Origin of the sequence: Myxococcus faecalis (genome assembly GCF_050039385.1) — a bacterium.
In the GTDB taxonomy this organism is placed as follows: Bacteria; Myxococcota; Myxococcia; order Myxococcales; family Myxococcaceae; genus Myxococcus; species Myxococcus fulvus.
Genome location: NZ_CP144336.1, coordinates 7,489,160 through 7,544,589 on the forward strand (window position 1 = coordinate 7,489,160; position 55,430 = coordinate 7,544,589).

The window sequence follows — 55,430 nt, forward strand, 5'->3', positions numbered from 1 at the left end:
GACGATTTGCGCGCGGTGACGCTGGCCGTGTCGCGCAAGGAGCGTGCGCTCCAGGCCGAGCTGTCCCTGCGCCTCACGCCGACGGCTCCGTCCTCCACCACGACCCAGCCGGCCACTCCGTGATTCAAGCCCGAGACGTCACCAAGGAATACCTCGATGGCGATGGCACCCGGGTGCGGGTGCTCGACGGGATGTCCCTCGACGTGGACGACGGGGACTTCGTCGCGGTGGTGGGCCCGTCCGGCAGCGGCAAGTCCACGCTGCTGCACCTGTTGGGGGGCCTGGACATCGACTACCGGGGCGAGGTGAAGGTGGGCGGCGTGACGCTCAGCGGATTGAAGGACGCCGCGCTCGCGCGCTTCCGCAACACGCACGTGGGCTTCGTCTTCCAGTCCTTCCACCTCATCCCCAACCTCTCCGCGCTGGAGAACGTGCTGCTCCCCTCGTACTTCGGCCCGCGCACGCCCGAGGCCGTCAAGCGCGCGGAGGCGCTGCTGGAGCGCGTGGGCCTGGGCGCGAAGAAGGACCGCGCGCCGGTGCGCCTGTCCGGCGGCGAGCGTCAGCGCGTGGCCATCGCCCGGGCGCTCTACGGCGGCCCGAAGCTGCTGTTGTGCGACGAGCCCACGGGCAACCTGGACGCGGCCACCGGTGACGGCGTCATCCAGTTGTTCCGCGAGCTGCACAAAGAGGGGCTCACCGTGCTGGCCGTCACCCACGAGGACCGGATGAGCGCGGCCGCCCGGCGCGTGCTGCGGCTCAAGGAGGGCAAGCTCGTGGAGGAGCGCGCCACGTCCCAGGTGGCCTCGGGAGGTGTCCCGTGAGGTTGGATGCGCTGTCGCGACTGGTCCGGCTGAGCCTCGCGCGCGAGCGCCGGGGCGCGTTCTTCTCCGCCTTCGGCGTGGCCATGGGCGTGGGCACGCTCGTGTTCTTCATCGGCCTGGGCCTGGGCGTGGGCGCGGTCATCCGCGAGAAGATCTTCCCCACCGACGCGCGGCTGGTGGACGTGGTGCCCTCGTCGGTGTCGCTGGGCTCGCTGCTCGGCGGCGGCAAGCTGGACCGGGAGGCGGTGGAGCGGCTCACCGCGCTGCCCGGCGTGGAGTCCGCGTACCGGAAGATGAACGTGCGCGTGCCCGCGGTGACGCGCTACGACGGCGTCTTCTTCGGCACGAAGCTGCGCATGGGCATGGAGGTGCTGGCCATGGGCGTGGAGCCGGCGCTCGTGAAGGGCGACGTGCAGATGGGCGAGTTCAAGGACCCCGGCGAGGGCCAGCCCATCCCCGCGCTCGTGTCCACGCGCCTGTTGGAGCTGTACAACAAGACCTTCGCCCCCGCGCGCAAGCTGCCGCAGCTGTCCGCGAACATGATTGTCGGCTTCGGCTTCCCGGTGGAGTTCAACCGCTCCTACGTGTCCCAGTCCGCCACCGGCCCCACCACGTCCGCGCAGACGCAGGTGGTGGGCGCGTCCGACCGCGCCATGTTCGCCGGCATCACCATCCCGCTGGAGACGGCGGTGCGCCTCAACCGCGCGGCGGGCGTGGACGCGGACAGCTACTCGGGCGTGACGCTGGTGGCCAAGGACCCGTCCCACGTGCCCGCGCTGGTGGACGCGGTGAAGGGGATGGGGCTGGAGATCGACGACCAGGAGCGGCGCATGGCGGAGAACACCGGCGCCGCGGTGGCGCTCACCACGTCCGCGCTGGCGCTCCTGTCCATCCTCATCTGCTTCCTGGCGGCGGTGAACATCGCCCACGCGCTGTCGGCCTCGGTGCGCGCTCGCGCCAAGGAGATTGGCGTGATGCAGGCGGTGGGCGCGTCGCGCTCGGACATCCGGGCCATCGTGCTGGCCGAGGCCGCCGTCGTGGGACTCGCCGGGGGCGCCATCGGCACCGGGGTGGCGCTCGCAGCGTCCCTCGCCGTCAACCGGCTCGCCGCCAGCTACCTGCCCAACTTCCCGTACAAGCCGGACAGCTTCTTCTCCTTCCCCTGGCCCGTGGTGCTCGGGGGTGTGGTACTGGGACTCCTGGCGGCGTTGGCGGGGGCCTACTTCCCCAGCCGCCGCGCCGCCGCCACCGACCCCGCACGGACGCTCGCAGGATGACGCTTCCCTCCCGTAAGACGCTGTTGGGCAACCTGCTCAGCCTGGCCGCACTCGGTTGGATCTACGGAGGAGACCTCGCCGACGCCGTGCGGGCCCGGAGCGCGGACGTGTCCGCCCTCATCGAGCTGCCCTCGCCGGTAAGGCCCGCGGTGGTGCTCGGCCTGACCGTGCTCGCCGTGGGCGTGGCCCTCTTCGGCGGGCTCGCGCGGGGCAGGGCCGACGACTTCAAGGGCTACCGCCTTCTGCCCATCCTCCTGGTGGGCGCGCTCTTCTTCGACCTGATGCTCGCCGAGAGCCGCATCCCCATCGAGCCCACGGACGCGGCCTCCATGGCCCTGCAGCGCTTCCAGAAGCTGGCCCAGGAGCAGTCCACCCAGGACGCCGTCGTGGAGGACCCCCGCGTGCTCCAGACCTTCCTGGAGCAGCTCGGCCGCCCGCCCTACCTGGTGCGGGGGGAGCAGCTCCCCGGGTACACCCTCCAGGTCCGAAAGGACTGCGAGGGCCCGGTACGAGAAGCCCCAGGGGTGCGCCCTGGCACGCTCCTGTACTGCGTGGCCCCCGAGCGCAAGGGCGCGTGGGTGACGCTGGTGGGCCTGGCCGCGGAGACGCGCTTCGGCTCCGCCGAGGTGCTCTCCGTCGGGGGCCAGACGCGCTTCCTGCTCGTGCAGCCCGCCCTGGGCGAGGAGCCCCCCGAGCCGGGCTCCGCCTTCCGCGACGCCCAGGCCCCCTCCACGGATGTCGCCGCGGACGCGGGGAGCACCTCGAGTCTCCAACCTTGAGAAAAACGCGCCGCTACGCGCCTGTTGCCTGCTCGCCTGGAGGGCGCGTGGGGAGGTGCCGTGTGGTTGACCCTGCGGACGGGCGATCGCTAGGCTCGCGTTGAACGGACCCTCCCCCACGTGACGACCTCTCAACCGAAGCGGCAGCCCATTCCATTTGGGAAGTACCTCCTTCTGGACCGCATCAACATTGGCGGCATGGCGGAGGTGTGGCGTGGCAAGCAGTTCGGCGCGAGCGGCTTCGAGCGGCTCGTGGCCATCAAGCGCATCCTGCCGAACATCGCCGAGGACGAAGAGTTCATCTCGATGTTCATCGATGAGGCGAAGATCAGCGTCCAGCTGAGCCACGCCAACATCGCCCAGATTTACGAGCTGGGGCAGATCGCCAGCAGCTACTTCATCTCGATGGAGTACATCCCCGGCAAGGACATGCGGGCCATCTTCGACCGCTGCCGGAAGAAGGGGGAGCCGGCGCCGGTGCCGCTGGTGGCGTTCTGCATCTCCAAGATGTGCGAGGGCCTGGACTACGCCCACCGGAAGAAGGACGGGATGGGGCGGGACATGAACATCGTCCACCGCGACATCTCGCCGCAGAACGTCCTGTTGTCCTTCGAGGGCGAGGTCAAGGTCATCGACTTCGGCATCGCCAAGGCCGCGGGCAAGGCGACCAAGACGCAGGCCGGCATCCTCAAGGGCAAGTTCGGCTACATGAGCCCGGAGCAGATCCGCGGCCTGCCGTTGGACCGCCGCTCGGACGTGTTCGCCATCGGCGTGTGCCTCTACGAGATGCTCACGGGCGAGCGCCTCTTCGTGGGTGACAGCGACTTCAGCGTGCTGGAGAAGGTGCGCAAGGCGGAGGTCCCCGCGCCGTCCACGTACAACCGGCGCATCCCGGAGACGCTCGAGAAGATTGTGATGCGCGCGCTCGCCAAGGACGTGGACGAGCGCTACCAGTACGCCAGCGAGCTGGGCGACGACCTGCAGCGCTTCCTCATCACCAGCGAGACCATCTTCGGCCGCAAGGACCTCATGCAGTACATGAAGTCCACCTTCGCGGAGGAAGTGGAGCGCGAGAAGCAGCGCCTGTCCGACTACGCCGACATCCGTCCCCCCGAGGGCATGCTCGCGGCGCTGGACGCGGCCGGCTTCAGCAGCATGCCCTCCCAGGCCGCCGCGCCACAGCCCGTCGCGGCGCCTCCGCCCGTGGCCGTGCCCGTGGTGCAGCCGGTGGCCCCGCAGCCCCGGTCCACCGCGACCATGGGCGCCGTGTCGCCCGGAGGCGTGCGCCGCTCGCCCACGCTGGCCGCGCTGCCCAAGCTGACGGCGGCCACCGCCGCGCCCGCGCCGAAGGAGGACGAGGTCCAGGCCACGCAGCTCGTCTCCAGCGACCACGTCTTCGAGGACAGCCCGGAGCCCACCACGCAGCCGGGCGCCAACGTGGGCCGCACCGTCACCCCGCTGGAGACGCGTGCCCAGGAGGAGGATGAGGACGAGCCCACCACGGGCAAGACCGCCGTCCTGCCGGTGGCGCCGCCCCAGCCGCAGCCTCCGCGCCTGTCGCAGGCGTCCATGCCGGTGTTGTCGCCGTCCGGACCGCCGGTGGTCCGTCCCTCGACGACGGTGCCCACGCTGGTGCCGCCGGAGGTCGCCGCGTCGGCGCCCCGGGGCAGCCGGGGTGGGGGAGAGTCGCTGCCGCGCATCGTGCGCGAGACGCCTCCCGACGTGTCGCAGGGCATCTCGCGCTCGGCGCTCCCGCCCGACGTGTCGCAGGGGATCTCCCGGCAGGCGCTGACGGAGGGGCTCCAGGGGGGCTCGCGTCCTCCCTCGCCGCCTCCCATGCTCGGCACGGGCGCTCCGGTGGCCAAGCCGCCCGCGCGCCCGGTGGCGCACGAGGAGGAAGAGGAGGAGGAGCGCTCGACGACGGCGGTGCCCGCGCTCGGCCGACGGGGCCTGGACAAGCGGGTGCTGTACGCCGTGTGCAGCCTCGTGGCCCTGGTGGTGCTCGGTGGACTTGGCTGGGCGCTGTCCCGTCCGGGACAGGGCTACGTGATGCTGGACCTGCAGCGCGTTCCGTCGGAGGTGCGCGGCCGCGTGCAGGTGCTGCTGGACACCCAGCCCATCGCGGTGGAGGGCCCGGGGACGTCGGTGCTGCGCGAGGTGACGGCCGGCCAGGTGATGGTGACGGTCAGCGCGGAGGGCTACAAGACCTTCGTCCGCACGCTCGAGGTCAAGAGCGGCAAGGAAGTCATCCCGGTGGAGGTGGTGCTGGAGAGCCTGGTGCGCACCGCGTCGCTGGTGCTCGTCACCCAGCCGGCCGACGCCCAGGTGAAGGTGGACGGCAAGGTGGTGCGCGAGCAGGGCCAGACGGATGCGTTCATCAAGGGCGTTCCGGTGGGCGCGGACCCGTGGGTGGTGGAGGTGAGCGCCCCCCAGCACAAGTCCGCGTCCAAGCGCGTGTCGGCGTCCGGTGAGGGGCCGACCGAGGTGGCGGTGAAGCTGGAGCCCGTGGTGTCCAAGCTGTCGGTGCGCATCGACTCCAAGCCGGCCGGCGCGGTCATCTTCGCGGGCAGCCGGGAGCTGGGGGCGACGCCCACCACGGTGCAGGTGTCGCCGAACGAGCGCCAGCTCACCCTGAAGCTGCGCTGCCACAACGACGCGGAGGTGGAGGTCCCGGCGCCCCAGGCCGGAGAATCCATCGCCACGACGACGGTTTCGCTCAAGCGCCAGCCGCGCTGCCGTTAGATTCCATGAAATCGAGCCCCGCTTCCCTTCGTGGGAAGCGGGTGTGTCGACTCCCTTCTCGTGGGGAGTGACAGGAGGCGTGTGTCCGTGAGCAAGGTACGCAAGGTCCACAAGGAAGATCCGCTGGCGGACCTCCCCCGCTGGGCGCAGCAGCTTGCGCGCAAGTACTACACGAAGACGGTGAGCACCTTCCTGCTCTACGGAGCGGTGAGGGACCTGCAGCCGCTCAAGATGGAGGACGACTCGCTGGGCTTCGGCACGCTCAAGACGTTCCTCTCCGAGGAGCTCTTCGGCGGACGGGACCACGTGCTCTTCTATGATCGCTCGTCGGGCATCCGCTCGGCCACGCCGGAGACGCAGAAGGACCTGGCGCGGACGATGTCCGGGTACGACGCGATGTACGGCACCGACTACGCCAAGGTCATGCCGAGAGACCCGGGCCGGGCGCTCCAGATTCTGGAGAACTTCCTGCGGATGCGGCTGAGCGAGGGGCGCTCGCTGGCGCTCATCATCGACTTCGCGGAGACGCTGGTGCCGGGCGGCGAGATTTCGCACCTGTCCTCCGAGGACCGCTTCGTGCTGGCCACGCTGGACAAGTGGGCGCACGACCCGCAGTTCCTCGCGGGTGACGTGTCCGTGGTGCTGCTGGCGGAGAACCTGGCGGACATCGCGCCGCGCATCTCCCGCAACCCGTACGTCGCGCCGATTGAATTGCCGCTGCCCACCGAGGAGGAGCGGCTGGAGTACGTGCGCTACAAGCTGGAGGGCAAGCGGCTGCAGTCGCTGTCCGACGTGCCGCTCGCGGGCCTGGCGAAGATGACGGCGGGTCTGTCGCGCATCAACCTGGACCGGGTGCTGACCGAGGCGCTGGAGCGCGAGGTGCGCATCACCGCGGAGCTCCTCAAGGAGAAGAAGAAGGAGATCATCCAGGCGGAGTGCCACGGCCTGTTGGAGTTCATCGAGCCGGCGCACACCCTGGACGCGGTGGCGGGTCACGCCAAGGCGAAGCAGATGCTGCGGCAGGCCGCCTCCGCGCTGAAGAAGGGGCGCCTGGAGGTCATGCCCATGGGCTACCTCTTGTCGGGCCCCGTGGGCACGGGCAAGACGTTCATGGTGAGCTGCTTCGCCGGGGAGATTGGCATCCCGGTGGTGAAGTTCCTGAACTTCCGCAGCCAGTGGCAGGGCGTCACCGAGGCCAACCTGGAGAAGATCTTCAACCTGCTCAAGGCCCTGTGGCCGGTGGCGGTGATGATCGACGAGGCGGACACGTTCCTGGGCAACCGCGACTCGGGCGGGGACTCGGGGACGAGCAGCCGCGTGTTCGGCTCGATTGCCTCCTTCATGGGCAACACGCAGTACCGCGGGAAGATCGTCTGGTTCCTGATGACGGCGCGGCCGGACCTGCTGCCCATCGACCTGAAGCGGCAGGGGCGCGCCGAGGAGCACCTGGCGCTCTTCTATCCGCAGACGGACGCGGAGCGCGACGAGCTGTTCCAGGCCATGTCCAAGAAGACGGGCGTGTCCGTGGAGGGCATCGAGTCCTACTCCAAGCTGATTCCGGAGGGCGTGCGCGCCTTCAGCGGCGCGGACATCGAGGCCGTCATGGTGCGCTCGAAGTTCCGCGCGCTGGCCGAGGGGCGCGAGGCCGTGTCCAAGGAGGACCTGGTCGCGGTGCTCGCGGACTTCGTGCCGCCCAGCTACCCGCTGGAAATCGAGCTGCAGAACCTGGTGGCGGTGCAGGAGTGCACCAGCCGCGAGCTGCTCCCGGAGGTCTACCGCACGGTGGACCGCGACCTCATCACCCGTCGGGTGCGGGAGCTCAAGGCGCTGCTCGAGGAGGGGTAGCGGCTCGTCGGTCAGGAGACCGGCACCGGGGCGACGGCGCCCAGGTGCGGGTCGTTCACGTGCTCCACGATGGCCACGCGGTCCCCCGCGGACAGCGCGTCGTGGAGCACGATGATGGCCTCGTTCGAGTGACGGATGCAGCCATGGGACACGTCCATGCCGAGCAGGGCGGGGGCGTTGGTGCCATGCAGCTCCTCGGCGGAGTGGCGTCCGTCCGCCCACGACAGGTCCAGGATGCGCGTGCCGAAGACGTGCTTGTCGTTCCAGAGGCGCGCTCCGGCGGCCTCGGCGGCGGCCTGGTCCAGGCGAGAGCGGACGACCTTGAGGCCCGCGCGCGTGGGCGTGGCCTGGGTGCCCGAGGCGTTCGGGAAGATGTCCACCAGCCGCCCCTCGGCGTCGTAGAGGAACGTGCGGTGCTCGCGCAGGGCGACGATGACGCGTACGGGCTGGCCTTCGTAGACGGCGGGAGGAATCCCGCGCGACTGTCCACGGGCACCGGGCGCGGGTGCCAGCGAGTCGAGCGCCTTGAGCGTGGCCGCGTCCAGCGCGCCCGTCACCTTGACGCCCGGAAGCGTGCGGCTGGCGTGCACCTGGAAGTTGCGCAGCGCGCGGACCGTCTGGGGACCGAACTGTCCGTCCGCGCCGCCGTGCAGGGCGAAGCCCATTTCGAGCAGCGCGCCCTGCACCGCGCGGATGCCCTCACCGCGTGAGCCCGGGCCGAGCACCTCCTGTCCCGAGGCCACGGGCGACAGCTGTACGACGTCGGCGAAGCGCGCGTTGCCGAGCGGGGAAGGCGAGGGTGTCCATGTGGAGAGGCCCCAGCCGTTCACCGAGCCTGCGAGCAGGGTGGTGTCGTGTTGGGAAACCCGCGACGAGGTGGCCAGCTTCACGGCGCCGAGGCCAGCCTTGGATACGAGTGACGCGCGGGCTTGCGCATCCGCCAGGCTCGCGGGCAGCGCGAGCGTGGGCTCCAGATTCAGCGACGCGCGAGCTTGCGCATCCCCCCGGCTCGCGGACAGCGCGATTGTGAGACTCGGCTCGGGCGGCACGAGGCCCTTCGCGCTTGCGAAGCTGGAGGCCATCGGCATCACGGGGGACGGCTCGCGCGAGGCGCGCGCTTTCGCATCATCCTGACGCGCAGACAGGGGGAGCACGGGCCTCGGCTCTGGTGGCACGAGGCCCTTCGCGCTTGCGATGCTGGAGGCCATCGGCATCGCCGGGGTCGCCTCGGGGGCCACGCGGGCGATCTCATCCGCCGGGCTCGCGGAGCTCGTGGGCCTCGGCTCGACGGAAGCGACTGTTCGCGAGTTGGCATCCAGCTCGCCGACGTCCGACGCGCGCGTGCGGTCGCCCAACCACGGGGTGGCGCGGGTGACTGGGTCCGGAGGGAGGCCCTGGCGTGAAGTGGACCCGGTGAGGTCCACGCGCGTGCCGCCGGCCCGCACGGACGTGTCTTCGATTTGAGACGTTCCGATTCCGTGGGACGGACGTCGCGTTACCGGGATGCTGGAGACCTGCCGTGGCGCTGGCTCCACGATGTTGCCGGAGGCCCGGGAAAGGTGTGTCCCGAGGCTGCTCGGAGCGAGGAGCGGGTCGGTGTCGGGCGGGAAGGGGTGGGTGAGCGCGCCGTTCCGCGAAATGGGCGAAGTCATGCGCCCACCCGATGCAATTCACTCGCCCGGCGTCATCATGTCCGGAAGGCCCCTGTCGAGAAGGCGCTCACGGCGCGCTCAGCGAGAGGACCTTGCCCGTGGGGATGGTGCGGTGGTCCTTGATGTTGTTCCACCGCATGATGTCCTGGACGCTGACGCCGTAGCGCTGCGCGACGGACCAGAGCGTCTCGCCCTCGGCCAGCGCGTGCACCTTGCCGCCGCTCACGGGCTTGCCCGCGTTCGACGCGACCTGCTTGGCCACCACGACGGTGCCCGCGCGCTCCTGCACCTGCGCCGTGCCCTGGGGCCACACGTACACGAGCGAGCCCACCTGCAGCGTCGGGTTGCGCCGGCGCAGGTTGTTCCACTTCTTCAAGTCATCCACCGACACGTTGAACTTGGTGGCGATGACCCAGAGGCTGTCGCCGGACTGCACGCCGTACGTCACGCGCGTGCGGCCGTTGAGCGTCTCCGTCTTCACCGGGCCCGCGGCCACGGGGCCCTTGGGCGTGCCGGCGGGCACCTCGTCCTCGGGGCGGTGGGCCACGACACCGCTGCGGCGGGCCTGGGCCACCTTGCTCGCGATGGCGCCGCCCGTGGCCCCTGCGGCCTTGCTCGCGGGGATGGGGATGACCAGGTCCGCGCCGAGCTTCAGCGTGCGCGCGCTCTTGAGCCGGTTCATCTGGAGGATGGCCTCGGAGGCCGTGCCGTAGCGCTCCGCGATTTGCGACAGCGTGTCGCCGCGCTTCACCTTGTGCACGCGGAAGGTCAGCCGCTCCGCGGGGGAGATGCGCTTGAACCCCTCGACGAACCGGGGGCCCGCGCCCTTGGGCAGCCGCAGCTTGTAGGGGTGCTTCGTGCTCGCCGGGGGCGTGCACCACCGCTTGAGCTCCGGGTTCAGGTCCTGCACGTCCTGGATGTTCACGCCCGCCGCGCGGGCCACCACGTCCAGGTCCGTGGCGTCGGTGAGCTCCACCTCGTCGAACTCCAGCGGCTGCTCGTAGTCGAACTCCTCGTCGGAGAAGCCGAACGCGGACGGGTTCTTCGCGACGAGCGCGGCGGCGATGAGCTTGGGCACGTAGTGCTTGGTCTCCTTCGCCAGGCCCTTCTCCTCGGCGAGCGCCCAGAAGTCGCGCGTGCCGTGGCGCTCAATCATGCGCCGCACGCGACCGGAGCCCGTGTTGTAGCCGGCCCACGCCAGATACCAGTGACCCAGCTCCCGGTAGAGGTCCTTGAGGTAGGTGGCCGCGGCGTGGGTCGCCTTGAGGGGGTCCCTGCGCTCGTCCACCCAGAAGTCCTGCTTGAGGCCGTACTGCTTGCCCGTGCTGGAGATGAACTGCCAGGGGCCGGAGGCGTGCGCCCACGAGTAGGCGTGCGCGGAGAAGCCGCTCTCGATCATCGCCAGGTACACGGTGTCCAGCGGCATCCCGTGCTTCTCGAGGATGGGCTGCATCACCGGCAGGTAGCGCGCGGAGCGGGACATCCACTTGCGGAACCAGCGGCGCCCGGGCCCCTGGAAGAACTGGATGTACTGCGCGACCAGGGGCTGCATCTCCACCGGGATGTCGTAGCGGTCCTGGATGCTGCGGACGTCGAACGTGGCCAGGTTGGTGATGAGCGGGAGCTGCTCGGGAGAGTCGTCCTCGCGGAAGGTGGGCTCCTCGAGCGCGTCCAGCATGCGCATGCGCAGCGGGTTGGCGAGGCCCAGGCGTCGCAGCGACTGCATCACCTCGGCGCTCGGCTTCGCGGTGGGGTCCAGCGTCACGCTCTCCAGCGCGCGCATCTCCTCCAGCTCCGCGGACTCGGACTCGACGACCTCGCGAGTGGCCTCGGGCTCCTCGTCTGCGTCGTCAGGAGCGCCTGCGAGGGCGCGCGCTTCGTCGGCCTCGTCATCCCCCGGCGCTGCGTCGGTCGCGGGAGCCACCGGCTCCTGCTTGCTCGCCATGTCCGTGCCCGAGGTGCCCTCGGCCTTCACGTCCTTCGCCGCGTCGGCGGTGCCCGCGGCGGGAGGCGCGACAACGTTCGATGCGCCCTCGACCTTCGTGCCCTTCGCCACGGTCGTCGCCGAGGTCGAACCTGTAGAAGGCGAGGCGACCTCGGCTTTCGTGCCCGTCGCCGCCGTCGCGGAAGGCGAGCCCGTGGAGGGCGAGACACCCTCGGCCTTCGTGCCCGTCGCCGCCGTCGCGGAAGACGAGCCCGTAGAGGGCGAGATACTCTCGACCTTCGTGCCCTTTGCCACCGTCGTCGCGGAAGGCGAGCCGCTCGACGGCGATGCGCCCTCGACCTTTGCGCCCTTCGCTGAATCGGCCGTGCCTGCGCGCGACGGCTCGGTCGCCAGCCCGGTGGGGCGCGTGGCCGCGCCGCTGTCTGGCATGCTCGTCTGCGTGGCGGTGTCCGTCGCGGGCGCGGGCTTCGGTTCAGCCGCGGCGGGCGCCGGCGTCTCGCTCGCGGCGAGCACGCGCATGCCGGCGGGAGGCGGCGGCATGGGTGGCGGCACTCCCTGCGAGGCGGGGAGCGAGGCCAGGTTCAGCACGAGGAGGCAGAAGGGCAGCATGCGGTCGCAAGAAGAGTGCGCCCAGAAGCAGGCGAAGCCCCAAGTATTCGCCCTTTTTCTTGACAGTCAAACAACGAGTCGCCCGGTATGGCCGAATGAAGCACCCACCGTGGGTGCGGCCTGCCAGGCAAACGCTGCGGGTTTACGGCTTCGCGGGTTTCCGCTCGTTCGCCGGCTTGTCGGGTGACGCGGCGGCCAGGGGCTTCCCGTGACCCGGTCCCAGGATTCGCGGCAGGTACGTCGCGAAGTCGAAGTGCGGCGAGTTCTCCGGGTTGTGGCAGGTGACGCACAGCGCTTCACCCGGCGACGCGATGATGTTGTCCGCGCTCGGCTCCTCCGAGTGCACGGAGCCAGGGCCATGGCAGCTCTCGCAGCCCACGTCCTCGCGCCCCGCCACCTTGTCCAACCGACACACGCCGTCCGGCTGCTCCCAGCCCGTCACGTGACAGCCCACGCAGTTGAGGTGGTGCTGCTTGCCCACCTCCTCCAGCGTCTGCCACGCGTGGTGGTGCTTGGACTTCTCCCAGACGGTGAAGCTCTCCTCGTGGCACGAGCGACACGGCTCGTTGCCCACGAAGCCCGCCTGTCCCTTCGCGGGAGCGGGGCAGTCCTGGCCGTGCTCCTTCGCCCACGCGAGGTTCAGCTTGCCCACCTCCGAGTCGTAGCGCGCCACCAGCGCCTGCGCGTCCGGCAGCGACGGCAGCCCCGACTCCAGCGGCACGAAGCGCACCGTGAAGCCATTGACGTCGGGCGACGCGGCGGGCGGCGCCGACACCAGCGCCTGCTTGCGCGCCACCAGCTCGTCGCGCTTGCCCTGCTTGAGCGCCTTGAGCTTCGGGTCGATGCCCGGGAGGTTGATCTCCTTGTCCAACAGCGCCGTGCGCTGCTCCAGCGCGGCCACCTCGCGCTCCAGGTCGGCCTGTCCCTTCTGGAGCGAGAAGCTCCCGGGCGCCTTCGCGTAGCTCAGGTCCACGCGCACCAGCGAGCGGCCCTTGCTCTGCGGCGCGACCACGGGGACCGTGGCCTTCACCAGCCGGTTCTGCTCGCCGCTCAGCTCGGACGCGGAGCGGGTGGCCACCAGCACATCCACCGCGAGCCCCGGCAGCTCCGCCGCCTTCTGCGCCTCCTCCAACGGCGCATCCAACAACCCCAGCACGAAGTCCGCGCCGTCCGAGCGGGCCTTCGCGCTCGCCGCCACCAACTGCTCCGGCGAGTCCGCCGCCACCACGCCCACCTTGCGAGGACCCGCGGGCAGGAGCTTCACCGCGCCGTCCGCCACCTCGGGCAGCCCCAATCCCTGACGGAAGGCCGCGCCGCGCGTGTCGTCCAGCGGGCCGGTGGCGCGCACCGACAGCCCCATCATCCGCATGGCGTCCGCGAGCGCCTTCGCCTTCAGCTCCTCCTGCGGCACCTGCCCGGGCTTGAGCGTCTTCTCCCCGAAGAGGCTGTTGCCGCCGTCCACATAGTGCACGGGCAGCGCGCCCCGGCGGGCCTCGCTCACCTGGAAGGCCGCGCGGGCGATGCCACCGCGCATGTTCTCACTGCAGCCACACGGGCCCAGGTAGCCCTGCGTGTCCGCGGAGACGAAGAGGATGGCGCCCGGCGAGGAGGCCGCGGCCGTGGGGGACGCGCCCGCCTGGGGTGTCTCGGGCGGGCGGGGAGCGGGGTCCGTGCGCCTGCAGCCTCCGAGCACCAGCACCAGGCCCCAGAGGGCGGCGACCAGGACGGGGCGCGGCATGCGAATCACCAGAGGATGCTCTGCACCAGCTCGTCGATCTTCTCGCCCATGGCCTCCAGCCCGTTCTCCTTGGAGAGGAAGCCGTCGGCGCCCACCTGCTCGGCCAGCTTGGACAGCTCCACGTCCGGAAGGCTGGAGAACAGGACGATGGGGATGTCCTGGGTGCCGTACTCGTTCTTCAGGGTGCGACAGATGTCGGTGCCCTTGGCCTCGGGCATGTGGATGTCCGTGAGGATGAGGTCCGGGCGCCAGGCCTGGAGCGTCTTCTCGAACTCCATCAGCGTGGAGGTGGCGACGACCTCGTAGCCGCGCGCTTCCAGCACGGCCTTCTCCATGGCGAGCGTGATTTCGCTGTCGTCAATCAGGAGGATTCTTCGCTTCTCGGACACGTCGACCTTCCTTGGGCGCCGTTTCTATCCTACCCCCAGCCGGCGCACCAACGCCTTTCCCACGGGGTGAGAGGGGTGGTGTCCCCGACGTCCCCCTCGGCGCCCCTCCGCCAGGGGGCCAGGCCCCGACTTCTTCCGGCAAAGCAGCCGAAAAGGAGTAAGGAGGGCCGCATGATGCACACAGACGGAAGGGCCTGGGTGGCCCTCCTCGTGATGGGACTCGTCCTCGGGGCGCTGCCCTCCCAGGCGCTCAACTCGGGTCTGCCGCCACCCTCCGCGGCGATGGACCGCCAGACGCCCCATGCCACGGCGCAGGGCTTCCTGTCCGCCGCGCACCGGGGGGACTACGCCTCCGCGGCCCACTACCTGGACCTGGACTTCATCCCCAAGGCCCAGCAGCCCGAGCGCGGCGCCCAGCTGGCGCGCCGGCTCAAGTTCGTGCTGGACCGCAAGCTCTCCATCGACCTGTCGGCGCTCTCCAAGGCCCCCGAGGGAGACCCGGCCGACCCGCGCTTCGACCTGGTGGGCACCATCCCCCTGGACGGGGCCAACGTGAGCGTCCGGCTCCAGCGCGTGACGCAGGACGGCGCGCTGCTCTGGGTCTTCAGCGAGTCCACCGTCCGGCTGGTGGACCCCCTCTTCGAGGCGTACGGCCCCCGCGTGGCGGAGTGGCTGCCGCCGGTCTTCTTCTCCGGCACGGTGCTGGGCCTGGAGCCGTGGCAGTGGCTGGGCCTCCTGGTGGTGCTGCTCGCCTCGGTGGGGCTGTCGCTGCTCCTGGAGAAGGTGTCGCTGGCGTTCGGCCTGAGGCTGGCGCGCTGGACTCAGATCGAGCTGGACGACCAGCTGGTGGCGGCGGGGAAGGGCCCCTTGCGGCTGCCGTTCTTCGCGGTGCTGCTGGCGGTGGGCACGTCCTTCCTGCTCCTGCCGCGCCCCACGCAGACGGTGTTCAACCGGGTGAGCTACTCGCTCATCATCGTCGCGGTGGCGTGGTTCATCCTGCGCTTCCTGCGGGTGTTCGCGGACTTCATCCAGAACCGGGTCAATTCCGAGAGCCGCGACCCCGCCCGGGCGCGCTCGCTGCGCACCCAGTTCGCCGTGCTGCGCGCCGTCTTCGAGGCGGCGACATACGTGGTGGCCGCCGCGCTGCTCCTGATGCAGTTCGAGGTGGTGCGCAACGTCGGCGTGTCGCTGCTGGCCTCGGCCGGTATCGCCGGCATCGTGATTGGTCTGGCCGCGCAGAAGTCCATCGCCACGCTGCTGGCGGGCATCCAGCTGTCCATCACCCAGCCGGTGCGCATCGGCGACCAGGTGGTGGTGGAGACCGAGTTCGGCACCGTGGAGGAGATCACCCTCACGTACGTGGTGCTGCGCGTCTGGGACCAGCGCCGCATGGTCATCCCCATCACCTACTTCCTGGACAAGCCCTTCCAGAACTGGAGCAAGGTCAGCCCCGAGCTGCTCGGCGCCGTCACCCTCCAGGTGGACTACTCCACGGACGTGGACGCGCTGCGCGGGGAGCTCAAGCGCATCCTCGACCACGAGGCCAAGGCCCTCTGGGACGGCCGCGTGCAGACCGTCGTGGTGCTCGAGGCCCAGGACCGCACGCTCACCATCCGCGCGCTCGTCAGCGCCGCCAACCCGGACCGGCTCTTCGAGCTGCGCGCCCTGGTCCGCGAGAAGCTGGTCATCTTCCTCAGGGCCCACCCCCAGTGGCTGCCCTTCACCCGCACCGAGTCCCGGCAGGCGCCCCCCGTGCAGGTCGACCCCCAGCCGGACGCTCCCCAGGACGCCACCCCTCCGGGGCCTCGCGCTTCCTGAGAGAACGGCCCGGGCCCAAGGTGCGCTTGCCAGCCCGAGCGGTGTTTTGAATATTGGCGGGGGCCGGACGTCGGACGCAGTGGAATTTTCGCACCTACCGCATGTGGGAGTCTTCGAGATGAAGCGTCATTCCAGGTTGTGCGGAGCCCTCCTGTCGCTGGCCGTGGCGGCGCCGTTGACCGCGGCCGCGCAGGAACGTGGCCGCACGGATGGGCCCGAGGAATCCGAATATGGCAAGGGCGGCTACTCGGGTTCGAGCAGCACGGGCGTGTCGTTCCAGCTCGAGTGGGGCGCGGCCGTCAACGCCGAGGAGCCTCCCCGGGACGCGCCCGAAGGCCCCCCGCTCTATGTCGGCGCCACGGTGTCCTGGTGGGGCGCGGACTGGTTCGCGCTGGACGCCAACGTCACCTACGTCTTCGACGGCGGCCGCACCAACGTCATGGTGGGCCCGCGCTTCCGCAGCTGGGGCTGGCCGCTGGTGTTCTCGCTGGGCCTGAAGGCGGGCGCCATCTACACGCCCGACTACGTGGACGACGCGTCCGGCAGCGGGCGGGGCAGCAAGGAGGAGCTGCACTTCGGCATCTCGCCCCAGGTGGGCGCGGAGGTGCTCATGGGCTCGCGCGACCGGGTGTCGCTCGGGTTGTTCTACACTCCGGACATTCCCATCGGCGGTGGCGGCGTGACGCACCGGTTGGGCATGGCCGTGGGTTATCGCTTCTAGAGGGGGAGGTCCCGACATGATTGCCCAAGTCCTCGCGGCGACCCTGGCGCTGGCGGCGAGCCAGTCGCCCGTCAGCCTGTCCACGGCGAATGGAAGCCCTCGAATCGCCCTGCCGTTCCCCGAAGGGAACGTGCAGACCTACAACATCATCCAGTGGGACCCGAACAACCTGCCACGCATCTACGAGCGCTCGGACCAGCTGCCCCTGACTGACGAGGAGCTGACCAAGCTGTCCCAGGCGGGCTTCGAGCCGGCGGACCTGGTGAAGATGATTGAGGAGCGCCGCTGCGCGTGTGACGCGAGCGCGGACGGGCTCATCAAGCTGAAGAAGGCGGGCGTGGACAAGAAGGTGCTGGCGGCGGTGTCGCGCCACGGCATCACGCCCAACCGGGAGCTGGAGCTGCTCATCACCCTGGACTTCACGGGGGAGAGCCGCGTGGCGCGCGAGGCGTTCCTCTACTTCTTCGTGGAGGACGGGGACCTCACCCGCGTCTTCACGGCGAACATCTCGGAGCTGCTGCAGCGCCGCAACCGCCACGAGACGAACGTGGACCGCAGCGACATCCTGGTGGCGCGCACCGTGCGCCGGGTGCAGCTGGCCGGCCGCGTGCCCCTGAAGACGTACGGCAAGCACTCGGTGATGGTGGCCGCCAGCGCCAGCCCCACGCTCACGCATCCCTCCCAGCTCAACGCGCAGGAGCGCTCGAAGGCGCAGACGTACACCTTCGACTATCCGCGCGCCTCGCTGATGAGCCAGTGTCGCCTGACGGCCGGCTACCGTCGCGACGCGGTGCTCGCCTACAAGTGGAACTTCGAAGGCAGCCGCTTCGAATGCGAATGGAACTAGGAGTCACCGCACCATGAAGATTCATCGCCTGCTCTTGTCCGCCAGCCTCGTCGCCTCGCTCGCCGCGTGTGGTGGCCCGCGTGCCTTCACGCGTGGCACGTACGAGGACCCGAACGAAATCGAGATGCTGTCGGACCAGTTCAACGAGAACGACCTGCAGCTCATCGCCAAGAAGATGGCGGAGTCGCTGGCCTCCTCGCCGCGCTTCTCCACGCCCCGGCCGGACGGCTCGCTGCCCATCGTCCTCGTGGGCAAGCTGAAGAACAGCACCTCCGAGCACATCGACATGCGCTCCCTGGGGGACAAGATCCAGACGGCGCTCGCGCAGACGGGCCGCTTCGCCATGGTGGACCAGGCCGCGCGCCAGGACATCGCGGAGGAGTACGAGTACCAGCAGTCCGGCTACGTGAACCCGAACGCGGCGAAGGGCCCCGGGCAGCAGGTGTCCGTGGACTTCCTGATGTCGGGCGACCTGGCCTCCATCATCCAGGAGGTCGGCCGCGACAAGCTCGTGTACTACAAGATGACCGCGAAGCTCAGCAACGTGCGCACCGGTCTCATCGAGTGGACGGACGAGAAGCAGATCCGCAAGAAGTTCGAGAAGCGCGGCGTGAGCTGGTAGCTCCGTCGACGGTGGCCGCCGGCTCGTGGTGAAGGCTCGACTGCTCATGATTCCTCTCCACCACCCTCCGGCGCGCCCCCGTGGTTGGGGCGCGCTCGCGCTGGTGAGCGCGCTGCTGTTGTCCGGCTGCGCGGGGGACTACGTGTCCCGCACGCGCGGCGTCCGTGAGTCGTATCAATCGGGGCGCTACAACGACGCCCTGGCCGAACTGGAGGCCCTGGCCAAGGACGGCTCGGCGAAGGACACGCTGCTCATCCTCTTGGACAAGGGGATGGTGCTGCACTCGGCCCGCAAGTGGGCGGAGAGCAACGCGGTGCTGGAGCAGGCCGAGAAGCTCAGCGCGCAGCTCGACGCCGTCTCCGTCAGCGAGGAGGCCGGGGCGCTGGTGACGAACGAGCGCCAGCGCGCCTACCGCGGCGAGGACTTCGAGAAGCTGATGATCTCCGTCGTCCAGGCGCTCAACTACGCGGAGCTGGGTGACGACGAGGCGGCCATGGTGGAGGTGCGCCAGGTCAACGAGCGCCTCCAGAAGATGGTCGTCGAGGAGAAGAAGCCGTACCAGCAGCTCGCCATCGCCCGCTACCTGGGCGGCGTCATCCGCGAGGACCAGCGCGACTGGGACGCGGCCTACATCGACTATGCGAAGGCGTACGAGCTGGAGCCCCGGCTGGGGGAGCTGGCGGAGCCGCTGCTCCGGCTGGCGAAGTACACCGGACGCGACCAGCTCTACGAGGAGCTGAAGGCGAAGTACCCGGGCGTCGAGCACCCTCCGCTGGCGCGGGACGAGGCCCAGATCGTCGTCGTCGTGGAGGCGGGGCTCTCCCCGGAGAAGCAGCCCGCGTCGCGCGACGTCAACGGCGGCAACCTCATCGAGGTGCCCGTCTACCGGGACCGGGGCAGCGCGCCGCAGGTGGGCGTGACGCTGGGCGAGCAGCACGTGCGCGCCGTCACGGTGACGTCCATGGCGGACGTGGCGAGGCTGCACCTGGACACGCGCATCGGCGGGATGCTGGCGAAGCAGATTGCCGGCGTGGCCGTGAAGGCGGGCCTGGCGGCGGGCGTGGGCGCGGCGACCAAGAGCGAGGAGCTGGGCGCGCTGGCCTTCCTCATCCTCAACGCCGGCAACGCGGCGGACCTGCGTTCCTGGCTTTCCCTGCCTGCGGAGTTCCAGGTGGCGCGCTTCCGGGTGTCGGCGGGGAGCCACGTGGTGCGGGTGGAGGGGGGCGGGAGGGTGTCGGAGCACACGGTGGACGTGAAGCCGGGACGGGTCGGGCTGTTGGTGGTGAGGCGCTACTACTGACGTGGCGGATTTGTTGTAGGGTGCGCGCCCCATGTCGGTCCTGGCCACGGTGGCCCTCTACTCACTCATCGTCGTCATCGGCGCGCTGTTGGGCGCGCTGGTGGTGCTGTGGAACCAGCAGCAGACGCAGTTGGTCCGCTTCCTGGCCTTCGCCGCCGGCGTGATGTTGGGCGCGGCGTTCTTCCACATGCTCCCGGAGGCGTACGAGGGCGGAGGCTGGTGGGCCTTCGCGCTGGTGCCCGGGGGCTTCGTCTTCTTGTTGGTGCTGGAGCGCTACCTGGTGGCGCACGCGGGGGAGGACCTGCCCGGCGACCACATGTCCGGCCATGGCCGCCACACGGAGCCCGGTCAGGTGCTGGGGCTCACCGCGTTCCTCGGCCTGTCCACGCACACGCTGTTCGACGGAATCGCGCTGGGCTCGGCGGTGGAGGAGGGCGTGGGGTTGATGGCGCTCATCGCGATTGTCGCGCACAAGGTGCCCTCGGCGCTGTCGCTCGCGTCCATCCTGAAGACGGAGGGTCGCTCGAAGGGCTCCATCCTGCTGCTCTCCACGCTGTACGGGCTGATGGTGCCCGCGGGCGCGCTCATCTACTTCGGCTTCGACGCGGTGCTGCGCTTCGAGAGCATGGCGCCCAAGGCGCTCGCGTTCTCCGCGGGCACGTTCCTGTACATCGCCGTGTCGGACCTGCTGCCGCACGTGCACCGCCACGGCAAGGACCAGCCGGGCCGCAACGTGTTGGCGCTCTTCGTGGGCCTGGCGCTCATGTTCGCGCTGGCGCGGCTGGTGGGCCACCCGGCGCACTGAGGTCCTCGAGCATCCCCGTCGTCGAGGAGGCTCGAGGAGGTGTTCGAGGTGGAGTGGCCGCTCACGCCGCCGCCGCCGGCATGGTGGGCGCGAGCGAGCCCCGCGACAAGCACCGGGTGATGCAGGCGAGCAGCTCGGTCAGGTCCCCGGACTTCCTCAGGAAGACGTCGCCCGAGAGGCTCGCGAGCCGCTCCATGCTGCTGTGGACGATGCGCGGGACGTGGCACAGCGTCTCGTCGGCGCGCAGGTGCCGGCACAGCTCCAGGCCGTTCATCCCCGGCATCGACACGTCGGTGAGGATGAGGTCCGGGGGCAGCGCCTGCGCGAGCGCGAGGGCCATCTCGCCGTCGCGGGCCGAGGCCACCTCCCAGCCCTCACCCCGGAGGGCCTCGGTGTAGATCTCGAGAAGGGTGGAGTCGTCGTCGACGAGAAGGATGAGAGCCATTGCGGGTGTCTCCAGCAGAGGCGGCCTTGCCGCTGTTCCACTGTCCTGGTGACGCGCCAGGGTGGATGTGAATTCAAGCAGGAGGCCTTGGGCGCCACGCGACGGAGGTGTGATGTCCGTCGCCGGTGTGGAAGCCGCGGGAGCGCCAGGTGAGCAACCTGCCGGGCGCTCGTGGTTGACACTTCCGGTTTCGAGCGTCGGACCCGAGGGTGAGACAGCGCCGGCCCCTTGCCCGTCTGTCCGCCCTGTCGCTGCGCGAACGGGGGCGAGGGTGCACCCTCGGGAATAGTCGGCCCGAGAAACGCGAGGTGCGCGGGAGCTCGTGGACCGACGGGGAGGCGGACGCGTCATGCTCACCGTGGGCGACCTGATGACCCGGGATGTCGTCACGCTGGACGAGACCGATGACCTGGTCCGAGTGGACGACCTGTTGAAGCTCCATCACATCCGCCACCTGCCCGTGGTGCGCGACGGCCGGCTGGTGGGGATGGTGAGCCATCGCGACCTGCTCCGCGCGCTGTCGCGGCAGCTCGCGGCTGCCGGCCACGAGCCCATCTCCGTCACCCGGCTCATGTCACGGGATGTGGAGATGGTGCGGCCGGACCTGCCGGTGCGAGAGGCCATCTACAAGCTCCTGGACCATCGCTTCGGCTGTCTGCCCGTGGTGGACCGCGAGCGCAGGCTGGTGGGCATCATCACCGAGGCCGACTTCATGCGCATGGCCGCGCGGCTGCTGACGGCCGCGGAGGCCCGTCGGGAAGACGCGACGGAGGCCTCCGCTCACTAGGGCGGGCTGGTGCGCGCGCATGCACGAGGACGCCTCCATGTCGGGTGACGGCTCCGCGCGCGACCCGTCGGAGCCCGCCTCTGGCCGACACAACGTGTGGGGCTGGTTGCCGGGCGTGGTGCTGCTGGTCGCCTTCACGGTGTTCGTGGTGCTGCGCTTCGGGGAGGAGAAGCAGTTCGCCCAGATGCTCCAGCGCGCGAGGCCGGAGTGGCTGCTGGTGGGCGTGGCGCTCCAGTTCCTCTCGTACCTGACGATGGCGGGATGCTGGCGGGTGGTGCTGGAGGTGGAGGGCGTGAAGGCGCCCTGGCTGCGCACCGCGAGCCTGGCCTTGATGAAGCTCTCGTTCGACCAACTGGTGCCCACCGCGGGCATCGGCGGCTCGGTGGTGGTGATGAAGGGGCTGCAGCGGGAGGGCGCGCCGCCCCGGGCGGCCACGGGCGCGCTGCTGGTCGACATGGTGTCCTTCTACCTGGCGCACGCGGTGGCCGTGGCGGTGTCCATCTTCATCCTCTGGTATCGCGCGTCGCTGCACGCGGCCCTCCTCGGACTGGCCACGGCCTTCGCGGTGCTCGCGTGCGCGGTGCCGTTCGGCATCCTCTGGCTGACTCGGCATGGTGGGTGGCGACCGCCGCGCTGGGCGCGGCGCATCCCGGGGCTCACCTCGCTGCTCGAGTCCATCTCCCAGGTGTCGCCCGCGCTGGTGCGGGACACCTGGCTGTTGGTCCGAGCGAGCGCGTTCCAGCTCGCGACCTTCGCGCTGGATGCGCTCACCTTGTCGTGCATGTTCCAGGCGGTGGGGCACCCGGTGGACTTCGCCGCCGTGTTCGCCGCGTTCATGCTGGCGACGCTGGTGATGACCCTGAGCATCATCCCCGGAGGCGTGGGCACGTTCGAGGCCACCGCGGTGGGGACGCTGTCGTCGCTGGGCGTGCCGGTGGAGGTGGGGCTCACCGCGGTGATGTTGCTGCGCGGGTACACGCTGTGGCTGCCGCTGCCGCTGGGCATGGTGCTCCTGCGCCGGATGTTCGGGGGGCGCCTGCGCGAGGCGATGTCGGAGCGCTCGTCGCTGGTGTCACCCACGCACGAGCCCGCGTGAGGGCGAGGCACGCTTTGACTTGGCTTTCGAGCCGGAGGACCGGAGGATGCGCGCGCCCGAGCGGGCACGCCTCCCATGGAAAAACGCACTGACTGGTACGAGCACCCCGAGTATTACGAAGCCATCTTCGGCACCGACACCGTGCGCGAGGTGGACTTCCTCCAGGCGCTGAGCGAACGGCACGGCACGGGGGGCAAGCAGTGGCTGGAGCCCGCGTGCGGCGCCGGTCGCCTGGTGGCCGAGGCCACGAGCCGGGGACTGAAGGTCACCGGTTACGACATCTCGGAGGCGATGCTCGCGCATGCGCGCAAGCGGCTGACGCCCGCGCGCCGCCGTCAGGTGAAGCTCTCCGTGTCGCGCATGGAGGAGTTCTTCGAGCCCTCGCTGGAGGGCAAGGTGGACGTCGCCCACAACCTGGTCTCCACCTTCCGCTACCTGGACAGCGAGGCGGCGGCGCTGGCGCACCTGAAGGGGACGCGGCGGCTGCTCAAGCCCCAGGGGCTCTACGTGCTGGGCTTCCACCTCACCGACTACGCGCGGAACACGGCCGAGCACGAGCGCTGGCTGGGGAAGGTGGGCAAGGACAAGGTCGTCTGCAACACGCACGAGGGCCTGCCAGACCGGCGCGCCCGCCGCTCGCCCATGCGCAACCGGCTGCGCATCACCGGGCCGGGGAAGGACTGGCTCATCGAGACGACCTGGTTCTTCCGGACGTACGACGCGGCGCAGGCGAGCCGGTTGTTCCGCAACGCGGGCCTGCGCGTGGTGGCGGCGTATGACTTCGACTACGACCTGAGCGCGCCCGTCGAGCGCGGCAGCCGACGGTTGGACCGGGTCTTCGTCCTGCAACCGGTGGCCTCGGAGGGCCCGGTGGTGGAGGTGAAGAAGCCCTCGGAGGATGCGCGGAAGAAGGTCGCGCGTCGCGCGAGCGCTCCGCGGAAGTAGCCGGCGACGGAGCGCGTCAGGACGGGACGACGGGGCGGAGGGGGCAGTCGGTGCCGCAGGGGCCCTCGGTGTAATCGAGATGGACCCCTGTGAGGCCGCAGTGCTTGCACCCCTCCCCGCCGCAATCGGGGCATTCCACCGTGCCGAAGTCGTGATGCGCTTTCAGGTGTTCGAGGACGCAGATGGCCATGGGCCTCTCCGGGTCCGCGCCCTCCATCGAGTACTTCGATGCAAGCACTCGGACCATCATGGTGAGATTCTCGTCCGCGCGGTTGTCGCGCCACACCGCGATGAGGCGCAGGATGACCTCGGTACAGGCCACCGCCACCAGGACGACCAGCAGGAGGCTCAGGACGCTCTTCACTGGAGGAGCCAGCTCGTGGCCGAAGACGACGAGCGGGTCCTGCCAGGCGATGAGCAGGATGGCGACGATGGGGGTCCCCACCAGCATCTGCCCCCACTGTTTGAGGAAGTCGGGCCTGCGTGGTTCGCGCTGCTCCTCGGGTGCGTCCATCGGATGTTCCCCCTGTGTCAAACCCCTCGCGCCGCCGAGCGCGCGCGGGGTTTAGCACGGGCTTTGGGTGAACCCGGTCATGCAAGATTTGCGGGGGGAGGTCCAATCCCTCTCAGGCCGCGGCGCCCGCCTTCGTGAGGACGTAGCAAAGCTCACGCAGCGCGGCCCTGCGCATGGAGGCCACGTCGGCGAAGCCCTCGTCGCGCGCGGCCTGCTCCAACTGCGAGGGCACCATGCGCCCCTGGTTCTCCTCGAAGTACCAGGCCCACAGCGCGCCCTCGGTGATGCCCGCGTCCTCCAGCTTGGGCAGTGAAAGCCCCGCCGCGTCGAGCACCTGCTCCTTGTCGCGCGCGCGTTCCAGCAGGGTGGCGTACTCGCCCGTCAGTCGCAGGTGGTCGGCCAGGTGCCGCAAGACATCCGGCTCCATGAGCGCCTCCACCCAGCGCACATGGGACTCGTCCCGCAGCAGCCGGGCGACGTCGTCCACGTGCTGCTCCGTCTTCCACCGCTCGAAGGACTCCGGCGTGAGGTGCCGCTCGTGGCTCAGCGCCTCCTTCGTCGCGTGCAGCTCCCCTGCATCCGGGACGCGCCCCAGCCGTCTTGCCTCCTCCACCGCGAGCGCTCGCGCCATGCTCGCCCGTCGCGCGTCCTTCAGCTCTCCGCGCAGGCGAAGCTCATCGAGGAGCGCCTCGCTTCCCACGCCATCCGAGGCGCGTGCCGTCTGTCGAAGCGGCTGCCGCGCAGCGCGCCGTCGCGCCTCCTCCCACGCATCCGTGTGCTGGAAGGGGAAGCGGGTCTCCTTGGGCGAAAGGCCCGCCTCCACGCGCGCGCGAATCATGCGCAGCATCGCCACCGCGTCCGCGCGCTTCACATCCACGCGCCCCTTCGGCAGCCAGGCCTCCAGCGCCTCCACTTCCGCGCGGGGAAATCCGGACAGCAGCTTCGGCCACGCGCGCTCCACGTAGAAGAGCGCCTTGGCGCGCTGCTCGAGTGAGGCGCGAACAGGCTCGCTCACCACACCCGCTGCCTGCGCCGCCGCGAGCGTGGCGCGGATGTTGACCATCGCCTCGGACAGGGGGCGCCAATCATGCTCGGCGCTCGCGTGCGCCACCGCGACCTCGTCATCATCCTCCAGCACGCCTTGACGGAAGTCCTCGAAGACGGAGCCCACGCCCTCCATTCCGAAGGTGGCCAGCTCCGCGGCCCGCAGCGCCCCCATGCTCGAGGCCCCGAAGACGTGGATGCCCTCTGACATCGCCCAGAGGAGCTCCTTGTGCCAGACCGCCGGCACGTGCTCGAAGAACCCGTCGATGATGCCCAGAGCCACCGGCTTCTCGCACGCCGCGCGGTAGACATCGCCCTGCTGAGCGGGAGGCAGGTACACCGCGTCGAGCTCCAGCTTCGCCTCCTCGGCGCGCAGCGTGGGGCCGGTGAAGATGAAGACCTTCATCGCGCGTCTCCGCGCATCACCTGCCGTGCCCTTGGGCCTGGCTGATATCCGGGCGCCTCGTGCGTCGTCTCCAGCCCCGGCACCACCACCCTCACGACGGGCAGCCCCAGCTCCGGCTTCGTCAGGTCCACCGCCACCACCTGGCTTGCGCCCACCGAGCGCACCTTCGCGAGCACCCACGCGAGGTCCTCCTCGAACGTGTCCGCGTCGTGATGGGGCGCTTGTTGGAACTCGCGCACCGCGGGCTCCTCGGCCAGCCGCTTGCGCAGTCGCTCCGCCGTCACGCCCTCGCGCGCGGCCTCGTATGCCTTGCGGTGCAGGTCGTCGCGCGCCCCGCTGATGCGCGTGAGTCGACTCTGCGCGGCCTCCGTCAGGGCGCGCAGCAGGGCCACCGCTCGCGAGGGATGACAGCCCATGCCGCCCGCCACCGCCACGGGGCGCAGCGGCTCCGGCTCCCGGTCGACGATGTAGCAGCTGAACGCGGGCACGCCGATGTCGCTCGTCGTCTCCCAGACGCCCACGGCCATGCCCGCGCGCTCGTAGAGGTCCAGCACCTGGCGACACCCGGCGTCGTCCACCGAGTCCAGCTTCAGTCGCGTGGCGGCCTGCGCCTGCTCGCCACGCACCTGCCAGAGCGCCGTCGCGTCGCGCTCCACCACTTCACACAACCCATGCAACATCGCCTCGAGCACGTGGTTGCCGGAGGCCAGCCCATTGCTGCTCATGAGGAACGCGCCGCTCCCCGTGGGCAGCGGCAGCGTGAAGTCCGTGTGCACCAGGTCGAAGGGCAGCCACAGCGGGCCCGAACCCAGCAGGTCCACGCCCTCCACCCAGAGCGTGCGCCAGTTGGGATGGAACAGGCTCACCGACAGCCGAGGCAGCCTGTCCACGTCGACCACGGGCGCGCGGAAGCGCAGCTCGTTGTACGTGGCCAGCTTCAGGGGCAGGGTGACGTGCTCGGCGTGGTACGCCTCCACCGACTCCATCAGCCCGGACGCCTTCGCCGCGGCGAGGCTCGTGCCCTTTCCCTGCGACACCGCCAGCGAGCGCGCGTTGGGCCGCGTCACCATCACCACCGGGAGGCCAATCGTGTCCAACCCCGTGACGTTGGCGACGCGGGTGATGCCCATGACGGGCATGAGCCGTTGCACGCGCTCCAGCGTCTGCTCGGGTGTCATCACCCGGTGGGTCCCCTGGCGGAACTGCTTGGACGTCCCGGGGGACGCGCTGCTGGTGTCGAAGGTGAAAGGGCGCATCAAGGCTGGGGGTCGGGATTGCGGTAGACGGGGCCCTGCTCGCCGGCCTTCAGGTTCGCGCCCGGGCTGTAGCTCAAGAGGATGCTGTTGAGGTTGAGCAGGAAGCAGGTGATGGGCTCGGCGGCGTCGGACAGGTTCTCGGCCGCCGTGCTCGTGGGCGCCGCGACGTAGGCGGGCACCGGGAGGTTGGCGACCACCGTCTCGTTCTTCAGGAGCGTTTCCAAGTCTCCAGTCAGGCTCTTGTCCTTGGGGGACAGCTTCTGGGCCTTCTGCCACTCCTCGGGCTTGAGCCAGTAGATGTTCCCGTCCGGCGCGTAGATGAGCAAATCCGACTGGTCCACCGAGCACTCCAGGCGGGCCTCGATGCGGGGGAACTCGGTGTCGTTGTTCTTGGGCGCGGCGATGACGGTGGCGGGCTTGATGTTGTCATCCAGTCCGGAAATCTTGAGGACGTCCGGCGCCGGCTGGGAGAGGCCGATGGAGCCGTCGCTGCCCTCGATGCGGAAGTTCATCTTGCTGGTCACGTTCTCGGGCAGGTTGGGACTGCGCGACGGGACGCCCCACACGGTGACCTGGGTGGAGAAGCCCTCCAGCAGCGTGACGCGCTCGGGCTTGAAGAAGAAATACACATACGGGCCTGCCATGCGCACCTCGGAGACAAGGCCACGGGCCCCGAGGCCCTGGCGGGTGGAAGGAAGCACCTGCGGTCAATCCAGTTACAGATAGCAGAGCCGCCGGGCCGACTCACAGGCCTGGAGGAGCGCGCTCCGCGCTTCCTCCTCCCGGCCCGCGTCCGCCAGCGCCAACGCCTGCGTCAACCCCTGCGTGAGCACGTCCGGCTGCCGCTGCTGGTGGGCCTCGAGCATCGCCCGGGCCTGCTCCAACGCCTGGGGCAGCGCCCCTTCCGAGAGCTCCACGGCGAGCAGGGGCCAGCGCGCGAGCCATTGGAAGGGGTACACGAGCGAGAGCGCCTGCCACAGCCGCAGCGACTCCGTGGCGGCCTGTCTCGCCGAGACGAGGTCCTGAGCGCGCGAGGCCACCCAGGCCCGGGTGGCGTGCGCCGCGCCCAGGTAGTCCGACATGCCGGAGCGAGTCGCCAGCTCCAGCGTACGCTCCGTCGCCTCGCTCGCCTCCGCCACCCGCTCCCTCAAGCGGAGGATGACGGTGAGGTAGGTGAGGCAGCGCGTCTGCAACGTCACGTCCCCCTGCCGCTCGGCTCCGCGCAGGGACTCCTCCATCCAGCTCTGTGCCTCATCCAGCGCGCCATGGAAGAGCAACACCATGGCGACCACGCACCGGGCCCCCGCGTGCTCCGCTTCCCCCTCGGACTCCAGCGCCGCTTCCGCGTAGGCCCGGGCGTGGGCCACGGTCTCTGTCGATGCTCGATAGCGTTCGCTGCGCAGTTGCATCTGCACCAGCGAGTTGAAGAACCGCGCGCGCTGCAGCGGCGTGCCGTGGGCCCGCATCACCGGACGCACTCCCTCCACCAGGGCCCGCATCTCGTCGAGCTGGGCCAGCCAGTAGTGCACGGTGATGCGCTCACCCTGCAGCTGCACCCACTCGTGCCACCACGCGGCCTCCACCTGCCCGGGCAAGGAGGTGACGCTGTCGGGCATGGGACCCAGCTCGGCCTGGGCCTGGGCATACACCCGCAGCGCTTCCTCGTTCTGATGGTGCGTCTGCAAGGACTTGCCCACCTTCCGCAACACATTGGCGCGACGGACACGCTGGGTCTGCTCAATCCGTGCCAGGGCGTGGAGGAAGGCCTGACGCGCGGCCTGCTGTCGTCCGGTCAGCGCGAGCACCTCACCCAGCGATTCCCAGACGACATCCAGCGCCACCTGGGGCGCGTCCGGGCCGGACGCATGCGCGTTCCCCGAGGACGCCGCGGCCTCGCGCAGCGCGGACTCGTAGAAGGAGATGGCGTCACCATTGGCATACGCCGCGCGCGCCGCGTCCGCCGCCCGCGCGAACCAGCCGCTGGCCCGCTCGGGCACTCCCGCGCGGGACCAGTGGTGGGCGAGCCCCGCGGCCAGCGGCGTCAGGCCCGAGGGTGAAGTCGCGCCTTGCGTCTCCAGTCGCTCCGCGCAGCGATGGTGCAGCGCGCGTCGGCGCGGGTCCGGGATTCGCGCGTAGGCCACCTCGCGCAGCTTGTCGTGCACGAAGCGCAGCCGGCCTCCTTCGGACTCCTCCAGCACCTGCCGACGCCGCAGCTCCTCCACGGCCTCCGCGCTCGCGCCCTCCGGCAGCGCGGCGGCGGACAGCAGCAGCTCTTCATCCAGCTCGCGCCCCAGCACCGAGGCGACCTCCGCCAGCGCGCGCCCGTGCTCGCCCAGGTCCGACAGGCGCCGCTCGATGAGCTCGGCGATGCTGCCGGGCAGGGGCAGGGGCCGGCCGCCGGCGCTGCCTTGCGCCTCGAAGAGCCACTCGCCGGACGGCGCGCGGAAGAGCAGGCCCGCGTCGATGGCGGCGCGCAGGTACTCCGCGATGAAGAAGGGGTTGCCGCTCGTCTCGTGCACCAGCGCGTCGACGAAGGGCTCGGGCACCTCGCGCAGCGCGAGCATGCCGCGCACCATCTGCCCCGCGCTCCTCGCGTCCAGCCGGCCCACCTCGACTCGCACCGCGTCGGACGCGCCCACCACCTCGCGCAGGGCCTGCCCCATCTGGTCCATCCGGTAGGTGCCCACGAGCAACACCGGCCGCTTCGCCAGGTGCCGCGCGTCCAGCTCCAACAGGAAGCTCAGCGTCAGCTCGTCCGCCCACTGCAAGTCATCCAGCACCAGCAGCAGCGGCTGCGCCTCCGCCAGCGCGCACAGCGTGTCGCGCAGCGCCGACAACACGCGCAGGCGCGCCTCCTGCGCGGGCAGGGCAGGGGGCTCGGGCAGCTCGCGCTGACCGGGCAGCTGCGACAAGGACGGCTCGTACGCCTCGAGCACGCGGCCCCGTGGACCGAGCAGCCGCGCCGACTCGGCCGCGCCGCGCTCGTTGCAGCGGTCCGCCACCGCGAGCAGCAGCGGACGCAGGGGTTGGAGGGGCGCGGCGTGTAGATCCGTGCCGCCCTCGCCCATGGCCACGCACTCGCCCGTCACCACCGCCATGCGCCGCCAGCCCGCCTCCGCCGCCAGCTCCAGCGCCAGCCGCGTCTTGCCCGCGCCGCTCTCTCCGCCGAGGAAGACCCGGCCGCCCTGTCCGCGCGACGCCGCGTCGAGCGCCGCCAGCAGCCGGCCCAGCTCACCACCGCGTCCCGACAGGTCCGGCCGATACAGATAGGCCGGCGTCCGGGGCGCCGCGGCGGCGCCCTCCTCACCAGGCTCCGCGCCCAGGGCCTCGAGCGCGGACGACACGTCCTCCGCGTACCCGGGCCGCTCCTGGGGGCGCTTGGCGAGCAGCCGCAACACCAACGCGTCCAGCGCCGCGGGCACGCCCTCCACGCGCAGGCCCGGCGGCACGGGCGTCAGGTGCAGGTGCTGATGGGGCAGCGGCCCCTCTCGGCCGGGGACGAAGGGCGGCCGTCCCGTGAGCTGCTCGTAGAGGATGCAGCCCAGGGCGTAGAGGTCCGCCCGCGCGTCCACGTAGTCGCCCCGGAGCTGCTCCGGAGCCATGTACGTGTCGCTGCCCACCACCACGCCGCTCACGTCCAGCGTCTCGCGCCCCCGTGAGCCGCCGAAGCGCGCGGCGATGCCGAAGTCCACCAGCACCGGCGTCCCATCCGGACGCAGGAAGACGTTCTCCGGTTTGAGATCCCGGTGCACCAGCCCGTTGCCGTGCAGGAACGCCAGCGCCGAGCACAGCCGCCGGGTCAGGTTGAGCGTTGTCTTCAGCCGCTCGCCGTCCAGCGCTCCCGTCCCCGGTGCGGGCGTGGCCAGCCGCAGCGTCTGTCCCCGGAGCAGCTCCATGGCGTACCAGGGCAGCCCCCGCGTCACGCCCTCCGCGACGATTCGCACCACGCCCGGATGCCGGAGCCGGCGCAACGCATGGATTTCCCGACGGATGCTGGCCAGCGGAACCTCCGAGGCCGCGCGCACCGTCTTCACCGCCACCGCCTCGCCCGTCTCCGGATGCTGCCCCCGGTAGACGACGCCCATGCCCCCCTGCCCGAGCACCTCGAGCAGCTCGTACGGACCAATGGTCGCCCCCACCCCAGGCAGCGTGGGAAGCCGAGAAAAATCCGTCATAAGGGGCGTCAAGCATAGCGAGCCCCCCTCACACGTCCCATCTGCGTCGCGTTGGGACGCGGCTGCGTACCAGTTGGACGCGGATTCGGGCCTCTGGAGGCCCCTTTCGGAGCCAAACCCCTGAAAAGACGTGAAATGCGTGTCTGGCATGAATCACGCATGGAGTTTCGGCGCGGCGCCACGGGAAACCGGGTGCCCAGCCGTCAGCGAGGTTCGGGAACGCGGAAGGAGGGGCCGCTCCTTCCGCGTTCTTCATCTCCGCTACACTGCCTCCCCTCCGATGCGGCCCTTGGCGGGTACTCTCGGATGGCACCGGACGGAGGCGAGTGGATGCACGAGGAGATGCCGCAGCTCATGAGCGCGCTGCGGGGGGCGAAGGATTTCGAGACCGCTGCGACCACCACCCTCAAGCACATGTTGGCCGTGGCGCAGGACGCCGTTGCGTCCAGTCGGTACGCAGCCCGAGCCCGCGTGCTTCGCGGAATCGTCCACCTGCGCCCGGGGGAAGCCTACCGGCGCCTGGCCGCGCTGGATGTGGGCGCTACTGAGATTACGGATGCGAGTGTGGGGACGCCCTTCTTCACGTCGGCGACGGCGTGGCGGGCGGTGGTGGAGCATCGCTGCGCGGTGTCCATCGACGTCAACGTGGGCACGGTGCAGCCGCACGCGCCGGACGCCCCGGTGACGGGCGACCCGGGGCTCGCGGGGTTCCACAGCAACGAGAGCCGTCAGCGCTTCCTGGGCCGCCACGCCACGCACGTGTGCGTGCTGCCCCTGCGCACGCCGGGCGGCAGCATCGAGGGGATGATCTCCCTGGAGGCGGACTGCCTGGCCGCCATGGGGCAGGAGTTCGTCTGGCGCGAGTCGGGCGAGCGGCTCCAGCTGCTGGCGGACGTGGCGGCGCCGTACCTGGCCGGCCTGCCGCAGCGTCCGGTGGCGACCCCGGAGGTGGACGAGTACCTGCCGGTGGTGGGGCGCTCCATGGCGGAGCTGTTGCCCATCCTGCGGGTGTTCGCGCTGCAGGACGAGACCATCCTCATCAGCGGCGCGACGGGCGCGGGCAAGTCCCGTCTGGCGCGCTGGTGCCACGAGCGCTCCAACCGTCGGGGCAAGCCCTTCGAGACGTTGGACCTGGTGACGGTGCCCGAGGACCTCCAGATGGCGGAGCTCTTCGGTTGGAAGAAGGGCGCCTTCACGGGCGCGGTGCGCGACGCGCCCGGCAGCGTGGCGCGCGCGGACGGCGGCACGCTGTTCATCGACGAAATCGACAAGCTGTCGCTCAAGGCGCAGGCGGGCCTGCTGCACCTCTTGGAGTCGCGCAGCTACCGCCCGCTGGGCGAGGGCACCGGTGAGCGTCAGGCGGACGTGCGCTTCATCATCGGCACCAACGCGGACCTGCACGCCGAGGTGCGCGCGGGCCGCTTCCGCGAGGACCTCTACTACCGCGTCAACGTGCTGCCCGTGCGCATGCCCGCGCTGCAGGAGCGCCAGGACGAAATCCCGCTCTGGGCGCAGTACATGGTGAAGCGTCGCCACCGCGAGCGCTCCCCCGAGGGCAGCGCGCGCGTGACGCCGGACGCGGAGCGGCTGCTGGTCGGCAGCGCGTGGCCGGGCAACCTGCGGCAGCTCGACAACATCGTGCGCCGTGCGTACACGCTGGCCATGGTGGAGCACGCCGTGTCCGGTGGCGAGCTGGTGCTCCACGAGAAGCACGTGGCGCGCGCGCTCGACTACGAGCAGGCGCCGGGCGGCAAGCCGCTGCCGGACGCGCTGAAGGCGGCGGCGCAGGCCTTCGTCGCGGAGGCGCGCCGTCGCAACGCGCCCCTGGACCTGGACCTGGCGGACGCGTTCCGGGGACTGGTGCTGGGCATGGCCATCCGGCAGGTGGGGCGCGATGACGGCTTCAAGCTGTTGGGCCGCGAGAGCCTGGTGAAGAACCGCAACCACCACAAGGCGCTCAAGCGCGAGCTGGAGAAGGTGGAGGCGCTCTACAAGGCGCTGGGTGAGGACGCCTCGCCGTTCGCGGACCTGCTCTCCGAGGACGAGGCGGCCTGAGTCGACGCCAAGTGGCCCGCGGTACAATGCTCGCGCAGAGGAGCCATTGCTAGCTTCCGAGAGACACGACACTCGGGGGTGAGAACGGTGAAGCTCCTCTCTCAATGCGCCATCGTCACGGGTGGTGCGCAGGGAATCGGTCTGGCCGTCGCCTCGCGGCTCATGCGCGAGGGCACCCACGTGCTCGTTTTCGGACGCACGGAGACGAAGGTGGTGGAGGCGGCCGAGCGTCTCAACCGCGAGGCGGAGGGTCGCGCGCGCGCCGTCCCTTTCGCCGGAGACGTGTGTCGCGTGGATGACGTCGAGCGCGCCCACGAGCGCGCCACGCGCGAGCTGGGGCTGCCCGGCATCCTGGTGAACAACGCGGGCACGGTGTCGCTGTCGCTGCTGATGGACCTGCCCGAGGACGAGCTGGACCGGCTGTTCGCGGTGAACCTGAAGGGCCCCTTCCTCTGCTTGAAGACCTTCGCCCGCGCGCTCATCGCCCGGAATCAACCGGGCGCGGTCGTGAATGTCTCGTCGCTGTGTCAGACGGTGGTGTCGGAGGGGCTGGGGCACTACAGCGCGTCCAAGGCGGCGCTCGCCCAGCTCTCACGCGCGGCGGCGCTGGAGCTGGGGCGTCACAACATCCGCGTGAATGTCGTCGCGCCGGGCGCCACCCACACGCCCCAGGCCGCGGCCTTCATCGAGGGGCCGACGATGCACCGCGAGCTGTTGGCGCGAACGCCCCTGGGCCGCGCGCACGCGCTGGCGGACGAGGTGGCGCGGGTGGTGCAGTTCCTGTGCTCCGAGGACTCCGGCTGGGTGACGGGCGAGAGCCTGGACGTGGACGGCGGCAACCACCTGCGCGGGCTGCCCAACTACTGGGAGGCGCTGAACCCGCCCCGGTAGCCGCCCGACGGCGGGGAGATTCCCGTCGCTCCCCGGGCCAGCTCGTCGCACACGAGCGCCTGGAGTCGGAAGGCCATGCGCGCCTCCTGGATGATTTCGCGCGCCTCGTCCTCCTCCAGCTCCAGGCCGTCGATGCGCGAGTGCAGCCGCACGCGCAGCGCCGTCAGCTCGTCGGGCGTGGCGGAGCCGTGGAACAGCGTGCCGCGGGAGTCCTCGAGCTCGAAGGCGCTCGCGACGAGGCGCGAGCGCTCCGGCGCGGTGAACAGGTCCAGCACGCACCGCGCAAAGACGTGCGCCACGAGCAGGTGCGGCGCGTCCTCGGCGACCTCGCGCAGGCGCTCGGCGTGCAGCCGCGTCTCCACGCACGCGAAGGTCTCCGTGCGCGTCTCGCCGCAGAAGTACGCCAGGTCCGCCTCCAGCGCGTCCGCGCGCCGCAGCTCCGGCATCAGCAGCACGGGCGTCAGTGACGTGCGCGCGGCGCGGGGCAGCACGCTCTCGTACGTGGCGTAGAGCAGGTGGAGCTGGCGCAGGTAGCTGACGTAGTGCTGGGCGCGGACGTACTGGCCGTAGATGCCTTCCCACGAGCCGCAGAAGAGCGACTGGAGGAACACGGAGCGCTCGGCCTGCTCGTGCGCTCGGGCAGTGCCTTCCGTGAGCAGCACGGACAGTGGCGCGGAGGTGGGAGCCACGGGCTGGAGGGCCTCTGCCTCGCTCTCGCTCAGTCGACGCACGCGCGCGGACTGCTCGGTGCGCGGCAGACGCAAGGTCCCGGTGGCGCTCACTGCTTCCACCCGCCGAACGTCGGGGCCTGCATCGACGGCGCGCTCTCCGCCTCGTCGGCGTGCGAGCGCTCGGGCTCGTCCAGGTTGTGCACCGCCTCCGCCAGCGTCATGCCGATGGCGCGCAGCACTTCCTCTTCGACACGAATCGTCACCGGCCCCATCGCCAGGTGGATGTGACCGCAGGTGCAACGCGTCACCTCGGCGCATGGCCCCCGCGCGAGCACCCTCTTGCCGCATCCCTGACCGAGCATCGCGTGTCTCCTTCTTGATGATTTTGATTTTGATTATCGAAATCAACAAAATGATGCGCGAAACCCGCCCGGGAGTCAATCCCGAGGGGAGAGGGGGCTGGATGATGGGCAGCGGGCGCCAACCCCGGGAGGGTCGCTGGAGGAGGGAGTCGCGTCGGCGGATTCAAGCGCCTCGATGCGAGAGGAGCCTGAGGCCGGTGGGCTGCGTCGTCCGTGTCACCCCGGGCGAGGGGGGCTGGAGGAGGAGGGAGCCCCGTCGGCGGATTCAATCTCCTCGATGCGAGAGGAGCCTGAGGCCGGTAGGGCTGCGTCGTCCGTGTTACTCCCGGAGGGAGGTGCTGGAGGAAGGAGCCGCGTCGGCGGATTCAAGCGCCTCGATGCGAGAGGAGCCTGAGGCCGGTGGGCTGCGTCGTCCGTGTCACCCCGGGCGAGGGGGGCTGGATGTCAGTGGGATACGCGCTATCGCGAGTCACCGCTGAGAGGGTGCTGGATGACGCGCAGGAACCTCGTCGTCAGGAGCCGCCCTGCGAGGGCTGCTCGATGACAGTAGGCGCCGCGTCGTCGGAAGGCATCCTCGCAAGGGCTACTCGATGACGGTGGGCTCCTTTTCGTTGGGAGTGTCGACGTCGGTAGAAGCGTCGGCCGCGCTGGGGCTGTCGATGGTGGGCGCTTCGACGGGAGCAGGCGCATCGACCGTGGTGGGGGCATCGATGGTGGTGGGCGCATCGACGTCCGTGGGCGCATTGATGACGGAGTTCGCCTCGCCCTCGTCGGGAGTGTCGGTGAGGGTCGTCGCGTCGACGTCGTCAGCGGAGTTGGCGTCCAGGGGCTGGCGCTCCTTGTCACGCAGGCCCGCGAGGACGCTGTCGCCATTGTCGGCGGTCTTCAGCTCCGCGTAGCGCGCACGCTCGTAGCGCCTGGCGTGGCCCTCCTGGAAGAAGAAGGACTCCGCACCCAGTCGGAAGCGGCCGTCCCTGATGCGGTATCTCAGCCTGTGCTCATCGGGAGCCAGGGGGACGACGGCCGAGTCCATGCGCGCGAACGTCCCCACGCCGTCGCCGTCGAGCTTCAGCACGAGCACGCCGTCCTGGGGAAACTTCTCGTACGTGTTGTTGAGCTCCCGGGTGAGCGCGTAGTCGAGCACCATGTAATCGCCCTGCATCAGCGAGCGCGGGTCTCGGGGCGCGAGCTCCAGCAGGATGCCCTTGCCCGTGGAGAGCACGCGCTCCTTCTGGACGACGAGGCCCAGTGGCACGGCGAGCGCGAGCAGCAGTCCGACGAAGAACAGGGGCGAGCGCATCAGCGTGCCTCCACGGGGGACGGCGCCTGGGGGAAGCGGCGTGAGAGGAAGAGCCGGAGGCCGAGCAGGATGAGCCCGCTGCCCATGAGCGCGAGCGCCTTGGCGAGCAAGGTGACGCTCAGGTCGTAGTAGTACCAGGCGCCCGAGGCGAGCAGGAACGCGGTGGCGATTCCCACCATCAGGTTGCTGCGCCGATGGAAGCCGAGCGCCATGAGCCCCACCGCGCAGATGACCGTGGGCGTGTGGACCGTGAGGACGGCGACGAGCGTGAGCGCGGCGAAGACGGCCGCGCCAGGGGCTCCGGAGGGGGGCAGGTCGTGCTCCCGCATGATGTGCCACGCGGTGTAGAGGGTGATGGCGGTGAGGCCCAGCGTGAGCAGGGGCATCGGCAGCGTCAGGGACCACTCGTGTGTCTCGACGAGGAACGACGCGAGGCGCGTGAGCATCGCGGCGGGCAGGCCGCAGGCGAGCGCGAAGCTGACGGGGCCGACGAGGTCTCCGTACTTGCCGGTCCGCAACCTCGCCTGTTGCAGGAAGAGCCAGTGGAGCAGTCCCGTGCACGCGAGCAGTCCCAGGTCCATGACCTGCCCGGACACCAGCTCCAGCAGGAGATAGAGGCTCGCCGCGCCCGCGCCGAGCGTGGCGAGGAAGCGCAGGGTGGAGTCCGGGTAGACGAAGAGCAGGACCAGGCAGAGGACGAGGCCGGCTCCGACACCGGCATTGTCCGAGCCGAATTGAGCGACCCCGACCCCGGCCATGCCCACGCCGGCGAGCGTCAGCGCGAGCGTGAGCTGCTCCAGGAAGACGCCATGGATGGTGCGCCGGAGCGCGACGGCGGCGATGACGAGGACGATGCCGATGACCGCGAACACCTCCTCTTCATCCCAGAGTCCCACGCAGGCGAAGAAGCTCAGCAGGAAGATCGCGGCCAACCAGGCGCCGAAGGCGGCGAAGGCCTTCACGAACCAGGGCGAGGCGGTGCTGGTGCGCTGATGCACCTCGAGCGTGGAGCGGGCGCGGGACTCGGCGAACTCGTCGACCTGGCCTTCGTGACGCAGACCCGCGAGGACCTGTTGGATGGATGGGCGCAGGGACATGTCAGGACTCCTCGGAGGCGCCCGTGGCGCGGGCCTCGGCGCGCAGCCAGCGGACGGCGACGGCGACCTGGATGATGATGAAGATGGGGAGGATGAAGAGCCCCAGCTCGTCCTTCGTGCCCTCGAACACCACGCGGCCCAGGCCCGTCGTCACGAGCGTCATCGCCGAGAGCGCGCCCAGGGTGAGCAGGAACAGCTCGCCGCGCAGGTGCCGGTGGAGCGCGTACTCCGCGGCGAAGGTCCCCAGGAGCAGCACCAGGGCGGCGAGCCCGCTGGAGCGGACCTCCCTGGGAATGAGGATGAACGCCGTGCCGACGGCGAGCAGGGGCAGGACGCTCATCGTCGCGAGCACGCGGGGCAGCCAGCGGCCCTGCAGCCAGGAGACACCCTGGTTCGCGAAGTGTTCGTGGGTGGCCCACGCCAGGCCGTTGAGCAGCCCGAGCACCACGGCGAGCCAGCCCTTCGAGGCGTCACCGCCGCCGAGGACCTGGTCCTGGAACAACACGATGCCGGTGTTCACGAGCACGAGCAGGAGCAGCCACAGCGGCGCGAAGCGCGCAGCGAGCACCCAGGGCAGGATGAGCGCGGCCCAGCCGACGAACAGCTCGAACGCGTCCGCGCCCGTCTGATACGCCTGCCCGTAGACGGCCAGCATCGCGCCGACGAGGACCGACGAGGCGAAGAGGCTGCACTGTCCCGCGAGCGTGTCACCGAGCCTGCGCGCGAGCAGCGCGGTGCCGAGGATGCCGACGCCGATGAGCCCCAGCTTGGCGAAGCGGTGCATCTGCGCCCAGTTGTAGGCGAAGAAGTAGATGACGCCGGAGAGCACCAGCAGCGCGCCCAGGCCGAGCAGCACGGTGGAGACGAAGCGCCGCCACGCGTCGGACGTCGGTGTAGCCGTGGAGAGCGCGAGCGCGCGCTCCAGGGCGCCGGGAGGAATGACGCGGGCCTCGGCGAGCGCGCGCAGTCGCTCGGGTGTCGCATCGAGTTCGAGCAGGTCTTTCGGCACGCTCGGAGTCTATCCAAGAGTCGTACCCGACCGGGGCTCTCCTCGGCACGAGGCGCGGGGACACGCGGTGGGATGGCCGCCTGCCCACGGGTTGTGCAGCGCGCTGCACACCGGGAAGGGTGGTATACGCAGCCGTGCACGGCGGTCTTCCGCCCGTGGTGAGGTGCACATGCCCGAGATTCCGGACGAGGTCCACGAGCGCATCCAGGCGCTCTGCGCCGAGGGGGATGAACTCGCCGAGAAGGGCGACCCCGCTGCGGCGCTGCGGTCCTTCAAGGCCGCGTTCCAGCTCATCCCCGAGCCGTGGATGGAGTACGAGGCGACCACGTGGGTCTGCACGGCCATCGGTGACATGCTCTTCCAGATGGGGGAGTTCTCGCGAGCCCGCGCCGCGCTCAAGGACGCCGTGCACGCGCCCGATGGCCTGGGCAACCCGTTCATCCACCTGCGGCTGGGGCAGTGCGAGTTCGAGCTGGGCGACCTGCGGCGCGCCGGTGACGAGCTGGCACGGGCCTTCATGGGCGCGGACAAGGAGATCTTCGAGCAAGAGGACCCGAAGTACCTGCGCTTCCTCGAGACGTTGCTGCGTCCCGCCCAGAAGTCCTGATGGCCCCGCGGCCAGGAGCGCGCCATGTTCCAGGTTGGACGCAGTCGTCTCCTTCGTGTCGTCGCCTGTTGTTGGGGGATGGTGCCCGCACCGGCCCTCGCTCGAACCGCGCAGCCCGTGGCCTCGCCCATGTCCACCTCTCCGGTCGTCACCGTCCCCGAACCCCACGCGCTCGCGGAGCGGTGGGACCAGGTCCATCTCGCGTCGCTCCCGGTGGCGCCGCTCGTCCGTCACGCCGATGTGGAGCGACACCTGAAGGACTTGAAGGCGCGCTCACCCGACTTCTTCCGGCTCGAGGTCGTGGGGCACTCGGTGGAGGGGCGCGCGCTCCACCATGTCGCGCTGGGCACGGGCTCGCGTCACGTCCTGCTCTGGTCCCAGATGCACGGGGACGAGCCCACGGCGACCACCGCGCTGTTGGACCTGCTCGAGTACCTGAGGACCCACCGTGACGAGCCCTGGGTGGCGAGGTTGCTCTCCACGCTCACGCTCCACGCGGTGCCCATGCTCAACCCGGATGGCGCCGAGCGCTTCCAGCGCCGCAACGCGCAGGGCATCGACATCAACCGCGATGCGCTCGCGCTCCAGACGCCCGAGGCGCGGACGCTCAAGAAGCTGCGCGACGAGCTCCAACCGTTCATCGGCTTCAACCTGCACAACCAGGGCTGGCGACATGGGGTGGGGGACACGGGCCGGCCCGCGTCCATCTCCGTGCTCGCGGCCGCGTTCGACAAGGCGCGGAGCGACAACTCCGGGCGGCTGCTCGCGAAGAAGGTCTGCGCGGTGATTCGCGACGCGGTGGAGACGCTCGCGCCCGGACAGGTGGGGCGCTACGACGACAGCTTCGAGTCGCGGGCCTTCGGCGACAACATGACGCGATGGGGGACCCCCTCGGTGCTCATCGAGACGGGGGCGTGGACCTCACTGCCTCCGGACGAGCCCCTGGTGCGACTCAACTTCGTCGCGCTGGCCACGGCGCTCGATGCGCTCGCGAGCGGTCGGGCCGAGTCGGCGGATGTCTCGCGCTACGAGTCCATCCCCCAGAACGAGAGCTCTGGCGTGGTGCATCTGCTGCTCCGGGGCATCGGCCTGTTCGGCGCGGATGGAAGGCCCTTCACCGGCGACGTGGGCATCGCCGTCAACCGGGCCGTGCGCGCCAAGGGCAAGAAGCGGGTGCTCGCGCACGTGGGGAAGATTGAAGAGCTGGGAGATTTGCGAGTCCTCGGCGCCGTCGAGACCGTGGATGGCGCGGGTCTGTTCGCGGTGCCGCTGTCCGGCAAGGGCGCGAAGCCGGGCGATACGGTCCGGCTCGCGCGGCCCGCGCGTCAGTCGCTGTCCCTGGGACAGCGTGGCGACCTGATGCTCTTGAAGGCCCTGGATGTCGCCGGCACGTACCGCATCGAGCGCATCATCCGCTTCGACCCGTGAGCCGCACACGTCGCTCCGAGGATACTCGCGCGCGTCCGCATCTCCGAAGGACGCCCGCTTCGTTGGCGTCCTCCGCGTCTCGTCCCCACCACGTCGTGGAGGTCCACGGGCATCCGCGGCATCGACGCGGGCGCGGTTCGCTACGGCGCTCCGCTCGCGGCGAGGAACGACTTCAGCTCGGGGAGCACGCGCTCTGGGCGCTCCTGATGGGGACTGTGGCCCGCGTCCACGCGCACCAGCCTCGCGTTCGGAAAGCGCCGGGAAGCCTCCTCGGCGAGCGACAGGGGCAGCACGTCCTCGCGCTCACCCCAGACCAGGAGCACCGGCGCCGTGACTTCACCGAGCCGCTCCCGACGGTGGAACACCGGCCCCATCAGCGGCACCAGGCTGTCGAAGGCCCGCGCCGCCTCGTCGTGCCCACCCGGCGCCGACATCAGCTCGTAGTCGAGCGCGCCCAGCCGCTCCCCCAGCGGCGTCGGCGCGGGCGGCATCATCCGCGCCCAGGCCCAAGGCCCCAGCGAGCGCGCCAGCCGCTCCGGTCCCGCGCGGAAGAAGGCCCGCGCCTTGCGCGCCATGTCCGGCCCCAGCCCCATCGCGTCCACCAGCACCAGCCGCTCCACCGGCACGCGCGAGCGCAGCGCCAGCTCCACCCCCACCAGTCCCCCCAGCGAGTGACCCACCACGGACACGGGCCCGGGCGCGAGCTGTTCGAGCAGCGCCTCCACGGGCGCGGTGAAGAACCCCACTCCCTCCTCCGCCGAGCGGACGGGCCCCTCGGTCGGCGAGGACATCCCGAAGCCGGGCAGGTCCACCGCGAGCACCCGGTGCCCCCTCGAGAGCGCCGTCAGGTACGCGAACCACAGGGAGGCCGCCCCGCCGCGCCCGTGCAGGAGCACCACCGTGGGGCCCTGGCCCCCCTCCAGCACCCTCAGCGCCCCCCCTCCGGGCAGCCAGTGCACCGTGGACGTCACCGCCGGGGCCAACTGGGCCAGCAGCCCCGCCTCCACGGGCCCCGCCGAGGGCGCCTGGGCCCAGGCCGAGCGCTTCATGGTCGCCCCCCACGGCCCCTGGAAATTCGCGAGGCGGGACGAGAAGTGGGGGACAATGGGGCCATGGACACGGTCCTCGGGGACAAGGGGACCCAACTTACCGGAATGCCCGGGCTTCTGCGGTGTTGAGCCCGATACCCGGTCAACCCTAGGCTGCCCGCCGCCAGTCTCATCCGAGGCGTCATGAACACGGACATCCGCGCGCTCACCGAACGCGTGCAGCAGGAAAGCAGCTTCGTCGAGGTCCTCAACCAGGAAACCGGCAAGGTCATCGTCGGCCAGCGCTACATGCTGGAGCGCATCCTCATCGGCCTGTTGTGCAACGGCCACGTGCTCCTGGAGGGCGTGCCCGGCCTCGCCAAGACGCTCACCGTGCGCACGGTGGCGGACGCGCTCAGCGCCACGTTCATGCGCATCCAGTTCACCCCGGACCTGCTGCCCGCCGACGTCGTGGGCACGATGATCTACAACCAGCAGGCCGCGAACTTCACCGTCCGCAAGGGCCCCATCTTCGCGAACATCGTCCTCGCGGACGAAATCAACCGCGCCCCCGCCAAGGTGCAGTCCGCGCTGCTGGAGGCCATGGCCGAGCGCCAGGTCACCATCGGCGACCAGACCTTCGGGCTGCCCCAGCCGTTCCTCGTGCTGGCCACGCAGAACCCCATCGAGCAGGAGGGCACCTACCCGCTGCCCGAGGCGCAGGTGGACCGCTTCATGCTCAAGGTGAAGGTGGGCTACCCGACGCGGGATGAGGAGAAGATCATCATGGACCGCATGTCCGGAGGCTCCACGCCCCGGGCCCAGCGGGTCATCGCGGTGGAGCACCTGGTGCGCGCCCGCGAGCTCGTCCACCACATCTACATGGACGAGAAGGTGAAGGAGTACATCCTCAACGTCGTCTTCGCCACGCGCGAGCCGGGCAAGTACGGCCTCAAGGACCTGGCCGACTACATCCAGTTCGGCGCCTCGCCGCGCGCCACCATCTCCCTGGCCCAGGCCGCGCGCGCGCATGCGTTCCTGCGCCACCGCGCCTTCGTCACGCCCGAGGACGTGAAGGCCATCGCCTTCGACGTGCTCCGCCACCGCGTGGCGATGACGTACGAGGCCGAGGCCGAGGACCTCACGCCGGAGAAGATCATCCAGCGGGTGTTCGACCGCGTCGAAGTGCCCTGACCTCCCGCCGAGCGCCCCGTGCTGCCCAAGGACCTCATCCGCCGCATCCGCAAGCTGGAGATCCGCACCCGCAAGGTGGTCTCCGACATGCTCGCGGGCCAGTACCACTCGGTCTTCAAGGGCCGGGGCATGGCCTTCTCCGAGGTGCGGCAGTACCAGCCCGGCGACGAGATTCGCATCATCGATTGGAACGTCACCGCGCGCATGAACGAGGCCTACGTCAAGGTCTTCACCGAGGAGCGCGAGCTCACGGTGATGCTCCTGGTCGACGTGTCGGCCTCCAAGGAGTTCGGCTCGAAGGAGCGCACCAAGGCCGAAATCGCGGCCGAGGTCGCCGCGCAGATCGCCTTCAGCGCCATCGCCAACAACGACCGGGTGGGGCTCATCCTCTTCTCGGACCGGGTGGAGAAGGTGGTGCCGCCGCGCAAGGGCCGCACGCACGTGCTGCGGCTGGTGAGCGACATCCTCACGTTCCAGCCCGCGGGCAAGGGCACGAACCTGTCCGCGGGGCTGACGTACCTGACGCAGGTGGCGAAGCGGAAGGCCGTCACCTTCCTCGTCTCCGACTTCCAGGCGCGCGACTACGAGAAGCCGCTGCGGCTGGTGGGGCGCAAGCACGACCTGGTCCCCGTGGTGGTGGAGGACCCGCTGGAGGAGGCCTTCCCGCGCCTGGGGTTGGTGGAGATGGAGGACCCGGAGACGGGGGACCGCTTCGTCGTGGACACGAGCGACCCGCGCGTGCGGGGCCGTTACGCGCGCGCCATGCAGGCCGCTCGCGACGAGCGCCGCAAGCTCTTCAAGAAGCTGGAGCTGGACCACGTGGAGCTGCGCGCCGGAGACGACCACGGCAAGGCGCTCGCGCAGTTCTTCCGCGCGCGGGCCCGGAGGATGGCGGCATGAGCCGGTGGATGGCGCGCTTCGCGATGGGGCTGTGCGTGGGCGCGCTGACGCTCGCGTCGCCGGCCGGGGCCCAGGCGCCGCAGGGGACCGCGCCCGCCGCGGCGAGCCCGCCCGGGGCTCCCACGCACGAACAGACGCAGCCCTTGGACGTGTCGGTGCGCGTGGACCCGCAGCAGGTGCGCATCGGCGACCCGTTCACGTACCACGTGGTGCTCACCCATCCGAAGGACCACCGCTACGAGCTGGCGGTGCCCAAGGAGACGGGGGACTTCGAGTTCCTCGACCAGACGCGCCAGCGGCAGGACGGCGCGGAATCGGCCACCACGACGTTCGCGGTGCGCATGTCGGCCTTCGCGCTGGGCACGGTGCAGGTGCCCGCGCTCGCGTTCGACGTGGCCACGCCGGAGGGCCCGCGCCAGTACTCGCTGCCGGGTCGGCAGATTGAAGTGACGTCCACGCTGCCTCCGGAGGCGGAGGGGCAGGGCGCGGACCTGTTCGACATCCAGCCACCGCAGGAGGTGCCCATCCGCTCGTGGCGCCTGGTGCTGGCGCTGCTCGGCGCGCTCGCCGCGGGCCTGTTGGCGTGGGCGCTCTTGCGCTGGTGGAAGAACCGCCCCAAGCACGTGTACGTGCCGCCCCCGCAGCCCTTGGACGTGCGCACGCGCAAGGCGCTGGACACGCTCAAGGCGGAGAACCTGCCCGCGCGCGGCCGCGTGAAGGACCACTACTTCCGCCTGTCCGAAATCGTCCGTGGCTACCTGGGCGAGCGCTACGGCTTCGAGGCCCTGGAGTGCACCAGCTCCGAGCTGATGTCCTCGCTGCGCCGCCTGGCCCCGCCGAACCTCCCCGAGGACAAGCTCATGCGCTTCGTGTCCGAGTCGGACATGGTGAAATACGCGCGGGCGGACGCCTCGCCCGAGAGCTGCCGTGACGCGCTCCTGTTCGGCTACGAGCTCGTCGACAAGACCTACGTTCCGCCCCAGCCGATTCAAGCTCCCGACAATGCCGCCGCTCCCCGCGTTCAATAACCCCGAGGCGCTCTGGGGGCTGCTGCTCGTCCCGCTCCTCCTGGTGCAGGCCTGGCGGGAGCGTCGCGCTCGCGCGCCCCTGCGCTTCTCCGCGGCGAACGTGTTCGCCAGGAGCGGCAAGGGCCTGCGCACGTACATGCTGCCGTTGTTGCCGCTCTTGCGCGTGGTGGCGGTGACGGCAGCGGTGCTCGCCATCGCCCGGCCCCAGGTGCGCGACTCGCGCGTGCGCGACTTGTCGGTGGAGGGCATCGACATCGTGGTGGCGTTGGACCTGTCCACGTCGATGGAGGCCGGCGACTTCCGTCCGCAGAACCGCCTGCACGTGGCCAAGGAGGTGCTCACCGAGTTCCTCGCCAACCGCGTGAACGACCGCATCGGCCTGGTGGTCTTCGCGGGCGCGGCGTACACGCAGGCGCCGCTCACGCTGGACTACGGCGTGCTGAAGGAGGTCATCAAGCAACTGCGCACCCGCGTTCTGGAGGACGGCACGGCGATTGGTGACGCGCTGGCCACGTCGCTCAACCGCCTGCGCGACTCGGAGGCGAAGAGCCGCGTGGTGGTGCTGATTACCGACGGCGACAACAACGCGGGGAAGCTGTCGCCCATGGACTCGGCGAACATGGCGCAGGCGCTCCACGTGCCCATCTACACCATCCTCGTGGGCAAGGGCGGCAAGGTGCCCTTCCCGCAGGGCACGGACCTGTTCGGCAACACCGTGTGGCGCGAGACGGAGATTCCCATCAACCCCGAGCTGATGCAGGACATCGCGGACCGCACGGGCGGCGAGTACTACCGCGCGACGGACCCGGAGGGCCTCCGGCGCGGCCTGCAGAAGGTGCTCGATTCGCTGGAGCGCTCCAAGCTGATGGAGGGCGGCGCGTCCGCCACCTACCGCGAGGAGTTCCACCCGTTCCTGCTGGCCGCCTTCGGCCTGCTCGCGCTGGAGCTGCTGCTGCGCTCCACCTTCCTGAGGGTCTTCCCGTGACGCCCGTGGAACCCTGGCGCTTCACCGTGCTCGGCTATCAGGCGGGACTGGCCCAGCCGGTGTTCCTCGGCCTGGTGCTGCTGGGGGCCCTGTTGGGCTTGCTCGCGCTCATGCTGTCCCTGCGGCGCCGCTCGCGTGTGCGCGCGGTGCTGCATGAGCGGCACGCCGAGCGCTTCACGCCGGGCATCTCCGTGTGGCGTCCGGCCACGCAGGGCGGACTGTACGGCCTGGGGCTCATGCTGTTCGGCTTCGCGCTGGCGCAGCCGCAGTGTGGAACGAAGAGCGAGTTGACCAAGCGGCGCGGCATCGACGTGGTGGTGGCGCTGGATGCGTCCAAGTCCATGCTCGCGCGCGACGTGCAGCCCAGCCGCCTGGAGCGCGCCAAGCTGGAGCTGACGACGCTGCTGGATGAACTCAAGGGCGACCGCGTGGGCCTGGTGGTCTTCGCGGGCGATGCGTTCATCCAGTCGCCGCTCACGTCGGACTACTCGGCGGTGAAGCTGTTCCTGCGCGCGGTGGACCCGGAGGTGATGCCCCAGGGCGGCACCAACGTGGGCTCGGCGCTCCGGCTGGCGAAGCAGGTGTTGGACAACGCGGACCGCGGCTCGAAGGAGCGCGTGGTGGTGCTGTTGTCGGACGGCGAGGACCTGGTGGGCGAGGTGGGCGAGGCCAGCGACGCGCTGAAGGAAGCGGGCGTGCAGGTGCTGACGGTGGGCGTGGGCTCCGAGTCCGGCGAGCCCATCCCCGTGTATGACCGGCGCGGCGAGTTCGTGGACTACAAGAAGGACGGCGCGGGCGAGACGGTGATCACGCGCCTGGACCGCGCGGGGCTGACGGCCATCGCGGAGGCCACGGGCGGCGCGTTCTTCTTCCAGCCGCGCGGCGTGGCCATGGGGCAGGTGGTGGAGCGCATCGACCAGATGCAGAAGAGCGAGCTGGAGAGCCGCGTGACGGTCCGCTACGACGAGCGCTTCCAGACCTTCGCGGTGCCGGGCCTGGTGCTGCTCGTGTTGGGGATGATTCTCCTGCCATCCACGCGCCGGAGGTCGACGCCATGAGCGCGCGGTGGCTGGGGCTTGCGTGGCTGCTCATGCTGCCGTGGACGGCGCTCGGCGCCGGGCCGCTGGAGCGCGACCACCCGATGGTCCAGAAGGGGCGTGAGGCGTACCTCGCGGGGAACTACGAGGAGGCGCTGAAGGCCTTCGACGAGGCCAAGAAGGAGCGGCCGCACGACCCGACCGTGGACTTCAACCGGGGCGACGCGCTGGCGAAGCTGGGCCGGGTGAAGGACGCGCAGGAGGTGTTCCGCGGGGTGACGGAGTCCAACCGGCCCGACCTGCGACAGAAGGCCTGGTACAACCTGGGCAACCTCGCGGCCACGACCGGGGACAGGGTGGAGGCGCTGAAGTCCTACCGACGCGCGCTGACCTTGGACCCGCAGGACGTGCAGGCCCGGCACAACTACGAGGTGGTGCTGCGCAACCTTCCTCCGCCGCAGGACAACGCGGCGGATGGAGGAATGGACGGTGGGGGAGACTCCGGGACGGATGGCGGGCGCCCGGATGGTGGCGAGGATGGCGGCACCAAGGCGGACGGCGGCGCGCCTGTGGACGGCGGCACCGACGGCGGCGCGGATGGTGGCGCCGACGGTGGGACGGAGGATGGTGGCAGCGACGGCGGCGCGGATGGCGGCGGCGATGGGGGCGCGGACGGCGGGGGTGACGGCGGCGCGGATGGCGGCGACGGCGGCGACCAGGGGCCTCCGCAGAAGGGCGATGGCGGCAGCGACGGCGGCGCGGATGGCGGCGGCGATGACGGAGATGGCGACCCGCGGGATGGCGGCGCGGATGGCGGCAGCGAGTCGGAGAGCGACTCGGAGTCGTCGGGCGCGGATGCGGGCGTGAGCCCGTCGGACCTGGACCAGCAGGAAGCGGAGCGCTTGCTGGATGCGATGAAGCAGAACGAGAAGAATCTCCAGCTCTGGCGTTTCCAGCAGAAGAAGAAGCAGAGGAAGCCCAATGAGAAGGACTGGTAGCTTCGGCGCCGGGGTGGTGTTGGCCGTGCTGGCCCTGCTGGTCTCGGGGCCGGCGTGGTCGGCGGGCCTCGAGTTCTACCAGACGGTGGACCGGCAGGAGGTCGGCAGCGAGGACACCTTCCGCCTCACGGTGGTGACGGCGGATGCGCCCCCGGACGCGAAGGTGCGGCTGCCGCAGTCGGACGACTTCGAGGTCCTCAACAGCTCGCGCAGCACCCAGCGCTCGGTGTCCTGGTCCGGTGGTGGCCCCGCCAACATCCAGGAGGTCACCAAGTACGTGATGGTGCTCCGGGCGAACCGGACGGGGAAGCTGACGATTCCGCCCGCGGAGATGACGGCGGGGGGCAAGACGCACCGCACGGACTCCGTGCAGATCGTCGTGATGCCGGGGAAGCTGGGGCCCGCGCCCGCGCAGTCGGGCCGCAATCCACAGCGGCTGCCGGACCCGTTCGCGAACTTCCCCTCGCGCCTGCCGGACCCGTTCGCCAACGACGAGGAGGAGGACACGCCGAGCATCCCGCGGGGCGACTCCGACTTGTTCCTGCGCGCGAGCCTGGACCGGGACCAGGTCTACGTGGGCGAGCAGGTGACGCTGTCGCTCTACATCTACTCGCGCGTGGACCTCACCAGCGTGGACGCCGTCACCATGCCCAAGCTGGAGGGCTTCTGGACGGAGGAGGTGGAGAGCCCCACGCAGCTGTCGGGCGAGCAGAAGGTGGTGGATGGCGTGCCGTACCGCGCCTATCTGCTGCGCCGCCGCGCGCTCTTCCCGGTGAAGGCCGGCTCGCTGGCCATCTCGCCGGCGGAGGCGGACATCACCACGGGCTTCCTGTTCGCGGGCCACCGCGTGCACCGCGTGTCCAACGGCCTCAAGGTGAAGGTGGCGCCGCTGCCGCCCGGTGCGCCGCCGGGCATGTCCAACGCGAACGTGGGCGCGTGGCGGCTGTCCACGGACGTGTCGACGACGCGCGTGGAGCTGGGCCAGCCCGTCACGGTGAAGGTCATCCTGGAGGGCACGGGCAACGTGAAGAACGTCACCCCGCCGAAGCTCACCGGCCCCTCCGCGCTGAAAATCTATGACCCCACGACGACGGACAAGGTGGCGCCGCAGCGCAACAAGGTGCAGGGCCGCCGCGTGGTGGAGTACCTGGTGATGCCGCAGCGCACGGGCACCTTCACGCTGCCCGCGTTGGAGTTCCCCTTCTTCGACGTGCGCGCCCGCTCCTACGAGGTCGCGCGCACCGAGCCCATCACCCTCACGGTGGAGTCCGCGGCGGGCAGCCCCACGCCGCCGCCCACGTCCTCCGCGCACGTGGCGGACGCGGCCAACGAGCAGAAGAACGTGCTGACGGCGGGAGGCCTCAGGCCGGTGCGCTACCAGGCGCGCTTCGTGGCGCCGTCCGAGCCGCCGTGGAAGCGTGGCTTCTTCGTCCCGATGGTGCTGGCGCCGCTGGGGTTGCTCGCGGGCGTGGCGCTCATCGGCGGCCTGCGGGGCCGGCTGGCGACGCGGACCGAGTCGGACAAGAGCCGTCAGCAGGCGAAGGCCGCGCGCAAGCGACTGGTGGAGGCGGAGAAGCTCCAGTCGGGCGCGGACGCCGGGGCCTTCTACGCCGAGGTGGAGAAGGCGCTGCAGGGCTTCCTGGGCGCGCGGCTGGGGGGGCCCGTCATCGGCCTCACCCGGGAGGTCATCGGCGAGCGCATGAAGGCGGCGGGCGTGGCGGACGAGCGACGCGGGCAGGTGCTGTACGTGCTGGAGGCGTGCGACCTGGGCCGCTACGGCGGCGGGGGTGACGCGGCGGCGCGGCAGAAGGTGATGGACGCGGCGCTCGCCGCCATGGAGGGCTGGGCGTGAGCGGCTACTACTCGCCGGAAGAGGCGCAGGACGTCTTCCTCAAGGCCAACGAGGCCTACGCGCGCGAGGACTACGCCGCCGCGCAGGAGGGCTACGAGAAGCTCCTGTCCCGAGGCCACGGTGGGGCGGACGTCCTCTACAACCTGGGCACCACGCACCTGGCGCGCGGGGACCTGGGCCGGGCGGTGCTCGCGCTGGAGCAGGCTCGCAAGCAGGGCGGCCGCGCGCCGGACCTGGAGGCCAACCTGGCCGTGGCCCGCGCCCGACAGGTGGACAAGGTGGTGGGCGCCACGGCGGAGGAGGAGTTCCTGCCGCGCGTGACGGCGGCCACGGACGGCAACGTGGTGGCGTGGACCTTCCTGGGCACGTGGGTGGGCGCGCTGCTGCTCGTGCTGGTGTGGCGGTTTCTCGCGCCGGGGCGTCGCACGGTGGTGGGCATCCTGGCGGCGCTGCTGTTCGCCGTGGCGCTTCCCTCGGGCGTGCTGCTGGCCGCGCACGCGCACGTGGATGACACGGTGCATGAAGCGGTGGTGCTGGCTCCCACCCTGGTGGCCCGGGAGCTGCCGCAGCCCGGCGCGCGCTCCATCTTCGAGGTGCATGCGGGCCTGAAGGTGCGCCTGCTCGAGGAGACGGGGCGCTTCGTGCGCATCCGGCTGCCCAACGGCCTGGAGGGCTGGGCCGAGCGCGAGGGCGTCGCGGAAATCTGAACGACAGGGCTTCCTGGAAGGAGCCTGGATGCCGGTGCTCCTGCAGGAGTAGACTGACTCAGAGGATATCGGGTTTTCCTTGGAGGTCGGTGCCCAGTGTTCGAGGTCGAGGTCCACGTCGGCAAGAACCGGCTGGTGGTGCGCATCTGGGGAGACGTCGACAAGGAAGAGGCCCAGCGCGTCGGCGATGCCGCGGTGAGTGCCATCGACCGGATGCGTCCGCGGTTCGACCTGTTGTCGGACCTGAAGGGCGTGACGTCGTTGGACTACGAGGGGACGGTGCACCTGCGGCGCATCATGGAGGCCGCGAAGGCGCGAGGCTTCCGTCGGGTGGTGCGGGTGGTGGGGCGCTCGGTGGAAGCGGCGCTGCACTTCGAGCGGACCAGCCGGGAGATGGGCTACGACGCGTATCTGGCCTTCTCGTTGGAGGAGGCCGAGCGGTTGTTGGACGGCGGAGGACCCTGAGCGGCGCGGTGTTCAGCCGCGTCTGCCGGTGAGCCGCGCGAGGAGGCCGGGCTTGCGGTCCTTGCGCTCGCCGGCGTTGGCCGCGGAGAGCGCCGTCACCTTCAGCAGGTTCTGCTGGAAGACGGTGTTGCCCGGCTCCAGCTCCACGGCGCGCTCCAGCAGCCGCGCCGCCTGCGCGTAGTCCTTGCGCTGGTGGATGAGGATGAGGGCCAGCTTGCTGTGGAGCGCGGCGGCGTCGGGGGCGCGGTCGATGGCCTTGGTGAGGACCTCGATGGCACGCTCCACGTGTCCGGCGCGCTCCAGGCGCACGGCGCGCTGGAGGAGGTCCTCGGGCGAATTCGGGGCCGCGCCGGGGAGCGGCGCATCCAGCGGCATCGAGGGACGCTGGGGACGCGTGGCGTGCTCGACGGGCGTGGGGGCCACCTTCCCGGGGAAGGGGACGGCGGGCAGGGTGGTCGCCCCGCTGGGCGTGACGAGCGGCGGGGGCGTCCGGGCGGGCTGTGCGGAAGCGGCGGGGTGCACCACGCGCGAGGCGCCACCCAACTGTGGATGCGAGCTTCGCAGCGTGGGGGCTTCATCCGAGGGGATGACAGGGCTCGCCGGGGCGGCGGGCCGCGACGCGTGCGCGGCTCCTTCAAGGGGCCCTGGCCGTGAGGGAGTCGCTCCGATGAATGCGCCGGGCCGAGAGGCTGGCGGTCGCGCCAGGCCCGCGGGCAGGGGGCGCTCCCCGGGAGCGGGGCTCGAGGCCCCACGGGGCGCGGCTCCGGGACGCAAGCCCCGCGAGGGCTTCGCGGGCGCGTCATGCGAGGGTGTATCCAGGGGCCTGTCGCGTCGGGTCGGACGGTCCTCGATGGGCTCCTCGTCACCGAGCGCCATGGGCGTCAGGCCGTCTTCGTCACCCAGGGCCATCGGCGGCAGGGGAGCCACACCCGAGAGGGTGGGGACCTGCACGTCCCGGAGGGTGAAGGGCTCCGCCTCCTCGTCCGCGCCGAGCGGCTCGGGCTCCAGGAACTCGGAGCCGTCGAGCACGGGCATCTCGGCCGTGAGGCTGCGCTTGGGCGGCGGGGCCGGCTCGCGCCGCAGCTCCACGACGCCGCGCTCCAGCAGGCCCTTGAGGACGACCTTCACCTCGATTTCGGGCAGCCGCGCCGCGAGCGCGAGCTGCGGCACCGCGAGGACGCCATCGACGAACGACGCGATATGCGCCTCGAAGGGATGCAGCGGCTGCAGCGCGATGTCCAACCCGGCACGCAGGCGCGGCACCGTCTGCGCATCCATGGGGATGGTGAAGCGCGCGGTGGCCAGGTGGTGGGCCGCGGGCTTCTGCGGCGGCGGCCGGGGCAGCTCCATGGTCCGGGTGCGCTGGGGCGGAGAGAGCATGGCCCGGACGATGGTGGGCTCGGTGACGACGTACTCCCCGCTGGCCTGCTCCGGGTCCAGGAGCAACCCACAGTGCTCACACTGGAAGTCGTCTCGCCCCACCGTGCCTCGGCACTCAGGACATTCTAGTTTTGCCGCCATTTCAGGCCCATCATAGCGCTCCGGGACAACGGAGAACCGAAGCCTTGGAGGGAGGGGCGTGCAGGAGGTGACCTGGTGGGGTGGAATTCCGAGGGGCGTGGGTGGCGCGGAGGGCCTGCTGGCCCGGGGAGCGGTCGGCCGGCCGGGGCTCGGAGACGAAGCGCGGATTTCCCCGTGAATCCCAGGCAGACATGTCGGATGCGTGGTGCTCCACACAAATGAATGGCAACCCTGGTGCGTGTGGTGTCGGCGGGGCTATACCGCGCGCGGCAGGTGGCACCGGAAGTGGGGGTGGCGCGCCCGCGAGTCATCGCCCTCGAGTCGTCCAGCGTCGCGCCGGAGAAACATGGTTGGCATGTCCCAGGCACCCTTTCACATCCTGCTCGTGGAGGATGAACCCGTCATCCGGGAGCTGGTGCGCTCGATGTTGAGCGACGGCACGGTGGACGTGGTGTGCGCGGCCAACGGGCTGGAGGGGCTGAAGCTGGCGCGCAGCCGCACCTTCCACCTCATCCTGATGGACGTCGTCCTGCCGCAGCTCGACGGCATCTCCGCGTGTCGCATCCTGAAGAGCGACCCCGTCACGGCGGCGGTGCCGCTCTACATGCTCACCGCGAAGGCGAAGAAGTCGGACATGGAGAGCGCCACGCTGGCGGGCGCGGACGGCTACATCCACAAGCCCTTCCGAGGCGCGGAGCTGATGGCGCTGGTGGAGCGGCTGCGCATGGCGCCGCCCCGCTCGGAGCCGGCCTGAGCTTCAGGGCAGGCGCGGGTGGAGGAAGCGCGCCAGGGCGATGAGGTCGTCCCAGTCCAGCTCGCCGAACTCCAGCGCCACGCCGTTCGCCTCGCGGCGGCGGATGGTGCAGGTGGTGACGATTTCGCGGTCCCCCGGCAGCGGCAGGGCCAGGGTGAGCTGACGCTGCGAGTCGCCCGGGTGGGCCAGCAGGAACAGGCCCGCCATGGACACATCGCGGGCCCGGGCCATGACGGCGCGTCCCGGCAGGAGCACCTTCACGGCGATGTCCGCCTCGACGCGCGGGTGGAAGCGCTCGGCGATGTGGGGGCCACCATTGGAAGTCTGCATCTGCTCCTCCGCGTGCGACAGGGTGCGACAACTCTGAGGCACCTGGCGTGCGAGGCAAGTTTCCGTCCCGTCCGCCCATCCCATCGTCCGGACGCTCTTCCCGGAGGGTGGAGTCCGGTGGGCGCCGAGGCAGGCGGGATTGCTCGGGATTTCTCCTGGCATGGCCCCTGAACAGGGGCTTCCGGCACCCATCGCCGGAGGTCTTGCTTGGAACCGAGTCAGCGCAGCCCGTACCTGTTGAGCACCACCCACACCCTGCCTCGGCAGACGCCGCGCAACGACTTCGGGACGGTGCTGGCGCACGCGGCGCACACCGTCGTGAACAAGGGGGCGGGCGTGGTGGGCGGGATGATTCCGACCGGCGCCATCCTGAGCGCGGCGGTCTCCAGCACGAAGCTGGCGGTGGCGCAGGTGGCGCCCATGAAGACGTCCGACTTCGCGTCCACGGCGTCGGCCTCCACGGCGTCGGCGTCCACGGCGAGCGCCTCGCTGGGAACGGGAGGCACGTCGTCGGGGAGCACCGATGCGTGGGAGCTGTTGAACGCGCAGAAGGAGCTCAGCGCGGAGGGCCAGAAGTTCAATGCGGCCTATCTGCATCTGCAGAACGAGATGCAGCGCGAGAGCCGTGAGCACAACGCGGTCTCCAACATCATGAAGGTCCGCCACGACTCGGCGAAGGCCGCCATCAACAACATCCGCTGAAAGGGCATGGCAGCCATGAGCGTGGACAAAGTGGGCGCCGTGGGGGGCCCGGGCCTGTCGCCCGTGGAGCCCGGGCGCGAGCGGTTCGGTCAGGTGTTGGAGGGGGCCCGGAACCCTGGACGGAGCGGAGGGCCTCCCGTGTCGGTGGAGGGGGCGACGCGTCCGGTGGGCGAGGCCTCCGCGGGCGTGGTCCGGGCCGAGGGCACGGGGGCGCGGGCTTCCGCGGGGTGCGCGCGGGCGCAGGCGGGCGAGCGGGTGGATTCGGTCCAGTCGGCGAGGGAGCAGCAGGCCGCGCAGGTGGTGGAGCGCGTGGGGCAGGCGCAGAAGCGACTGGACCACATCCTGGGGCTGGCGGAGTCGGGCCGGGACTTCTCGTCGGCGGAGCTGCTGTCACTGCAGGCGCAGGTCTATCGGGCGAGCCAGGAGCTCGACCTCGCCGGCAAGGTCGTCGAGAAGGCGACCGGCGGCGTCAAGCAGGTCCTCCAGACGCAGGTTTGAGCGCGCCATGTCATCGACTTCCCGAAGGTGGCTCGCCGTCCTGTTGCTCCTGGGGACGGCGGCGTGTCGAGAGCGCATCCAGCACGGACTGGATGAGCGGCAGGCGAACGAGCTCCAGACGGTGCTCATCCAGCGAGGGGTGGAGGCGCGCAAGGTCCTGGAGGCGGGCAAGAAGCCCTCGTGGTCCATCGAAGTCATGGGCGACCAGTCGACGGAGGCGGTGAGGGTGCTCGCGGAGCTGGGGTTGCCGAGGCCCGCGGCGGAGGTGGGCTGTGACGTCTTCGGTGGGAGCGGGCTGGTGCGCACGCCCACGGAGGAGGGGCTGTGCCGCGTGCGAGTGCTGGAGCGGGGCCTGGAGAAGACGCTCCAGTCCATGGAGGGGGTGCTGCTGGCGAGAGTCCACCTGGTGGTGCCCCCGCCGCCGCGTCCGGGTGTCGCGCCCATGCCATCGAAGGCGTCGGCGATGGTGCGGGTGATGCCCGGCCAGGCGGCGAGGGTGCGGCAGGGCTCGGAGGTCCTGAAGGCGCTCGTGGCCGGAGGCGTGGAGGGGCTGTCCACCGAGTCGGTGTCGCTGTTGGTGGACGAGGTTCCCGCGAGGGGGGAGGTGGCCGCGGCGCAGGGCCTGTCCTCGCCATGGCGGCTGCGGGTGCTGCTCGCGGTGCTCGGCGTGCTGGTGACGGGGCTGTCGGGAGCCCTCGTCTGGGTGGCGCTGCGGATGCGGCACTTCCGCGAGCTGAGTGCGACGCCCGTGGTTCCGCCCGTGCCCGCGCGGCCCGTGTTGTCGCCGGGTGCGGCGCGCAAGGTCGCCTGAGAGGAGGGACACTCGACATGGAAGCGACACGTGTGGGGCGGGTGCGTCGTCCGGCGCGGAAGGAGGAGGTGCCCGTGGCGCCGCCACCGCCGCCCGTGGACCTGGAGGCCACGGTGCACCGCCCGCTCCTGGTGGTTCCCCTGGAGCGGTACGCGCTGGTGGCGTGGGTGCTCGGGCGTGAGCGGGCAGGGGAGCTCTTGGAGGGGCTGGGAACGGGGGCGATGCGGCGCGCGAAGGTGCACCTGCGGACCCTGGCGGCGATGCCCTCGGCGCGGCGACAGGCGAAGGTGGCGCTGGAGTTTGGTGAGCGGGCTGACGCCGCCGCGAGGTTGAAGGCCTTGATGGAGGAGGCGCCGGAGCCGCTTCGCAAGGAGGTGTTCCGGCGCCTGCCGCCCTATCACCGCACCCTGTTCCCCGGGAGGGTGGTGGAGCCGGTGGACCCGCTGGCGCCGCCGCTGCTGACTTCACTGGCCGAGCGGCTCATCCGCGAAGCCACGCGCTGACGTCCGTCCTGTTCTGCGTACCGGGCATCCCGAGCCCGGATTCCAACACCGTCCAACTCCGCGACTTCACGACACGGCCTCCTGGCGGGGGCCGTGCACGAGAGGGGTGCGTCGTCTCA

Annotated in this window: 52 protein-coding genes (1 of these 52 cut by a window edge); 34 read left to right on the top strand and 18 right to left on the bottom strand. The window is 70.6% G+C overall.

Annotation, left to right across the window (positions count from 1 at the left end):
• From VZQ01_RS30145 to VZQ01_RS30170, 6 genes are all read left to right on the top strand, one after another.
• Positions 1-123: the 3' end of a hypothetical protein gene (locus tag VZQ01_RS30145; protein WP_408889483.1), read on the top strand. The gene continues 1,536 nt to the left of window position 1, outside the view; 123 of the gene's 1,659 nt are visible here — the last part of the coding sequence; the start codon falls outside the window, past its left edge; the stop codon is at positions 121-123.
• Positions 120-821 (top strand): ABC transporter ATP-binding protein, encoded by a 702-nt coding sequence (locus VZQ01_RS30150; protein WP_223748194.1) that lies wholly within the window; start codon positions 120-122, stop codon positions 819-821. Before VZQ01_RS30145 ends, VZQ01_RS30150 begins: the two co-directional genes overlap by 4 nt.
• The gene (locus VZQ01_RS30155; protein ID WP_223748195.1) at positions 818-2,098 is read left to right on the top strand and encodes an ABC transporter permease; all 1,281 of its coding nucleotides are present in this window, start codon (positions 818-820) and stop codon (positions 2,096-2,098) included. Before VZQ01_RS30150 ends, VZQ01_RS30155 begins: the two co-directional genes overlap by 4 nt.
• Positions 2,095-2,877, top strand: a complete 783-nt coding sequence (locus VZQ01_RS30160; protein WP_426745346.1) for a hypothetical protein — start codon at positions 2,095-2,097, stop codon at positions 2,875-2,877. Before VZQ01_RS30155 ends, VZQ01_RS30160 begins: the two co-directional genes overlap by 4 nt.
• A gap of 120 nt (positions 2,878-2,997) precedes the next feature.
• On the top strand, positions 2,998-5,619 hold the full coding sequence (locus VZQ01_RS30165; RefSeq protein ID WP_426745347.1) for a serine/threonine protein kinase: 2,622 nt from the start codon (positions 2,998-3,000) through the stop codon (positions 5,617-5,619).
• A gap of 87 nt (positions 5,620-5,706) precedes the next feature.
• The gene (locus tag VZQ01_RS30170; protein ID WP_223781790.1) at positions 5,707-7,464 is read left to right on the top strand and encodes an ATP-binding protein; all 1,758 of its coding nucleotides are present in this window, start codon (positions 5,707-5,709) and stop codon (positions 7,462-7,464) included.
• Positions 7,465-7,475: 11 nt separating this feature from the next.
• Here VZQ01_RS30170 and VZQ01_RS30175 read toward each other — a convergent pair whose 3' ends face one another.
• Together VZQ01_RS30175 and VZQ01_RS30180 are read right to left on the bottom strand one after the other, a co-directional pair.
• Positions 7,476-8,546, bottom strand: a complete 1,071-nt coding sequence (locus VZQ01_RS30175; RefSeq protein WP_426745348.1) for a L,D-transpeptidase family protein — start codon at positions 8,544-8,546, stop codon at positions 7,476-7,478.
• A gap of 637 nt (positions 8,547-9,183) precedes the next feature.
• A complete protein-coding gene (locus VZQ01_RS30180; RefSeq protein ID WP_408891824.1) occupies positions 9,184-11,061 on the bottom strand; it encodes a LysM peptidoglycan-binding domain-containing protein in 1,878 nt (625 codons plus the stop codon).
• Between the two features lie 97 nt (positions 11,062-11,158).
• On the opposite strand from VZQ01_RS30180, the gene VZQ01_RS30185 reads away from it, so the two are divergent.
• Positions 11,159-11,857 carry a hypothetical protein gene (locus VZQ01_RS30185; RefSeq protein ID WP_408889489.1) on the top strand — a complete coding sequence of 233 codons (699 nt, stop codon included), beginning with the start codon at positions 11,159-11,161 and terminating at the stop codon, positions 11,855-11,857.
• Here the strand turns inward: VZQ01_RS30185 and VZQ01_RS30190 are convergent.
• Together VZQ01_RS30190 and VZQ01_RS30195 are read right to left on the bottom strand one after the other, a co-directional pair.
• On the bottom strand, positions 11,813-13,408 hold the full coding sequence (locus tag VZQ01_RS30190) for a multiheme c-type cytochrome (RefSeq protein ID WP_426745349.1): 1,596 nt from the start codon (positions 13,406-13,408) through the stop codon (positions 11,813-11,815). The two genes, VZQ01_RS30185 and VZQ01_RS30190, sit on opposite strands and share 45 nt — an antisense overlap.
• A 5-nt stretch (positions 13,409-13,413) precedes the next feature.
• A complete protein-coding gene (locus VZQ01_RS30195; RefSeq protein ID WP_141332373.1) occupies positions 13,414-13,797 on the bottom strand; it encodes a response regulator in 384 nt (127 codons plus the stop codon).
• Between the two features lie 171 nt (positions 13,798-13,968).
• Between VZQ01_RS30195 and VZQ01_RS30200 the strand changes: the two genes are divergently transcribed.
• The 6 genes from VZQ01_RS30200 to VZQ01_RS30225 all read left to right on the top strand — a co-directional run bounded on the left by VZQ01_RS30200 (position 13,969) and on the right by VZQ01_RS30225 (position 19,910).
• Complete coding sequence (locus VZQ01_RS30200) at positions 13,969-15,615, top strand: mechanosensitive ion channel family protein (RefSeq protein ID WP_223748203.1); 1,647 nt, start codon at positions 13,969-13,971, stop codon at positions 15,613-15,615.
• A gap of 118 nt (positions 15,616-15,733) precedes the next feature.
• A complete protein-coding gene (locus VZQ01_RS30205; RefSeq protein WP_223781794.1) occupies positions 15,734-16,336 on the top strand; it encodes a hypothetical protein in 603 nt (200 codons plus the stop codon).
• 16 nt (positions 16,337-16,352) lie between these two features.
• A complete protein-coding gene (locus tag VZQ01_RS30210; RefSeq protein WP_141332376.1) occupies positions 16,353-17,183 on the top strand; it encodes a hypothetical protein in 831 nt (276 codons plus the stop codon).
• A 13-nt stretch (positions 17,184-17,196) separates the two neighbouring features.
• Positions 17,197-17,805: a penicillin-binding protein activator LpoB gene (gene lpoB, locus VZQ01_RS30215; RefSeq protein ID WP_141332377.1), complete on the top strand. Its 609-nt coding sequence runs from the start codon at positions 17,197-17,199 to the stop codon at positions 17,803-17,805.
• A gap of 46 nt (positions 17,806-17,851) precedes the next feature.
• Positions 17,852-19,105 carry a COG3014 family protein gene (locus VZQ01_RS30220; RefSeq protein WP_267699866.1) on the top strand — a complete coding sequence of 418 codons (1,254 nt, stop codon included), beginning with the start codon at positions 17,852-17,854 and terminating at the stop codon, positions 19,103-19,105.
• A 31-nt stretch (positions 19,106-19,136) separates the two neighbouring features.
• Positions 19,137-19,910: a ZIP family metal transporter gene (locus VZQ01_RS30225; RefSeq protein ID WP_223748207.1), complete on the top strand. Its 774-nt coding sequence runs from the start codon at positions 19,137-19,139 to the stop codon at positions 19,908-19,910.
• 61 nt (positions 19,911-19,971) lie between these two features.
• Here the strand turns inward: VZQ01_RS30225 and VZQ01_RS30230 are convergent, their stop codons facing one another.
• Positions 19,972-20,355 (bottom strand): response regulator, encoded by a 384-nt coding sequence (locus VZQ01_RS30230; protein WP_223748208.1) that lies wholly within the window; start codon positions 20,353-20,355, stop codon positions 19,972-19,974.
• A gap of 349 nt (positions 20,356-20,704) precedes the next feature.
• Between VZQ01_RS30230 and VZQ01_RS30235 the strand changes: the two genes are divergently transcribed.
• The 3 genes from VZQ01_RS30235 (at position 20,705) to VZQ01_RS30245 (ending at position 23,183) form a co-directional block, all read left to right on the top strand.
• On the top strand, positions 20,705-21,142 hold the full coding sequence (locus VZQ01_RS30235) for a CBS domain-containing protein (RefSeq protein WP_141329280.1): 438 nt from the start codon (positions 20,705-20,707) through the stop codon (positions 21,140-21,142).
• A 19-nt stretch (positions 21,143-21,161) separates the two neighbouring features.
• Positions 21,162-22,238, top strand: coding sequence for a lysylphosphatidylglycerol synthase transmembrane domain-containing protein (locus tag VZQ01_RS30240; RefSeq protein ID WP_223748209.1), 1,077 nt, complete (start codon positions 21,162-21,164; stop codon positions 22,236-22,238).
• Positions 22,239-22,313: 75 nt separating this feature from the next.
• Positions 22,314-23,183, top strand: coding sequence for a class I SAM-dependent methyltransferase (locus tag VZQ01_RS30245; RefSeq protein ID WP_426745350.1), 870 nt, complete (start codon positions 22,314-22,316; stop codon positions 23,181-23,183).
• A 16-nt stretch (positions 23,184-23,199) separates the two neighbouring features.
• Here VZQ01_RS30245 and VZQ01_RS30250 read toward each other — a convergent pair whose 3' ends face one another.
• The 5 genes from VZQ01_RS30250 to VZQ01_RS30270 all read right to left on the bottom strand — a co-directional run bounded on the left by VZQ01_RS30250 (position 23,200) and on the right by VZQ01_RS30270 (position 30,578).
• Positions 23,200-23,697: a hypothetical protein gene (locus tag VZQ01_RS30250; protein ID WP_223748211.1), complete on the bottom strand. Its 498-nt coding sequence runs from the start codon at positions 23,695-23,697 to the stop codon at positions 23,200-23,202.
• A gap of 112 nt (positions 23,698-23,809) precedes the next feature.
• Entirely contained in the window at positions 23,810-25,147 is a 1,338-nt protein-coding gene (locus VZQ01_RS30255) for a TfuA-like protein (protein ID WP_426745351.1), read from the bottom strand.
• Positions 25,144-26,403, bottom strand: a complete 1,260-nt coding sequence (locus tag VZQ01_RS30260; protein ID WP_426745352.1) for a YcaO-like family protein — start codon at positions 26,401-26,403, stop codon at positions 25,144-25,146. The genes VZQ01_RS30255 and VZQ01_RS30260 overlap by 4 nt, the downstream gene beginning before the upstream one ends.
• Positions 26,403-27,047: a hypothetical protein gene (locus tag VZQ01_RS30265; protein WP_426745353.1), complete on the bottom strand. Its 645-nt coding sequence runs from the start codon at positions 27,045-27,047 to the stop codon at positions 26,403-26,405. Before VZQ01_RS30265 ends, VZQ01_RS30260 begins: the two co-directional genes overlap by 1 nt.
• Positions 27,048-27,119: 72 nt before the next feature.
• Positions 27,120-30,578: a serine/threonine-protein kinase gene (locus tag VZQ01_RS30270; protein ID WP_426745354.1), complete on the bottom strand. Its 3,459-nt coding sequence runs from the start codon at positions 30,576-30,578 to the stop codon at positions 27,120-27,122.
• A 306-nt stretch (positions 30,579-30,884) separates the two neighbouring features.
• Here VZQ01_RS30270 and VZQ01_RS30275 point away from each other — a divergent pair, with 306 nt between their 5' ends.
• Complete coding sequence (locus VZQ01_RS30275; RefSeq protein WP_305070665.1) at positions 30,885-32,633, top strand: sigma-54-dependent transcriptional regulator; 1,749 nt, start codon at positions 30,885-30,887, stop codon at positions 32,631-32,633.
• 87 nt (positions 32,634-32,720) lie between these two features.
• Entirely contained in the window at positions 32,721-33,524 is an 804-nt protein-coding gene (locus VZQ01_RS30280; RefSeq protein ID WP_141329268.1) for an SDR family NAD(P)-dependent oxidoreductase, read from the top strand.
• Here VZQ01_RS30280 and VZQ01_RS30285 read toward each other — a convergent pair.
• From VZQ01_RS30285 to VZQ01_RS30305, 5 genes are all read right to left on the bottom strand, one after another.
• Positions 33,494-34,306: a biliverdin-producing heme oxygenase gene (locus VZQ01_RS30285; RefSeq protein WP_426745355.1), complete on the bottom strand. Its 813-nt coding sequence runs from the start codon at positions 34,304-34,306 to the stop codon at positions 33,494-33,496. The genes VZQ01_RS30280 and VZQ01_RS30285 overlap by 31 nt on opposite strands.
• Complete coding sequence (locus VZQ01_RS30290) at positions 34,303-34,557, bottom strand: hypothetical protein (protein ID WP_223781800.1); 255 nt, start codon at positions 34,555-34,557, stop codon at positions 34,303-34,305. The genes VZQ01_RS30285 and VZQ01_RS30290 overlap by 4 nt, the downstream gene beginning before the upstream one ends.
• Positions 34,558-35,140: 583 nt before the next feature.
• Positions 35,141-35,857 (bottom strand): GDYXXLXY domain-containing protein, encoded by a 717-nt coding sequence (locus VZQ01_RS30295; protein ID WP_426745356.1) that lies wholly within the window; start codon positions 35,855-35,857, stop codon positions 35,141-35,143.
• Positions 35,857-36,954 (bottom strand): DUF4401 domain-containing protein, encoded by a 1,098-nt coding sequence (locus tag VZQ01_RS30300; RefSeq protein ID WP_426745357.1) that lies wholly within the window; start codon positions 36,952-36,954, stop codon positions 35,857-35,859. Before VZQ01_RS30300 ends, VZQ01_RS30295 begins: the two co-directional genes overlap by 1 nt.
• Position 36,955: 1 nt before the next feature.
• Positions 36,956-37,963 (bottom strand): DUF2157 domain-containing protein, encoded by a 1,008-nt coding sequence (locus VZQ01_RS30305; RefSeq protein ID WP_426745358.1) that lies wholly within the window; start codon positions 37,961-37,963, stop codon positions 36,956-36,958.
• A gap of 169 nt (positions 37,964-38,132) precedes the next feature.
• On the opposite strand from VZQ01_RS30305, the gene VZQ01_RS30310 reads away from it, so the two are divergent.
• Together VZQ01_RS30310 and VZQ01_RS30315 are read left to right on the top strand one after the other, a co-directional pair.
• Positions 38,133-38,570, top strand: coding sequence for a tetratricopeptide repeat protein (locus tag VZQ01_RS30310; protein WP_223748220.1), 438 nt, complete (start codon positions 38,133-38,135; stop codon positions 38,568-38,570).
• Between the two features lie 129 nt (positions 38,571-38,699).
• Positions 38,700-39,998 (top strand): M14 family metallopeptidase, encoded by a 1,299-nt coding sequence (locus tag VZQ01_RS30315; RefSeq protein WP_426745359.1) that lies wholly within the window; start codon positions 38,700-38,702, stop codon positions 39,996-39,998.
• A gap of 140 nt (positions 39,999-40,138) precedes the next feature.
• Here VZQ01_RS30315 and VZQ01_RS30320 read toward each other — a convergent pair whose 3' ends face one another.
• Positions 40,139-41,047 (bottom strand): alpha/beta fold hydrolase, encoded by a 909-nt coding sequence (locus VZQ01_RS30320; protein ID WP_223781805.1) that lies wholly within the window; start codon positions 41,045-41,047, stop codon positions 40,139-40,141.
• Positions 41,048-41,230: 183 nt separating this feature from the next.
• Here VZQ01_RS30320 and VZQ01_RS30325 point away from each other — a divergent pair, with 183 nt between their 5' ends.
• From VZQ01_RS30325 to VZQ01_RS30365, 9 genes are all read left to right on the top strand, one after another.
• Complete coding sequence (locus VZQ01_RS30325) at positions 41,231-42,220, top strand: AAA family ATPase (protein ID WP_248541956.1); 990 nt, start codon at positions 41,231-41,233, stop codon at positions 42,218-42,220.
• A gap of 18 nt (positions 42,221-42,238) precedes the next feature.
• Positions 42,239-43,120, top strand: coding sequence for a DUF58 domain-containing protein (locus VZQ01_RS30330; protein WP_141330729.1), 882 nt, complete (start codon positions 42,239-42,241; stop codon positions 43,118-43,120).
• Positions 43,117-44,148 carry a BatD family protein gene (locus VZQ01_RS30335; protein ID WP_426745360.1) on the top strand — a complete coding sequence of 344 codons (1,032 nt, stop codon included), beginning with the start codon at positions 43,117-43,119 and terminating at the stop codon, positions 44,146-44,148. Before VZQ01_RS30330 ends, VZQ01_RS30335 begins: the two co-directional genes overlap by 4 nt.
• The gene (locus VZQ01_RS30340) at positions 44,123-45,133 is read left to right on the top strand and encodes a vWA domain-containing protein (RefSeq protein WP_223748225.1); all 1,011 of its coding nucleotides are present in this window, start codon (positions 44,123-44,125) and stop codon (positions 45,131-45,133) included. The genes VZQ01_RS30335 and VZQ01_RS30340 overlap by 26 nt, the downstream gene beginning before the upstream one ends.
• Positions 45,130-46,191 carry a VWA domain-containing protein gene (locus VZQ01_RS30345; protein ID WP_223748226.1) on the top strand — a complete coding sequence of 354 codons (1,062 nt, stop codon included), beginning with the start codon at positions 45,130-45,132 and terminating at the stop codon, positions 46,189-46,191. Before VZQ01_RS30340 ends, VZQ01_RS30345 begins: the two co-directional genes overlap by 4 nt.
• Positions 46,188-47,168 carry a tetratricopeptide repeat protein gene (locus VZQ01_RS30350; protein ID WP_223748227.1) on the top strand — a complete coding sequence of 327 codons (981 nt, stop codon included), beginning with the start codon at positions 46,188-46,190 and terminating at the stop codon, positions 47,166-47,168. The genes VZQ01_RS30345 and VZQ01_RS30350 overlap by 4 nt, the downstream gene beginning before the upstream one ends.
• Positions 47,152-49,020, top strand: a complete 1,869-nt coding sequence (locus tag VZQ01_RS30355; RefSeq protein ID WP_426745361.1) for a BatD family protein — start codon at positions 47,152-47,154, stop codon at positions 49,018-49,020. Before VZQ01_RS30350 ends, VZQ01_RS30355 begins: the two co-directional genes overlap by 17 nt.
• Positions 49,017-49,727: an SH3 domain-containing protein gene (locus tag VZQ01_RS30360; protein ID WP_223781809.1), complete on the top strand. Its 711-nt coding sequence runs from the start codon at positions 49,017-49,019 to the stop codon at positions 49,725-49,727. Before VZQ01_RS30355 ends, VZQ01_RS30360 begins: the two co-directional genes overlap by 4 nt.
• A gap of 96 nt (positions 49,728-49,823) precedes the next feature.
• A complete protein-coding gene (locus VZQ01_RS30365) occupies positions 49,824-50,192 on the top strand; it encodes an STAS domain-containing protein (RefSeq protein ID WP_046715551.1) in 369 nt (122 codons plus the stop codon).
• A gap of 12 nt (positions 50,193-50,204) precedes the next feature.
• Here VZQ01_RS30365 and VZQ01_RS30370 read toward each other — a convergent pair whose 3' ends face one another.
• Positions 50,205-51,674, bottom strand: a complete 1,470-nt coding sequence (locus VZQ01_RS30370; RefSeq protein WP_426745362.1) for a tetratricopeptide repeat protein — start codon at positions 51,672-51,674, stop codon at positions 50,205-50,207.
• Positions 51,675-52,059: 385 nt separating this feature from the next.
• Here VZQ01_RS30370 and VZQ01_RS30375 point away from each other — a divergent pair, with 385 nt between their 5' ends.
• Complete coding sequence (locus VZQ01_RS30375; RefSeq protein ID WP_223748231.1) at positions 52,060-52,467, top strand: response regulator; 408 nt, start codon at positions 52,060-52,062, stop codon at positions 52,465-52,467.
• 3 nt (positions 52,468-52,470) lie between these two features.
• On the opposite strand, the gene VZQ01_RS30380 is transcribed toward VZQ01_RS30375, so the two are convergent.
• The gene (locus VZQ01_RS30380; protein WP_223748232.1) at positions 52,471-52,797 is read right to left on the bottom strand and encodes a PilZ domain-containing protein; all 327 of its coding nucleotides are present in this window, start codon (positions 52,795-52,797) and stop codon (positions 52,471-52,473) included.
• Positions 52,798-53,004: 207 nt separating this feature from the next.
• Between VZQ01_RS30380 and VZQ01_RS30385 the strand changes: the two genes are divergently transcribed.
• From VZQ01_RS30385 to VZQ01_RS30400, 4 genes are read left to right on the top strand one after another with little or no spacing between them, the layout of a single operon-like run.
• Positions 53,005-53,499 carry a hypothetical protein gene (locus VZQ01_RS30385; RefSeq protein WP_223781811.1) on the top strand — a complete coding sequence of 165 codons (495 nt, stop codon included), beginning with the start codon at positions 53,005-53,007 and terminating at the stop codon, positions 53,497-53,499.
• Between the two features lie 15 nt (positions 53,500-53,514).
• Positions 53,515-53,997: an ATP-dependent helicase HrpB gene (locus VZQ01_RS30390; RefSeq protein WP_223748234.1), complete on the top strand. Its 483-nt coding sequence runs from the start codon at positions 53,515-53,517 to the stop codon at positions 53,995-53,997.
• A 7-nt stretch (positions 53,998-54,004) separates the two neighbouring features.
• Positions 54,005-54,808, top strand: a complete 804-nt coding sequence (locus VZQ01_RS30395; protein ID WP_223748235.1) for a flagellar M-ring protein FliF — start codon at positions 54,005-54,007, stop codon at positions 54,806-54,808.
• 17 nt (positions 54,809-54,825) lie between these two features.
• The gene (locus tag VZQ01_RS30400) at positions 54,826-55,311 is read left to right on the top strand and encodes a hypothetical protein (RefSeq protein ID WP_223748236.1); all 486 of its coding nucleotides are present in this window, start codon (positions 54,826-54,828) and stop codon (positions 55,309-55,311) included.
• Positions 55,312-55,430 lie beyond the last annotated feature (119 nt).

What these genes read in the sequence shown, in the direction of transcription:
- VZQ01_RS30160 (WP_426745346.1), top strand. Translation starts at nt 2,095, where the DNA reads ATGACGCTTCCCTCCCGTAAGACGCTGTTGGGCAACCTGCTCAGCCTG.
- VZQ01_RS30175 (WP_426745348.1), bottom strand. Translation starts at nt 8,546, where the DNA reads ATGGCCTCCAGCTTCGCAAGCGCGAAGGGCCTCGTGCCGCCCGAGCCG.
- VZQ01_RS30180 (WP_408891824.1), bottom strand. Translation starts at nt 11,061, where the DNA reads ATGGCGAGCAAGCAGGAGCCGGTGGCTCCCGCGACCGACGCAGCGCCG.
- VZQ01_RS30190 (WP_426745349.1), bottom strand. Translation starts at nt 13,408, where the DNA reads ATGCCGCGCCCCGTCCTGGTCGCCGCCCTCTGGGGCCTGGTGCTGGTG.
- VZQ01_RS30200 (WP_223748203.1), top strand. Translation starts at nt 13,969, where the DNA reads ATGATGCACACAGACGGAAGGGCCTGGGTGGCCCTCCTCGTGATGGGA.
- VZQ01_RS30205 (WP_223781794.1), top strand. Translation starts at nt 15,734, where the DNA reads ATGAAGCGTCATTCCAGGTTGTGCGGAGCCCTCCTGTCGCTGGCCGTG.
- VZQ01_RS30210 (WP_141332376.1), top strand. Translation starts at nt 16,353, where the DNA reads ATGATTGCCCAAGTCCTCGCGGCGACCCTGGCGCTGGCGGCGAGCCAG.
- lpoB (WP_141332377.1), top strand. Translation starts at nt 17,197, where the DNA reads ATGAAGATTCATCGCCTGCTCTTGTCCGCCAGCCTCGTCGCCTCGCTC.
- VZQ01_RS30220 (WP_267699866.1), top strand. Translation starts at nt 17,852, where the DNA reads ATGATTCCTCTCCACCACCCTCCGGCGCGCCCCCGTGGTTGGGGCGCG.
- VZQ01_RS30225 (WP_223748207.1), top strand. Translation starts at nt 19,137, where the DNA reads ATGTCGGTCCTGGCCACGGTGGCCCTCTACTCACTCATCGTCGTCATC.
- VZQ01_RS30230 (WP_223748208.1), bottom strand. Translation starts at nt 20,355, where the DNA reads ATGGCTCTCATCCTTCTCGTCGACGACGACTCCACCCTTCTCGAGATC.
- VZQ01_RS30235 (WP_141329280.1), top strand. Translation starts at nt 20,705, where the DNA reads ATGCTCACCGTGGGCGACCTGATGACCCGGGATGTCGTCACGCTGGAC.
- VZQ01_RS30240 (WP_223748209.1), top strand. Translation starts at nt 21,162, where the DNA reads ATGCACGAGGACGCCTCCATGTCGGGTGACGGCTCCGCGCGCGACCCG.
- VZQ01_RS30245 (WP_426745350.1), top strand. Translation starts at nt 22,314, where the DNA reads ATGGAAAAACGCACTGACTGGTACGAGCACCCCGAGTATTACGAAGCC.
- VZQ01_RS30250 (WP_223748211.1), bottom strand. Translation starts at nt 23,697, where the DNA reads ATGGACGCACCCGAGGAGCAGCGCGAACCACGCAGGCCCGACTTCCTC.
- VZQ01_RS30255 (WP_426745351.1), bottom strand. Translation starts at nt 25,147, where the DNA reads ATGAAGGTCTTCATCTTCACCGGCCCCACGCTGCGCGCCGAGGAGGCG.
- VZQ01_RS30260 (WP_426745352.1), bottom strand. Translation starts at nt 26,403, where the DNA reads ATGCGCCCTTTCACCTTCGACACCAGCAGCGCGTCCCCCGGGACGTCC.
- VZQ01_RS30265 (WP_426745353.1), bottom strand. Translation starts at nt 27,047, where the DNA reads ATGGCAGGCCCGTATGTGTATTTCTTCTTCAAGCCCGAGCGCGTCACG.
- VZQ01_RS30270 (WP_426745354.1), bottom strand. Translation starts at nt 30,578, where the DNA reads ATGACGGATTTTTCTCGGCTTCCCACGCTGCCTGGGGTGGGGGCGACC.
- VZQ01_RS30275 (WP_305070665.1), top strand. Translation starts at nt 30,885, where the DNA reads ATGGCACCGGACGGAGGCGAGTGGATGCACGAGGAGATGCCGCAGCTC.
- VZQ01_RS30290 (WP_223781800.1), bottom strand. Translation starts at nt 34,557, where the DNA reads ATGCTCGGTCAGGGATGCGGCAAGAGGGTGCTCGCGCGGGGGCCATGC.
- VZQ01_RS30295 (WP_426745356.1), bottom strand. Translation starts at nt 35,857, where the DNA reads ATGCGCTCGCCCCTGTTCTTCGTCGGACTGCTGCTCGCGCTCGCCGTG.
- VZQ01_RS30300 (WP_426745357.1), bottom strand. Translation starts at nt 36,954, where the DNA reads ATGTCCCTGCGCCCATCCATCCAACAGGTCCTCGCGGGTCTGCGTCAC.
- VZQ01_RS30310 (WP_223748220.1), top strand. Translation starts at nt 38,133, where the DNA reads ATGCCCGAGATTCCGGACGAGGTCCACGAGCGCATCCAGGCGCTCTGC.
- VZQ01_RS30315 (WP_426745359.1), top strand. Translation starts at nt 38,700, where the DNA reads ATGTCCACCTCTCCGGTCGTCACCGTCCCCGAACCCCACGCGCTCGCG.
- VZQ01_RS30320 (WP_223781805.1), bottom strand. Translation starts at nt 41,047, where the DNA reads ATGAAGCGCTCGGCCTGGGCCCAGGCGCCCTCGGCGGGGCCCGTGGAG.
- VZQ01_RS30325 (WP_248541956.1), top strand. Translation starts at nt 41,231, where the DNA reads ATGAACACGGACATCCGCGCGCTCACCGAACGCGTGCAGCAGGAAAGC.
- VZQ01_RS30335 (WP_426745360.1), top strand. Translation starts at nt 43,117, where the DNA reads ATGAGCCGGTGGATGGCGCGCTTCGCGATGGGGCTGTGCGTGGGCGCG.
- VZQ01_RS30340 (WP_223748225.1), top strand. Translation starts at nt 44,123, where the DNA reads ATGCCGCCGCTCCCCGCGTTCAATAACCCCGAGGCGCTCTGGGGGCTG.
- VZQ01_RS30350 (WP_223748227.1), top strand. Translation starts at nt 46,188, where the DNA reads ATGAGCGCGCGGTGGCTGGGGCTTGCGTGGCTGCTCATGCTGCCGTGG.
- VZQ01_RS30355 (WP_426745361.1), top strand. Translation starts at nt 47,152, where the DNA reads ATGAGAAGGACTGGTAGCTTCGGCGCCGGGGTGGTGTTGGCCGTGCTG.
- VZQ01_RS30375 (WP_223748231.1), top strand. Translation starts at nt 52,060, where the DNA reads ATGGTTGGCATGTCCCAGGCACCCTTTCACATCCTGCTCGTGGAGGAT.
- VZQ01_RS30380 (WP_223748232.1), bottom strand. Translation starts at nt 52,797, where the DNA reads ATGCAGACTTCCAATGGTGGCCCCCACATCGCCGAGCGCTTCCACCCG.
- VZQ01_RS30390 (WP_223748234.1), top strand. Translation starts at nt 53,515, where the DNA reads ATGAGCGTGGACAAAGTGGGCGCCGTGGGGGGCCCGGGCCTGTCGCCC.
- VZQ01_RS30395 (WP_223748235.1), top strand. Translation starts at nt 54,005, where the DNA reads ATGTCATCGACTTCCCGAAGGTGGCTCGCCGTCCTGTTGCTCCTGGGG.
- VZQ01_RS30400 (WP_223748236.1), top strand. Translation starts at nt 54,826, where the DNA reads ATGGAAGCGACACGTGTGGGGCGGGTGCGTCGTCCGGCGCGGAAGGAG.